General features: G+C 50.2%; 53 protein-coding genes and 1 tRNA gene (1 of these 54 running past the window's edge). 30 read left to right on the forward strand and 24 right to left on the reverse strand.

What is annotated here, in order from left to right; genetic code table 11:
- Nucleotides 1–744 (forward strand): restriction endonuclease subunit S (locus tag OGY18_RS04280; protein WP_286551993.1); only part of this gene is annotated, 744 nt, incomplete at its 5' end.
- Between the two features lie 43 nt (nucleotides 745–787).
- Here the strand turns inward: OGY18_RS04280 and OGY18_RS04285 are convergent.
- Nucleotides 788–2,377: an SIR2 family protein gene (locus tag OGY18_RS04285; RefSeq protein ID WP_286551997.1), complete on the reverse strand. Its 1,590-nt coding sequence runs from the start codon at nucleotides 2,375–2,377 to the stop codon at nucleotides 788–790.
- Nucleotides 2,378–2,597: 220 nt separating this feature from the next.
- Here OGY18_RS04285 and OGY18_RS04290 point away from each other — a divergent pair, with 220 nt between their 5' ends.
- On the forward strand, nucleotides 2,598–3,563 hold the full coding sequence (locus tag OGY18_RS04290) for a 5'-nucleotidase (RefSeq protein ID WP_032250630.1): 966 nt from the start codon (nucleotides 2,598–2,600) through the stop codon (nucleotides 3,561–3,563).
- A gap of 48 nt (nucleotides 3,564–3,611) precedes the next feature.
- Here the strand turns inward: OGY18_RS04290 and OGY18_RS04295 are convergent, their stop codons facing one another.
- Nucleotides 3,612–4,826 carry a tyrosine-type recombinase/integrase gene (locus OGY18_RS04295; protein WP_039026320.1) on the reverse strand — a complete coding sequence of 405 codons (1,215 nt, stop codon included), beginning with the start codon at nucleotides 4,824–4,826 and terminating at the stop codon, nucleotides 3,612–3,614.
- A gap of 295 nt (nucleotides 4,827–5,121) precedes the next feature.
- Nucleotides 5,122–5,216, reverse strand: a tRNA-Sec gene (locus tag OGY18_RS04300).
- 290 nt (nucleotides 5,217–5,506) lie between these two features.
- Between OGY18_RS04300 and OGY18_RS04305 the strand changes: the two genes are divergently transcribed.
- The 9 genes from OGY18_RS04305 (at nucleotide 5,507) to OGY18_RS04345 (ending at nucleotide 15,792) form a co-directional block, all read left to right on the forward strand.
- Nucleotides 5,507–6,889: a glycoside-pentoside-hexuronide family transporter gene (locus OGY18_RS04305; protein ID WP_286552000.1), complete on the forward strand. Its 1,383-nt coding sequence runs from the start codon at nucleotides 5,507–5,509 to the stop codon at nucleotides 6,887–6,889.
- A 10-nt stretch (nucleotides 6,890–6,899) separates the two neighbouring features.
- Nucleotides 6,900–9,218 carry an alpha-xylosidase gene (gene yicI, locus OGY18_RS04310; protein WP_126956518.1) on the forward strand — a complete coding sequence of 773 codons (2,319 nt, stop codon included), beginning with the start codon at nucleotides 6,900–6,902 and terminating at the stop codon, nucleotides 9,216–9,218.
- Between the two features lie 534 nt (nucleotides 9,219–9,752).
- Nucleotides 9,753–11,306, forward strand: coding sequence for a BglG family transcription antiterminator (locus OGY18_RS04315; RefSeq protein WP_286552003.1), 1,554 nt, complete (start codon nucleotides 9,753–9,755; stop codon nucleotides 11,304–11,306).
- A gap of 26 nt (nucleotides 11,307–11,332) precedes the next feature.
- On the forward strand, nucleotides 11,333–11,803 hold the full coding sequence (locus tag OGY18_RS04320) for a PTS sugar transporter subunit IIA (RefSeq protein WP_063941167.1): 471 nt from the start codon (nucleotides 11,333–11,335) through the stop codon (nucleotides 11,801–11,803).
- Between the two features lie 19 nt (nucleotides 11,804–11,822).
- A complete protein-coding gene (locus OGY18_RS04325) occupies nucleotides 11,823–12,143 on the forward strand; it encodes a PTS fructose transporter subunit IIB (RefSeq protein WP_003827230.1) in 321 nt (106 codons plus the stop codon).
- 26 nt (nucleotides 12,144–12,169) lie between these two features.
- A complete protein-coding gene (locus tag OGY18_RS04330) occupies nucleotides 12,170–13,261 on the forward strand; it encodes a PTS fructose transporter subunit IIC (protein WP_003827232.1) in 1,092 nt (363 codons plus the stop codon).
- Between the two features lie 11 nt (nucleotides 13,262–13,272).
- Entirely contained in the window at nucleotides 13,273–14,124 is an 852-nt protein-coding gene (locus OGY18_RS04335) for a class II fructose-bisphosphate aldolase (RefSeq protein WP_003827234.1), read from the forward strand.
- Nucleotides 14,125–14,204: 80 nt separating this feature from the next.
- Complete coding sequence (locus OGY18_RS04340; RefSeq protein ID WP_003827236.1) at nucleotides 14,205–15,065, forward strand: ketose-bisphosphate aldolase; 861 nt, start codon at nucleotides 14,205–14,207, stop codon at nucleotides 15,063–15,065.
- Nucleotides 15,066–15,114: 49 nt separating this feature from the next.
- The gene (locus OGY18_RS04345) at nucleotides 15,115–15,792 is read left to right on the forward strand and encodes a D-lyxose/D-mannose family sugar isomerase (RefSeq protein WP_003827238.1); all 678 of its coding nucleotides are present in this window, start codon (nucleotides 15,115–15,117) and stop codon (nucleotides 15,790–15,792) included.
- Nucleotides 15,793–15,834: 42 nt separating this feature from the next.
- Here OGY18_RS04345 and OGY18_RS04350 read toward each other — a convergent pair whose 3' ends face one another.
- Together OGY18_RS04350 and xanP are read right to left on the reverse strand one after the other, a co-directional pair.
- Entirely contained in the window at nucleotides 15,835–17,544 is a 1,710-nt protein-coding gene (locus OGY18_RS04350) for an AsmA family protein (RefSeq protein ID WP_286552006.1), read from the reverse strand.
- A gap of 121 nt (nucleotides 17,545–17,665) precedes the next feature.
- Nucleotides 17,666–19,057 carry a xanthine/proton symporter XanP gene (gene xanP / locus OGY18_RS04355; RefSeq protein ID WP_003024026.1) on the reverse strand — a complete coding sequence of 464 codons (1,392 nt, stop codon included), beginning with the start codon at nucleotides 19,055–19,057 and terminating at the stop codon, nucleotides 17,666–17,668.
- A 225-nt stretch (nucleotides 19,058–19,282) separates the two neighbouring features.
- Between xanP and gltS the strand changes: the two genes are divergently transcribed.
- Complete coding sequence (gene gltS / locus OGY18_RS04360) at nucleotides 19,283–20,488, forward strand: sodium/glutamate symporter (protein WP_003024029.1); 1,206 nt, start codon at nucleotides 19,283–19,285, stop codon at nucleotides 20,486–20,488.
- A gap of 42 nt (nucleotides 20,489–20,530) precedes the next feature.
- On the opposite strand, the gene recG is transcribed toward gltS, so the two are convergent.
- The 5 genes from recG to gmk are packed head-to-tail and all read right to left on the reverse strand — an operon-like array spanning nucleotide 20,531 to nucleotide 26,398.
- The gene (recG, locus tag OGY18_RS04365; RefSeq protein ID WP_286552008.1) at nucleotides 20,531–22,612 is read right to left on the reverse strand and encodes an ATP-dependent DNA helicase RecG; all 2,082 of its coding nucleotides are present in this window, start codon (nucleotides 22,610–22,612) and stop codon (nucleotides 20,531–20,533) included.
- 5 nt (nucleotides 22,613–22,617) lie between these two features.
- On the reverse strand, nucleotides 22,618–23,307 hold the full coding sequence (gene trmH / locus OGY18_RS04370; protein WP_063941164.1) for a tRNA (guanosine(18)-2'-O)-methyltransferase TrmH: 690 nt from the start codon (nucleotides 23,305–23,307) through the stop codon (nucleotides 22,618–22,620).
- Nucleotides 23,308–23,311: 4 nt separating this feature from the next.
- Nucleotides 23,312–25,426, reverse strand: a complete 2,115-nt coding sequence (spoT, locus tag OGY18_RS04375; protein WP_003024038.1) for a bifunctional GTP diphosphokinase/guanosine-3',5'-bis pyrophosphate 3'-pyrophosphohydrolase — start codon at nucleotides 25,424–25,426, stop codon at nucleotides 23,312–23,314.
- An 18-nt stretch (nucleotides 25,427–25,444) separates the two neighbouring features.
- Nucleotides 25,445–25,720 carry a DNA-directed RNA polymerase subunit omega gene (gene rpoZ / locus OGY18_RS04380; protein WP_000135058.1) on the reverse strand — a complete coding sequence of 92 codons (276 nt, stop codon included), beginning with the start codon at nucleotides 25,718–25,720 and terminating at the stop codon, nucleotides 25,445–25,447.
- Nucleotides 25,721–25,774: 54 nt separating this feature from the next.
- On the reverse strand, nucleotides 25,775–26,398 hold the full coding sequence (gene gmk, locus OGY18_RS04385) for a guanylate kinase (protein ID WP_003024042.1): 624 nt from the start codon (nucleotides 26,396–26,398) through the stop codon (nucleotides 25,775–25,777).
- A gap of 261 nt (nucleotides 26,399–26,659) precedes the next feature.
- On the opposite strand from gmk, the gene ligB reads away from it, so the two are divergent.
- Entirely contained in the window at nucleotides 26,660–28,339 is a 1,680-nt protein-coding gene (gene ligB / locus OGY18_RS04390; RefSeq protein WP_286552010.1) for an NAD-dependent DNA ligase LigB, read from the forward strand.
- Here the strand turns inward: ligB and OGY18_RS04395 are convergent.
- Nucleotides 28,336–28,953 carry a trimeric intracellular cation channel family protein gene (locus OGY18_RS04395; RefSeq protein ID WP_003024049.1) on the reverse strand — a complete coding sequence of 206 codons (618 nt, stop codon included), beginning with the start codon at nucleotides 28,951–28,953 and terminating at the stop codon, nucleotides 28,336–28,338. The two genes, ligB and OGY18_RS04395, sit on opposite strands and share 4 nt — an antisense overlap.
- A gap of 444 nt (nucleotides 28,954–29,397) precedes the next feature.
- On the opposite strand from OGY18_RS04395, the gene OGY18_RS04400 reads away from it, so the two are divergent.
- Together OGY18_RS04400 and OGY18_RS04405 are read left to right on the forward strand one after the other, a co-directional pair.
- Nucleotides 29,398–30,069 carry a hypothetical protein gene (locus OGY18_RS04400; protein ID WP_286552012.1) on the forward strand — a complete coding sequence of 224 codons (672 nt, stop codon included), beginning with the start codon at nucleotides 29,398–29,400 and terminating at the stop codon, nucleotides 30,067–30,069.
- A gap of 13 nt (nucleotides 30,070–30,082) precedes the next feature.
- Nucleotides 30,083–30,523 (forward strand): hypothetical protein, encoded by a 441-nt coding sequence (locus tag OGY18_RS04405; RefSeq protein ID WP_149335520.1) that lies wholly within the window; start codon nucleotides 30,083–30,085, stop codon nucleotides 30,521–30,523.
- Between the two features lie 102 nt (nucleotides 30,524–30,625).
- On the opposite strand, the gene OGY18_RS04410 is transcribed toward OGY18_RS04405, so the two are convergent.
- Nucleotides 30,626–31,489 (reverse strand): YicC/YloC family endoribonuclease, encoded by an 864-nt coding sequence (locus tag OGY18_RS04410; protein WP_003024052.1) that lies wholly within the window; start codon nucleotides 31,487–31,489, stop codon nucleotides 30,626–30,628.
- 125 nt (nucleotides 31,490–31,614) lie between these two features.
- Between OGY18_RS04410 and rph the strand changes: the two genes are divergently transcribed.
- Nucleotides 31,615–32,331, forward strand: a complete 717-nt coding sequence (gene rph / locus OGY18_RS04415) for a ribonuclease PH (protein ID WP_003024054.1) — start codon at nucleotides 31,615–31,617, stop codon at nucleotides 32,329–32,331.
- Nucleotides 32,332–32,396: 65 nt separating this feature from the next.
- Entirely contained in the window at nucleotides 32,397–33,038 is a 642-nt protein-coding gene (gene pyrE, locus OGY18_RS04420) for an orotate phosphoribosyltransferase (protein ID WP_003837602.1), read from the forward strand.
- 66 nt (nucleotides 33,039–33,104) lie between these two features.
- On the opposite strand, the gene slmA is transcribed toward pyrE, so the two are convergent.
- From slmA to coaBC, 3 genes are all read right to left on the reverse strand, one after another.
- The gene (slmA, locus tag OGY18_RS04425) at nucleotides 33,105–33,701 is read right to left on the reverse strand and encodes a nucleoid occlusion factor SlmA (RefSeq protein ID WP_003827257.1); all 597 of its coding nucleotides are present in this window, start codon (nucleotides 33,699–33,701) and stop codon (nucleotides 33,105–33,107) included.
- Nucleotides 33,702–33,817: 116 nt separating this feature from the next.
- Nucleotides 33,818–34,276, reverse strand: a complete 459-nt coding sequence (gene dut / locus OGY18_RS04430) for a dUTP diphosphatase (RefSeq protein WP_006687626.1) — start codon at nucleotides 34,274–34,276, stop codon at nucleotides 33,818–33,820.
- Entirely contained in the window at nucleotides 34,254–35,474 is a 1,221-nt protein-coding gene (gene coaBC, locus OGY18_RS04435; protein WP_122973903.1) for a bifunctional phosphopantothenoylcysteine decarboxylase/phosphopantothenate--cysteine ligase CoaBC, read from the reverse strand. Before coaBC ends, dut begins: the two co-directional genes overlap by 23 nt.
- Before the next feature lie 171 nt (nucleotides 35,475–35,645).
- Between coaBC and radC the strand changes: the two genes are divergently transcribed.
- From radC to mutM, 4 genes are all read left to right on the forward strand, one after another.
- Nucleotides 35,646–36,311, forward strand: coding sequence for a RadC family protein (gene radC, locus OGY18_RS04440; protein ID WP_286552015.1), 666 nt, complete (start codon nucleotides 35,646–35,648; stop codon nucleotides 36,309–36,311).
- Between the two features lie 276 nt (nucleotides 36,312–36,587).
- Nucleotides 36,588–36,824 (forward strand): 50S ribosomal protein L28, encoded by a 237-nt coding sequence (gene rpmB / locus OGY18_RS04445; RefSeq protein WP_003024071.1) that lies wholly within the window; start codon nucleotides 36,588–36,590, stop codon nucleotides 36,822–36,824.
- Between the two features lie 20 nt (nucleotides 36,825–36,844).
- Nucleotides 36,845–37,012, forward strand: a complete 168-nt coding sequence (rpmG, locus tag OGY18_RS04450; RefSeq protein WP_003024094.1) for a 50S ribosomal protein L33 — start codon at nucleotides 36,845–36,847, stop codon at nucleotides 37,010–37,012.
- Nucleotides 37,013–37,110: 98 nt separating this feature from the next.
- A complete protein-coding gene (gene mutM, locus OGY18_RS04455; RefSeq protein WP_286552017.1) occupies nucleotides 37,111–37,920 on the forward strand; it encodes a bifunctional DNA-formamidopyrimidine glycosylase/DNA-(apurinic or apyrimidinic site) lyase in 810 nt (269 codons plus the stop codon).
- 38 nt (nucleotides 37,921–37,958) lie between these two features.
- Here the strand turns inward: mutM and coaD are convergent, their stop codons facing one another.
- The gene (coaD, locus tag OGY18_RS04460) at nucleotides 37,959–38,438 is read right to left on the reverse strand and encodes a pantetheine-phosphate adenylyltransferase (RefSeq protein ID WP_003024099.1); all 480 of its coding nucleotides are present in this window, start codon (nucleotides 38,436–38,438) and stop codon (nucleotides 37,959–37,961) included.
- Between the two features lie 8 nt (nucleotides 38,439–38,446).
- Nucleotides 38,447–39,724, reverse strand: a complete 1,278-nt coding sequence (gene waaA, locus OGY18_RS04465) for a lipid IV(A) 3-deoxy-D-manno-octulosonic acid transferase (RefSeq protein WP_003827291.1) — start codon at nucleotides 39,722–39,724, stop codon at nucleotides 38,447–38,449.
- Nucleotides 39,725–40,132: 408 nt separating this feature from the next.
- Here waaA and rfaQ point away from each other — a divergent pair, with 408 nt between their 5' ends.
- The 6 genes from rfaQ (at nucleotide 40,133) to OGY18_RS04495 (ending at nucleotide 46,833) form a co-directional block, all read left to right on the forward strand.
- On the forward strand, nucleotides 40,133–41,200 hold the full coding sequence (gene rfaQ / locus OGY18_RS04470; RefSeq protein ID WP_191235916.1) for a lipopolysaccharide core heptosyltransferase RfaQ: 1,068 nt from the start codon (nucleotides 40,133–40,135) through the stop codon (nucleotides 41,198–41,200).
- Nucleotides 41,197–42,321 (forward strand): glycosyltransferase family 4 protein, encoded by a 1,125-nt coding sequence (locus tag OGY18_RS04475; RefSeq protein ID WP_286552022.1) that lies wholly within the window; start codon nucleotides 41,197–41,199, stop codon nucleotides 42,319–42,321. Before rfaQ ends, OGY18_RS04475 begins: the two co-directional genes overlap by 4 nt.
- Nucleotides 42,314–43,114: a lipopolysaccharide core heptose(I) kinase RfaP gene (gene rfaP / locus OGY18_RS04480; RefSeq protein WP_148361320.1), complete on the forward strand. Its 801-nt coding sequence runs from the start codon at nucleotides 42,314–42,316 to the stop codon at nucleotides 43,112–43,114. The genes OGY18_RS04475 and rfaP overlap by 8 nt, the downstream gene beginning before the upstream one ends.
- Nucleotides 43,115–43,235: 121 nt before the next feature.
- Nucleotides 43,236–44,621: an O-antigen ligase family protein gene (locus OGY18_RS04485; protein WP_286552025.1), complete on the forward strand. Its 1,386-nt coding sequence runs from the start codon at nucleotides 43,236–43,238 to the stop codon at nucleotides 44,619–44,621.
- Entirely contained in the window at nucleotides 44,618–45,655 is a 1,038-nt protein-coding gene (locus tag OGY18_RS04490; protein WP_003827303.1) for a glycosyltransferase family 9 protein, read from the forward strand. The genes OGY18_RS04485 and OGY18_RS04490 overlap by 4 nt, the downstream gene beginning before the upstream one ends.
- Before the next feature lie 71 nt (nucleotides 45,656–45,726).
- Nucleotides 45,727–46,833 carry a glycosyltransferase family 9 protein gene (locus OGY18_RS04495; protein WP_057066870.1) on the forward strand — a complete coding sequence of 369 codons (1,107 nt, stop codon included), beginning with the start codon at nucleotides 45,727–45,729 and terminating at the stop codon, nucleotides 46,831–46,833.
- Nucleotides 46,834–46,893: 60 nt separating this feature from the next.
- On the opposite strand, the gene rfaC is transcribed toward OGY18_RS04495, so the two are convergent.
- Genes rfaC through rfaD form a run of 3 tightly spaced genes read right to left on the reverse strand, consistent with a single transcriptional unit; the run spans nucleotide 46,894 to nucleotide 49,841 of the window.
- The gene (gene rfaC, locus OGY18_RS04500) at nucleotides 46,894–47,856 is read right to left on the reverse strand and encodes a lipopolysaccharide heptosyltransferase RfaC (protein ID WP_063941156.1); all 963 of its coding nucleotides are present in this window, start codon (nucleotides 47,854–47,856) and stop codon (nucleotides 46,894–46,896) included.
- Nucleotides 47,857–47,859: 3 nt separating this feature from the next.
- Nucleotides 47,860–48,906: an ADP-heptose--LPS heptosyltransferase RfaF gene (rfaF, locus tag OGY18_RS04505; RefSeq protein ID WP_148361323.1), complete on the reverse strand. Its 1,047-nt coding sequence runs from the start codon at nucleotides 48,904–48,906 to the stop codon at nucleotides 47,860–47,862.
- A 2-nt stretch (nucleotides 48,907–48,908) separates the two neighbouring features.
- A complete protein-coding gene (gene rfaD / locus OGY18_RS04510; protein ID WP_003827312.1) occupies nucleotides 48,909–49,841 on the reverse strand; it encodes an ADP-glyceromanno-heptose 6-epimerase in 933 nt (310 codons plus the stop codon).
- Nucleotides 49,842–50,055: 214 nt separating this feature from the next.
- Between rfaD and kbl the strand changes: the two genes are divergently transcribed.
- Both kbl and tdh read left to right on the forward strand, forming a co-directional pair.
- Nucleotides 50,056–51,252 carry a glycine C-acetyltransferase gene (kbl, locus tag OGY18_RS04515; RefSeq protein WP_286552027.1) on the forward strand — a complete coding sequence of 399 codons (1,197 nt, stop codon included), beginning with the start codon at nucleotides 50,056–50,058 and terminating at the stop codon, nucleotides 51,250–51,252.
- Between the two features lie 9 nt (nucleotides 51,253–51,261).
- Nucleotides 51,262–52,287, forward strand: coding sequence for an L-threonine 3-dehydrogenase (gene tdh / locus OGY18_RS04520; protein ID WP_003024132.1), 1,026 nt, complete (start codon nucleotides 51,262–51,264; stop codon nucleotides 52,285–52,287).
- Between the two features lie 52 nt (nucleotides 52,288–52,339).
- On the opposite strand, the gene OGY18_RS04525 is transcribed toward tdh, so the two are convergent.
- Nucleotides 52,340–53,026: a lipopolysaccharide core heptose(II) kinase RfaY gene (locus OGY18_RS04525; RefSeq protein WP_003827317.1), complete on the reverse strand. Its 687-nt coding sequence runs from the start codon at nucleotides 53,024–53,026 to the stop codon at nucleotides 52,340–52,342.
- 484 nt (nucleotides 53,027–53,510) lie between these two features.
- On the opposite strand from OGY18_RS04525, the gene OGY18_RS04530 reads away from it, so the two are divergent.
- Nucleotides 53,511–54,545, forward strand: a complete 1,035-nt coding sequence (locus OGY18_RS04530; protein WP_003827319.1) for a glycosyltransferase — start codon at nucleotides 53,511–53,513, stop codon at nucleotides 54,543–54,545.
- Here the strand turns inward: OGY18_RS04530 and OGY18_RS04535 are convergent, their stop codons facing one another.
- The 3 genes in view from OGY18_RS04535 to gpmM are tightly spaced (at most 33 nt apart) and all read right to left on the reverse strand, a layout consistent with a single transcriptional unit that may run on beyond the window.
- Nucleotides 54,546–55,481, reverse strand: coding sequence for a divergent polysaccharide deacetylase family protein (locus OGY18_RS04535; protein ID WP_003024138.1), 936 nt, complete (start codon nucleotides 55,479–55,481; stop codon nucleotides 54,546–54,548).
- A gap of 3 nt (nucleotides 55,482–55,484) precedes the next feature.
- On the reverse strand, nucleotides 55,485–56,744 hold the full coding sequence (envC, locus tag OGY18_RS04540; protein ID WP_231504629.1) for a murein hydrolase activator EnvC: 1,260 nt from the start codon (nucleotides 56,742–56,744) through the stop codon (nucleotides 55,485–55,487).
- Nucleotides 56,745–56,777: 33 nt separating this feature from the next.
- Nucleotides 56,778–57,671: the 3' portion of a 2,3-bisphosphoglycerate-independent phosphoglycerate mutase gene (gpmM, locus tag OGY18_RS04545; RefSeq protein ID WP_003827325.1), read on the reverse strand. It continues 651 nt past the right edge of the window; the window shows 894 of its 1,545 coding nt (coding positions 652–1,545); its start codon lies off the right edge, out of view; its stop codon occupies nucleotides 56,778–56,780.

Consider the following 57,671-nt stretch of genomic DNA (forward strand, 5'->3'; position numbering starts at 1 on the left):
TGGCTCATGATGTCCCTCTGGGATGCGCTCCGGATGAATATGATGATCTCATATCAGGAACTTGTTCGCACCTTCCCTAACAAACTGGCTGATAACTTTTTAAAAACTACGTTTCAAAAAAAATTCAATGATGAAACTTTTTTATTAAATGGTTGGGAGTTGAAAGATTTAAAAGACATAGCATTTATCCAAACTGGACCATTTGGAACCCAGCTTCATAAGGAAGATTATGTTGAAAATGGTATACCACTAATTAACCCTACAAATATTAAAAATGGTATTATCATTCCCAACTTTAAACTATGCGTAGATCGCCACAAATATGACAAACTAAAAGAATATCATTTAAAAAAAGGTGACATTATAATGGGCCGAAGAGGAGAAATGGGTCGTTGTGCACTGATTAATGATAAAGAGGATGGATGGTTTTGCGGCACAGGAAGCCTTTTTATTAGATTAAAAACGCCAAATGAAATACTTTCTTTTTATTTGAACGAATATTTATCTAGCGATTCGATTAAGAACTTTTTACAGAAAGAGTCTCGTGGGGTTACGATGGCGAACCTGAATAAAGATATAGTTGGGAAGATTAAAATAAACATCCCCCCAGAAAACGTACTGACTTCTTTTATGAAGATAAAATTAAAAGTCGATAGCATTAAGAAAAAAATAAACCATAACGATTTGGAAGAATTACTGTCATCATTAAGTAAAAAACACTTTCAAATTCAAAATCTATTATAATCTATAAGTCAAAGGTTTCACTTAATAAGTGAAACCTTAACTCTTAAAATTTATTGCTATTCTTTATAAAATCATACAGACAGACCAGTCTACAAAAATTACTTGATAGAGCCTGAATGCTCATCGCTTCATCAATATGCTTTTTCAGTATTTTATGTAGTTCATTCATATCTCGATTAATTAAACCTGGTTCCATATAGGGCATCATCCTCAAAAAAAAACCGAAATCATAAGCAAGATATAACTCATTTACACCAACTCTAACTTCAGGAACGTTTTCAGAACGTCGTTTATCCCAACCTTGAGACTGAAAACTTACAGGAGTAATATCTAATCGTGATAAAACACCACCTGCAAGTTCAGGCTCGTTAATTATACTCCCGTCAGGATTAATTAAATTAGCATGATTTAAGAAATGAAAAATAGGAATGCGCGCATTACCTTTGCAAATATTTGGCAGAACATCATTAACAACGCATTCCCAATCATAATGTCCATTTTCGAATACAACTTCACGGATGAGGTCTACACGCTCCAGCCCAACCAATCCTTTTGCTGCCATCGATTCTGATTTTTTCACCATCGAAATAGCACCATATCCCACAACAAACTCTGTTGTATTGGCGCCCTCTTCAATCTTCTCTGAGTCCCTCACATATAATTTCCCTTTCGGATCATCAGTTAAGACTAATTCATAAAGTTCATCTTTTATCATTCGGAATAAATGTGCTGGAATCCTTTTTTTAGTTTCACTCAGCACTTCAAATATTTCTTTATAAGATGGTGCCTGAACATATTTTACTGGTATTTTTTTATGAATAACAGAATCACTAATGTCGGCCTCTTCAAGTTCAGGTTTCCATTCAACAAACAATAATTTGTTCTGTAAAAAATCCAAACTAGCATCAGGAAAACAACTAACTATATCTTCCAGGATTTCAGCTATATGTTCATCTGTTAAAGAGTAACCTAAGAAAATAACAGGCCTCTCTATAAACATAGTTAGTAACTTAGATGATAGGTAGGGGTTTTTCTTCCTATATTTATCATAGTCACTTGATGTTAAAATCAATGAGTTAGGCTCAGTGCAGCAACCATGTATTTTATATATTTCGGCAATGCCGTGACTCCTGCCAGTAATCAACCCGTCCTGGCCTATAAAGGTTGTAAATTTAGGGAAAAGGCTTTCTAGAAAAACATCCCAGTTTGTGGTAATAGCCCCATCAATATTTGCTTTCGCAAAAAGAGAAATTTCGTGTTTTAACTCATCATTTTCTATAATATTTTTATGTGCATTCTCAATATATTTAGATATTGACAACTTCAAAGGAGACTGTTCGTTAATGAAAATTTTCTCCTGTTCTTTTTCACTTAATGCTAATTGTCCTTCTTTAGTATCCCACCATTTCTCAGCGTATGCCGACACTAATAATTGTGCATATTCGGGTAAGTCACCATTAGATTTTGTTTTTAATTTTATATGATTTTCCCCAATCGCCTCAGCAAAATGCTTCAAAAGGTCTTGCCAACATGGCACACCAAGGTAACGACGAGACACTCCGGAGCCAACAAATAACACAGGGGATGCCTCAAACTGCTTAAAATGCTCTTCGAGTTTTTTCTTGAAATTCATATTGGTATTCCCTATCAAAAATCCTCAACTGAGACAACGGTAAGACATTGCGGTTGCCATCTCCAGTGCATGATTAAAAAATTTTGCACCTTTAAAATTCATTTATCTGTTCTGGCAATTTGGCCCATTATCTATAGATCTGTGGCCAGTATCCGCTACACAGTGCCTGCGTTATGATACGGTGGTGCAGTAATCTTGCCCCTTTACTTCAGGATAAACAATGCCTTTAGATTTAAGTAACACCTTAGTTATTGGCATCAGTGCAACTGCGCTTTTTGACATGAGTGAATCCGATCGCATGTTTCGGGAAACCTATGCGACCGATCCTGATAGCGCCATTGAAAAGTATCGCGCCTACATGCTGGAACACGAAAACCAACCTTTGCAGCCTGGTACAGGTTACCCCTTGGTCAAAGCGCTTCTGGGTCTGAACCAGTATCGTCAACCGGATGATCAATCACCGTTGGTTGAAGTCGTTGTTATGTCGCGTAACAGTCCTGATACAGGTATCCGTGTTCTAAATACCATTCGCCATGACAAACTCGATATTACACGTTCAGCTTTTACCGCAGGCGAAACCGTTGCCGATTACCTTGATGCCTTTGATGTGGATCTGTTTTTAACAACTAACGTTGAAGATGCGCAAAAGGTAATTGATTCCCGATTCTGCGCCGCTGCAATCCTCAAAGATCCTCCCTCCGACGCCTCAGATATCCCGGAAGGGCAGGTCCGCATTGCGTTTGACGGTGATGCCGTGCTTTTCTCTGATGAAAGTGAGTTAGTTTATAAGACTCAAGGGATGGCTGCTTTTCATGCGCTGGAGGATGCACAACAAGATATCCCAATGGCTGAGGGTCCATATGCCACTTTGCTAAAAAAAATAGCCAAGCTTCAGGAGCGACTACCGACAAGAGTTGAGTATTCCCCTGTCCGTATTGCACTGGTGACCGCCAGAAACAGCCCATCGGAAATGCGCGTCATTAAAACACTGAGAAGCTGGGGGGTGTATGTCGATGAAGCTTTTTTTCTTGGCGGTGTAGAGAAAACAAAAGTTTTGAAGGCATTTAAACCGCACATTTTCTTTGACGATCAGGATGTGCATTTGAATACTGCTGCAAAGGTGGTTCCTTCCGGGAAAGTACCTTACGCCAGCAATTCAGAGCTTTTTGAAAACAAAGCGTCATGAAACCTTAAATAAATAGCCATCTTTACCGCTAGAAGGCTATTTATTAATTTATGCAGTCTTCCCAAACATCCCTTCTACCACTGCCCCAGCTCTCCCTAACTCATCGATATAATCCGCATACCACTGCATCATTTCCCTACGCCCATCAAGATACTGAGCATGGTTATACGTCCCGCGAATCGCGTTCTTATCGACGTGTGCAAGCTGCGTTTCAATCCACGCGGAGTTAAACCCCTGCTCATGCAGAATGGTGCTCATCGTGTGGCGGAAACCGTGCCCCGTCAGCCTGCCTTTATATCCCAGCAATTCGATAACCTGATTAATGCTTTCCTTGCTGATCGGCTTGCGAGGATCATTCCTGCCGATAAAAACCAGCGGGTGATGCCTTGAGATCGGTTCAAGCTGTGCAAACAGCGCAATGACCTGCTCTGAGAGCGGCACAATATGAGGCCGTTTCATCTTCATCACTTCTGCCGGGATTTCCCACAATTTCTTCTCAAAATCGATATCTTCCCAGCGAGCGAAACGCAGCTCTTGTGTACGCACGCCGGTTAACATGATGATCTGTGTGGCTGTTTTGGTGATAATACTACCGGTGTATCCGGCCAGATCTTTAAGGAAGTGTGGTAACTCTTCGACTGTGAGGAACGGGAAATGTGTTTTCTTAGGCGTTGCCAGCGCTGTAGCAAGATCTGACACGGGATTATATTCAGCTCTCCCGGTAACGATAGCGTAACGGTAGACTTCATTACAACGCTGGCGGACTTTGCGCATTTTCTCTAAAGCGCCGCGCTTTTCAAGGCGACGAAGGATCTCAAGCCAGTCCATCGGCTTAATATCGACGATAGGGCGTCTTCCCGTATGAGGGAAGATATCCTTCTCGAAGGTGTCGATGATTTCATCGCGGTAGCGTAATGACCAGCGATCGGCTTTCGTCTGATGCCATTCGCGGGCAATGGCCTCGAACGTATTCTTTTGGCTCATTTGCTGGGCGATTTTTTCTTCTTTCTTTACTTCACCCGGATCTCCTCCAGCGGAGAGAATTTTTCTGGCCTCACTGCGCTTTTCGCGTGCGTCTGCCAGGGAAACATCAGGGTATACGCCAATGGAAAGCATCTTTTCTTTACCGGCGAAGCGGTACTTCATACGCCAGTATTTGGAACCATTAGCGTTAATCAGTAGATACATGCCGCCGCCATCGGTCAGCTTATAGGGCTTTTCTTTTGGCTTTGCGGTTTTCACTTTTACATCGGTTAGCGCCATTACATCCTCCGGCTTTTGATAAATCCATCCTCCAGGGGACTTCCGCTAATGATTAACCTGATACCCCCATGTACCCCTTATATAACAAAGATGTCTTTGAAACCTGTTGTTATATATCACATTTTTACCATTATGGGGGTGCTGATATTTTAAAGGAAAATAACACCCCCTAATGTACCCCCAAAAAGGACTTGATGCCGATTACCTTCAGGCGACAATGGTGGGGTTATTTCTCTTATTTTATCAGGTATTACAGGGGTTTTGTTGACTTCGAGGGAGTTCAGGAGAGGCAAATTGGCGGAAGATCACAGGAGTCGAACCTGCCCGGGACCGCTGGCGGCCCCAACTGGATTTGAAGTCCAGCCACCTCACCGGAGATGACGATCTTCCGCGCCTCGATTGCTACATGGAGGCGGGGCGCATTATAGCTACTTCCAAACGTTTCCACACCCCCTCACTCACTTTTTTAACTTCCGTTTCTCCATACCATGACCAGTTTCAAATAAATCCCCGCAAAATCCATTACTTACACTTAGACACATTTTCAGACGCTACCCTGATCACAGAAAACAAGAATCGTAATTTGATAACGAGATATCGGAATACCCGCGCTCACAGGGATGGTTTACAAGAACTGTAACCGGTATCAGTGCGTGTGAAAGTGCTAACAAGGATGCGTAATGAAAAGTGAGATTTTGTCCGTTAAAGAGAAGATTGGCTACGGCATGGGCGATGCCGCCAGCCACATCATCTTTGATAACGTTATGTTATATATGATGTTCTTCTATACCGATATTTTTGGTATCCCGGCCGGTTTTGTCGGCACGATGTTCTTACTGGCTCGCGCGCTGGATGCTATCTCAGACCCTTGCATGGGACTGCTCGCCGACCGCACCCGTTCGCGCTGGGGGAAATTCCGCCCGTGGGTGCTGTTTGGCGCTCTGCCGTTTGGCCTGGTCTGTGTGCTCGCCTACAGCACGCCGGATCTCAGCCTGCACGGCAAAATGATTTATGCCGCAATCACCTACACGCTGCTGACCCTGCTTTATACCGTGGTGAATATTCCCTACTGCGCGCTGGGCGGTGTGATAACTAATGACCCAACGCAGCGTATCTCCCTGCAGTCATGGCGCTTTGTGCTGGCGACGGCGGGCGGCATGCTCTCCACCGTGCTGATGATGCCGCTGGTGAATCTGATTGGCGGTGAAGATAAAGCGCTGGGCTTCCAGGGCGGGATTGCCGTGCTCTCGGTTGTGGCGTTCCTGATGCTGGCGTTTTGCTTCTTCACCACCAAAGAACGTGTTGAAGCGCCGCCAACCAACAATTCAATGCGTGAAGATCTGCGCGACATCTGGCAAAACGACCAATGGCGCATCGTCGGCCTGCTGACCATCCTCAACATCCTGGCCGTCTGCGTACGCGGCGGGGCGATGATGTATTACGTCACCTGGATTCTGGGTACCCCGGAAGTGTTTGTCGCCTTCCTCACCACCTATTGCGTCGGCAATCTTATCGGCTCCGCGCTGGCAAAACCGCTGACTGACTGGAAATGCAAAGTCAGCGTCTTCTGGTGGACGAACGCCCTGCTGGCGGTCGTCAGTCTGGCAATGTTCTTCGTGCCGATGCACGCCAACCTCACCATGTTTGCCTTCATCTTCGTGATTGGCGTACTGCATCAGCTCGTGACGCCAATCCAGTGGGTGATGATGTCCGATACCGTTGATTACGGCGAGTGGTGTAACGGAAAACGTCTGACGGGGATCAGCTTCGCGGGCACGCTGTTCGTGCTGAAGCTGGGTCTGGCGTTCGGCGGGGCGATGATCGGCTGGATGCTGGCGGGCGGCGGTTACGATGCCGCAGCGAAAACCCAGAACAGCGCCACCATTAGCATCATTATCGCATTGTTCACGATTGTCCCAGCTATTTGTTACCTGTTGAGTGCCGTGATTGCCAAACGCTTCTATACCCTGAAAACGCCGTATCTGACGGAAATCATGAGTCAGCTGGCTCACGGTGCGCACCGCAATCAGCAGGATTTTTCGACGAAAGAATTACAGAACTAAGGAACCAACGATGAAAATTAGCGACGGAAACTGGCTGACGCAGCCTGGCCTGAATTTAACTCACCCGATTCAGGTGTTCGAGGTCGAACAGCAGGGTAACGAGATGATTGTCTACGTTGCGCCGCGCGATGTGCGTGAACGTACCTGGCAACTGGATACTCCACTCTTCACCCTGCGCTTTTTCTCGCCGCAGGAAGGCGTGGTTGGGGTGCGTATGGAACACTTCCAGGGCGCGTTGGATAACGGTCCACATTATCCGCTGAACGTGCTGCAGGACGTCAACGTAGAGATACAAAACACCGCTGAATTTGCCGAACTGAAAAGCGGTAATTTGAGCGTGCGGGTCACTAAAGGCGAGTTCTGGTCGCTGGATTTCTTGCGTAACGGCGAACGTATTACCGGCAGCCAGCTGAAAAATAACGGCTACGTGCAGGACACCAACAGCGGGAAAAACTATATGTTTGAACGCCTGGATCTGGGCGTTGGCGAAACGGTGTACGGTCTGGGTGAGCGCTTTACTGCGCTGGTACGTAACGGCCAGACGGTGGAAACATGGAATCGCGATGGCGGCACCAGTACCGAGCAGTCTTACAAGAACATCCCGTTTTATCTCACCAATCGTGGTTACGGCGTGCTGGTAAACCATCCGCAGTGCGTGTCGTTTGAAATTGGCTCTGAGAAAGTGTCAAAAGTGCAGTTCAGCGTTGAAAGCGAGTATCTGGAATATTTCGTCATCGACGGCCCTACGCCGAAAGCGGTGCTGGATCGTTATACCCGCTTTACTGGTCGTCCGGCGCTGCCGCCAGCCTGGTCATTCGGTTTGTGGCTGACTACATCGTTCACCACTAATTACGATGAAGCGACGGTGAACAGTTTTATCGACGGGATGGCCGAGCGCAATCTGCCGCTGCACGTCTTCCATTTCGACTGCTTCTGGATGAAAGCCTTCCAGTGGTGCGACTTTGAGTGGGATCCGGTGACCTTCCCTGACCCGGAAGGCATGATCCGCCGCCTGAAAGAGAAAGGGCTGAAGGTCTGCGTATGGATAAACCCCTATATCGGCCAGAAATCCCCGCTGTTCAATGAACTGAAAGAGAAAGGTTATCTGCTCAAGCGCCCGGACGGCTCCCTGTGGCAATGGGATAAATGGCAGCCGGGCCTGGCGATTTATGACTTCACCAATCCTGAAGCCTGCGAGTGGTATGCCAACAAGCTGAAAGGTCTGGTGGATATCGGCGTTGACTGCTTCAAAACTGACTTTGGTGAACGCATTCCTACTGACGTGCAGTGGTTTGACGGTTCCGATCCGCAGAAAATGCACAACCATTATGCGTACATCTACAACGAACTGGTATGGAACGTGCTGAAAGAGACCGTCGGTGAAGAAGAGGCAGTGCTGTTCGCCCGTTCGGCCTCGGTCGGCGCGCAACAGTTCCCGGTGCACTGGGGCGGTGACTGCTATGCCAACTATGAATCAATGGCCGAAAGCCTGCGTGGCGGGTTGTCCATCGGCCTGTCCGGCTTTGGCTTCTGGAGTCACGATATTGGCGGCTTTGAGAATACCGCCCCGGCGCACGTCTACAAGCGCTGGTGTGCGTTTGGGCTGCTCTCCAGCCACAGCCGCCTGCACGGTAGTAAATCCTACCGTGTGCCATGGGCGTACGATGATGAATCCTGCGACGTGGTGCGCTACTTCACTGAGCAGAAATGCCGCATGATGCCGTACCTGTATCGCGAAGCGGCGCGCGCCAATGAACTCGGAACGCCGATGATGCGCGCAATGATGCTTGAGTTCCCGGACGATCCGGCATGTGATTATCTCGACCGCCAGTACATGCTGGGCGATAGCGTGATGGTTGCGCCGGTGTTTAGCGAGGCGGGTGATGTGCAGTTCTATCTGCCGGAAGGACGCTGGACGCATCTGTGGCGTAACGACGAGGTGGCGGGCAGCCGCTGGCATAAGCAGCAGCATGACTTCCTGAGTCTGCCTGTTTATGTGCGCGACAATACACTGCTGGCGCTGGGCTGCAATAACCAGAAGCCGGACTACGCCTGGCACGAAGGGACGGCGTTCCAGCTGTTCCATCTGCAGGAGGGTCGGGAGGCGATTTGTGAAGTCCCGGCGGCTGACGGTTCGGTTATCTTCACGCTGAAAGCGACGCGCACGGGTAATACCATCACCGTGCAAGGAAGTGGCGAAGCGCGTAACTGGACGCTGTGTCTGCGTAATATTACGCAGGTTAGCGGCGTGAAGGGCGGCTCGTCTGTGGGCAGTGAGTGGGGAACGGTTGTCACGCCGGATGCGGATGCGCTGACGATTACCCTGTAAGTAAATCTCAACGTGGGCTGGATGGCGACGCAATGCGTTTTATCCGGCCCACGCTGCGAGCAGCATTCCAGATCTGAAAATCCAAAACATCCTGAATTAAATTTTTATCTCCCCATATTTGCGAGCGATATCACTCTGAATCCCACGAAAAATGTGATCTGCGCCGTAAATATCTCACTATTTCCCGTTTTTGTCTTATTTCTGTCCGGAATACAGGACACGATTTAGTATTGTTGGCGCATCGTAGTCCTCTTATATTTATCATCACGGATTACACGTGGAGCATAAATGCTTCTTTATAACCTAAATAATTCGAGTTGCAGGAAGGCGGCGACGCAGCGAATCCCCTGAACGTACATAAGTACGTGACTGGGGTGAGTGACAAATCTGTCGGGAACAGATTTGAACGTCGCGGAGCGACGGCCCTTAAGGGCGAGTCTCATGGATGAGACGAGTAACTCAAAAGCCAACGCACATGCAGCTTGAAGTATGACGGGTATAGATATTTAATCTGGTATGTAATAAGGGTAAATAATGCAAATGATTACCTCGCGACAAAACAGATTATTAAAATTTCTTCTGTCTAAGAAGGAATATGTCACGCTGCTGAAAGTTGCCGAGTATTTATCTGTTTCAGAGAAAACTGTGCAGCGCGATCTGCGCTTACTGGAACCATGGTTATCAGAATGGAAAATAGCCATCGATAAACGTGCTGGTGCTGGGGTGATATTAAGTGCCGATAATATTACCGACCTTTTATATATGGACCAGTTATTAGGAACGGAGGGTGATGATGCTGACGGCATGATGAATAATTCACGGCGAGTAAAGATAGCTTCACAATTATTAAGCGAAACGCCGCATGAAACGTCGATCAGTAAATTATCCGAACGTTATTTTATTAGTAGCGCATCGATTGTGAACGATTTGAAAGTAATTGAATCCTGGATTACCCCACTGGGCCTGTCGTTGATTCGCAGTCAGAGCGGCACGCACATCGAAGGTAGCGAGAGCGGTGTGCGCCAGGCGATGGCGTCGCTGATTAACGGTGTGATTAACCATAATGAACCTGGTAACGTGGTTTATTCACGCCTTGACCCAGGCAGTTATAAAGCCTTAGTGCATTACTTTGGCGAAGAAGATGTTTTATTTGTCCAGACGTTATTACAGGAAATGGAGAGCGACCTGTGTTGGTCGCTCGGCGAGCCTTATTACGTCAATATCTTTACCCATATTCTGATCATGATGTACCGCATCACGCGTGGCAATGCGCTTCCGAGAAAAGAAGAGAGCATCACTACCTGTGATGAGAACATATTTTCCATTGCCAGTCGCATGATTCAGCATATCGAAAAACGCATTGCCCACCCGCTGCCCGAAGACGAAGTCTGGTTTATATATCAATACATTATCTCCTCGGGTGTGGTGATTGAAGAGCATAATGACGTGAGTGTGATTGGTCATATGCACTCCAGCGACGAAGCGCGTTTGATTACCCATCGGTTGATTGCCACCTTCGCCGAGATGGTCGACAGCGATCTTAGCCAGGACACGGCGCTGTATGACGGATTGCTGATCCACATTAAGCCGCTGATTAACCGACTGAACTACCAGATCCGCATTCGTAATCCGTTGCTGGAGGATATCAAAGGCGAGTTGCAGGACGTGTGGCGTCTGACCCAGTGTGCGGTAAATCGGATGTTTAGCGGTTGGGGCGAGCGGGCCGTGTCGGAAGATGAAGTGGGATATTTAACCGTGCATTTTCAGGCCGCAATGGAGCGTCAGATAGCGCGTAAACGCGTACTACTGGTCTGCTCAACGGGTATCGGCACTTCTCACTTACTCAAAAGCCGTATTCTACGCGCCTTTCCGGACTGGACTATCGTCGGCGTGGTGTCGGCAGGCAGCCTGCCCTCTGTACTGACGGACGATATTGAACTGGTGGTATCGACGATTAATTTACCCGCGGTTGCCATGCCGGTTGTGTATGTCACTGCCTTCTTCAATGATGCGGATATTAAGCGGGTAACAGAAACGGTTATTACGGAAAAATTACATCGGGCGACGTCGCTGGTCGTTGAAAATTAATGTCTGAACTCCATGAGGTATGATTGATGGACATCACGAAAATACTCAATACAAATCGCGTTATTTTGGACATGAAGGCTACAAGCAAAACGGAGGCTATTGAGGAACTGACGGATATTCTGCAAAAAGATGGAGCAATTAGCTGTCGCGAAACGTTTATTCAGGATGTCTGGCAACGTGAGTCAGAAGGCTCGACCGGCTTCGAAAACCATATTGCGATCCCGCACGGGAAATCCTCGGCGGTGGTCAATACCACGCTGGCGATTGGGCGTACCCGCCAGGAGATTCCCTGGGAAACCCTGGACGGCAGCAATGTACGGTGCATTATTCTGTTTGCCGTACGTCTTGAAGATCAAAACACCACCCATATTCGTCTGCTTTCGCAGGTTGCTGGTGCGTTGGCAGATGACGACATTATTGAACAACTATTAGTTGAAAGTAGTCCACAAAAAATTATTGAGCTTTTTAGCCAATATGCTGAATCCAATGTCTGCTAAATAAAATGTGGAGCATGTTATGAATATTGTTTGTGTTGCCGCCTGTACGGCGGGTATTGCGCACACCTATATTGCCCGTGAGAAGTTAATTAAAGGTGCCAAAGCGCTTGGTCATAATATAAAAGTTGAAACCCAGGGCACCATTGGCACAGAAAACGAACTGCTGACAGAAGATATTTCTGCGGCTGATGTCGTGATTCTTGCTGTCGATGTAAAAATAAAAGGGGAGGAGCGATTTTCAAACAAACGCATTGTGCGAGTAAAAACTGAAATCGTCATAAAGTCGCCCATTCAGTTTCTTGAAAAGGTCGAAAAATCATTAGTTAATAATAACCAGTAGCGATCCTCATTCTGGAGGGATTTCACATGAGTGAAAATAAAATTCCGCTATCTCAGGAAATAAAAAAACATTTATTAACGGGAATTTCGTGGATGATCCCGTTAATTGTCGCCGCCGGGATCTGTATTGCTCTCGGGCAAATACTTGGCGGCACTAACGTCGGTGAAAAAACAGGAACCATTCCCTGGATGCTCAACCAGATTGGCGGCTGGGGGATGGGGTTAATCGTACCGCTGATTAGCGCGGCGATTGCGTACTCCATTGCTGACCGTCCGGGATTCGCGCCGGGTCTGATTGTCGGCTTCGTCTGCGGAGAAATTCATACCGGTTTTATCGGCGGGATGCTGGGCGGATTTCTGGTCGGTTATACCGTCCTACTGCTCAAGCGCTATATCCGTTTGCCGCAGTCGATGCAGGGGTTGATGCCCATCATGGTGCTGCCGGTACTGAGTACCGTTATCGGCGGCCTGTTGATGATGACGCTGATTGGCAAGCCGATTGCCTGGCTGCAGGACGCGTTGATTCATCTGCTGGAGTCTATGCAGGGCGGATCCCGCTTTCTGATGGGCGCTATCCTCGGTGCGATGGCGACATTCGACTTCGGTGGGCCGGTGAATAAAACCATGTCGCTGTTTGCTGACGGCATGCTGGTCAGCGGCGTGTACGGTCCGGAAGCGGTGAAGTTTGTCGGTTCGATGATCCCTCCATTTGGCATTACGCTCTCTTTCCTGTTGACGCGTCACAAGTACACCCGTGCGGAACGTGAGGCGCTGAAGGCCGCATTCCCGATGGGGATCTGCATGATTACCGAAGGGGTCATTCCGATTGCGGCACGCGACCTGCTGCGCGTGGTGGGCTCCTGCGTGGTGGCATCGGCGATTGCGGGTGGCCTGATTATGGTGTGGGGTGTCGAAAGCCCGGTACCGCACGGCGGCATGTTTGTGGTTCCGCTCTTTACGCATCCGCTGCTGTTTTGCCTGGCGCTGGGGATCGGTACGGTGATTTGCGGCGTCATGCTGTCGCTGTGGAAGAAACCGGTAACCGAGCGTGATGAAGAGTTTGACGAACTCAGCGATCAAAAGCTGAAAGACGAAGAAATCACCTTCACCCTGGAATAACCGGAGGCCGTATGTTTGCCGATATGAAAAGCATGGTGACCAAAGCCTGGCGCGAGCAGTACGCGCTGTTGGCCATCAACTGTATGAACCTGGAAAGCGCCCGCGCAGCGGTGCGAGTGGCGGAGAAACACCGTGCGCCCATCATTCTGAATTTGTATCAGGGGCATCTGGAGCATTTTCCAGCCCCGATAGCGGCAGCGGTGGTCAAAACGCTGGCAGAGGAAGCCTCGGTACCGGTCGCGCTGGCGCTGGATCATGGAAAGGATCCTGTACGCATTCGCCAGGCTTTTCGCGCCGGATTCAGCGGCTTAATGATCGACGCCTCCGCCTTTGCGCTGGAGGAGAACATTCGCCAGACCCGGGCGGTGGTTGAGCTTGCAGCCAGCGTTTCTCTGTGCGTGGAAGGCGAGCTGGGTCATTTGGCCGATGCTCCGTGCTATGACCACGCCGCTAACGCTGATTTGATGACCCAGGCCGCCGACGTGGAACCCTTCATCCAACAGACCGGGATCGATTTGCTGGCGGTGTCGGTGGGTACAGCACACGGCATGTACGCGCCGGGTATCACACCTGCTATTGATTTCCTGCGGCTGGAGGAAATAGCCCGGTTATCAACGGTGCCGCTGGCACTGCATGGCGGCAGCGGAACGCCGTTTGACCAGCTACAGCGCTGCCCGACGTTTGGTGTCGCCAAGATAAACGTTGGTGCGGCGGTTTTCGAAGCCGGAAAGGCTGCGCTACTGCATACCCTGTGTCGCGACACATCCGGTGAACTCGTTGATGCCCTGGCCCTGATGGAACAGGCCTGCGAGGAAGCCATTATTCCGTACCTGCAGGCCAGCGGCGCTATCGGCAAAGCCTGATTCATTTTCTGTAACGCCTTCTATGCCTCTGCGATGACGCACTGGCAGGGCTTTCTACACCCTGAAACTGGAGAATTAACATGTTAGTTTCGATGAAAGAATTACTGCAACCTACCCGTCAGCACGGTTTTGCCATCGGCGCATTCAACGTGGCGGACAGCTGCTTTGTACGCGCAGTAGTGGAAGAAGCGGAAGCGACCAACACCCCGGCGATTATCTCCATTCACCCCAGCGAACATGATTTTGTCGGCGATGCGTTTTTTAGCTACGTCCGTGATATCACCATGCGTAGCCCGGTTCCCTTTACTCTGCATCTGGACCACGGCGCTTCGGTTGAGCATGTCTTGCGGGCGATTCAGTGTGGGTTTACCTCGGTGATGATTGATGGCTCGCTGCTGCCATATGAAGAGAACGTGGCGCTGACCCGCGAAGTGGTCAAACTGGCGCATGCGGTAGGTGTTTCGGTGGAAGGGGAGTTGGGAACGATTGGCCAGACCGGGACGTCAGTGGAAGGCGGCGTGTCGAAGGTTACTTATACCGATCCTGCTCAGGCAGAGGATTTTATCGCCCGAACCGGTGCAGACACGCTGGCGGTGGCGATTGGAACCGCGCACGGGATCTACCCGAAAGGGATGCAGCCAGAGCTGCAAATGAACATCCTGCGCGATATCGCCGGACGTGTGGATATTCCGCTGGTGCTGCACGGCGGTTCCGCGAACCCGGATGCGGAAATTGCCGAATCCGTGACGCTGGGCGTTGGCAAAATCAACATTTCCAGCGATATGAAATACGCTTACTTCCAGAAAGTCCGCGAAATCCTGGCGAAAGAAACCTGGTGGGACCCGAACGTAATCTATCCGGAAGCCATTAGCGCCGCGCGGGACGTTATCCGCCACAAAATGAAACTGTTCGGTTCAACCGGCAAAGCATCACTTTACTAACGGCATGCAGGCGGGGCGACCCGCCTCTTTCGCAACAAGGAAAAGTGGAATGAAACGTTCACACATTAATTATGCCGTCGATAAAGCGCATGCCATCGCTGAGACTTTTCGGGTCTGTCTGCCTGATTTTGCGTATTTTACGGTCGATGCCTGGCGGCAACAGGATCAAACTCTGTGGCGTGAAGTGCGCGATCTCCAGTTGGGCTGGGATATTACCGACTTCGGGCACGGAGATTTTGCGCAAACGGGGCTGACGTTACTAACGTTGCGCAATGGTTTGATGGGGTCAGCGGACTACCCCAAACCGTACGCCGAAAAGATGTTGCAAATTCAGCAGGATCAGCAAACGCCATGGCATTTTCATCGCCATAAAATGGAAGATATCGTTAATCGCGGCGGCGGTGATTTGTGTATGCAACTGGCGTGGGCCACGCCTGATGATGAGTATGACGCCCGACGCGTTGTTGAGGTTAGCGTGGATGGTCAGCGGCGTACAGTTAACGCTGGCGAGACGCTGGTATTGAAACCGGGACAAGGAGTGTGCCTGCCACCGCGCTTGTATCATCGCTTTTGGGCGGAGAAGGCGTTTGTGCTGGGCTGGGAAATCTCGATGGTCAATGACGACCAGCATGACAACCACTTTTTGGAACCTGGCGGTCGCTTCCCGTTGATTGAAGAAGACGAGCCGGTGAAATGGCTGTTGTGCAGTGAATATATTCGCTTATGAGCGTGAGTAGGCCCGGTAAGCGAAGCGCCACCGGGCAATAAATCATTGTGCAGGTGGTGGTGCAGTGACTTCACTCCCCGAAACCACGCCCGCCTGCATGGTTTGCGTTACCTGCTGTTTCTCCACGTTCACCGCATGCAGCTGACCGTTGACCGTTGGCTTGAGCGGCACATCGGCCTGAATATTGCCGCTGGCGGTAAGCTGGATGTTGCCATCGCCGGAAAGCGGCAGTGCGGGCCAGCCCCACTGCTGCAGGATCGTCATTGGCACGCCGCGCCCGTTTAGGCTGACCTGCGTCTGGCGCTGAGGTAGCTGCGAAATGCTGGCAGTGGCCTCCAGCAGTCCTTTTTCCGTATAGGCGCTCAGTTCGCTGATATTGATGGTGCTGCTGTTTGCCGTCAGCGCCAGCGAAGGGCGACGCACGTCGGTACGGTTAAAGGTAGCGGCAGCGGCGTTGAGGGTGGCGCTACCGCTCCAGATCCCCCACTGATTGTTCTGTACCAGCCCGAGGTTAGCACCGTAGCCGTCCAGCGCGGTGAGCTGCCACGGGAAATTGGGGTCGATATCTATCACCAGATTACGGCTGGCACTAAATTTTTTCAGCGCCAGGCTGTTTAACCACGCTGGCAGGGGTTTCATCCACAGCTGCTTCCAGTTTTCCGGCAGCGTGTATTCCAGACCAGCAATAGCGGCATCGTCAAGGACCAGTGCTTTGTTGCTGCGCATCCAGTTTCCGGATGTTCTGACCATACCGCCTTCCCAGCGGGTGGTGAACTGGCGCAGCGCAATGCCCTGAGGTGAGAACTCGGCGTTCAGAATCGGATCGAAGAAATGCAGAGAGCCGTAAATAAACTCGCTGGCGTTCATCGACAATTTTCCTTCCTGAGTTTGCCAGTCGTCCTTGCTGAAGGTCATGTTGCGCAAGCTCAGATCGAGATCCGTCACCGCCCAGTCGGGGCCTTGCAGACGGGCATCCGTCACTTCCAGACGACCAATTTGCAGGGAAGGAATAGTGCTTAACGGGGCAAAGAAGTCGGCCAGCGATTTGTCGCTTTGCAGCCGGATATCGTTCAGGCGCAGATTCTCCACAACCCAGCTCCCGTCTGCATTGCGTTGCGCTACGCCGGTTAATGCCCCACGCGCCACGTCAGCGCCAATATTGCTTAGCGTCACCCGGTCATGGTCGATGCTGCCTTCAATCAAGACGTTGGTAGTTGGAACATCGTTGAGCGTCAACGAACTGGCGCTGAGCTGAATTTGCGCTTTGCTCCCGAGAATTTTACCTGCCTCAGGGCTCCAGGGAATGACGCCGCCGTTAACGCGCTGGGCGCTGAGGTTCCACTCGCTGCCGGGGCTGTTAAGCGCCATATCCTGCAATTGCAGGCGATCGGCCTGGAACGGCAACGGCGCTGTTTGCTGGGAAAGATTCAGCGTGCCGTTTTGCAACAAAATGGTGTCTACGTGCAGCGGGTCGGTGATTTGGCGGCTACTCAGCCCAATATCGACCGTTTTAGCGACCAGCGTTGCGGGCTGACCATCCCGGCCAAAGGTGACGTTTTCCAGCAGAATATGGGAAGGGGAAGAAAACCGGTGATCGATGGCATCAAACGCCAGATGGTAGCTGCTGTTCTCCGAAACCCAGGCGCTGACGTGCTCTGCCCCCCAGCGGGTTTGCAGTAGAAAATAAAGGCCGAGAATCGCCACTGCAAGGGCGATCAGCACGTAAAGAAGCAGCTTTCCAATAAATTTCATGGTCTTCCATCCCGCGAAGTGCACATAGTCAAGTTATGCACGATTTAGGCGCAATGCTCAAGGCGGGAATGGTGAAAGAGCGTTACAGCGGCGTTGATTCAGAACCAACGCCGCATTTTGCTTATTGCTTTTCTGGCGGGAATACCAGATTCAGAACGATTGCGGTAATACCGCCAGCGGCGATACCGGAAGAGAGCAGGTTTTTCACCCAATCCGGGGCGAACTGGAGAATCAGCGGCTGCTGGGAAACACCCAGACCAACTGCCAGCGACAGCGCGATAATCAGAATCGCGCGGCGGTTCAGCGGCTCGCGGGACACGATACGCACACCGGATGCTGCGATAGTACCGAACATTACCAGCGTTGCGCCGCCCAGTACCGGCTCAGGAATATGCTGTACAAAACCGCTGACTGCCGGGAACAGGCCCAGAGCGATCAGCATCAGCGCCACCACAAAACCAACGTAGCGGCTGGCGACGCCCGTTAACTGAATAACCCCGTTGTTCTGGCCAAAACAGGAGTTCGGGAAGGTGTTGAACACGGCGGAAACAAACGAGTTCAGACCGTTCGCCAGCACGCCGCCTTTCAGGCGCTTCATATACAGCGGACCAGAAACCGGCTGCTCGGAGACATCAGAGGTGGCCGTAATATCGCCGATGGTTTCCAGTGAAGTGATCATAAAGACCAGCATCAGCGGCAGCAGTAAACTCCAGTCGATGCCCAGGCCATAATACAGCGGCGTTGGCACCATCAGCAGGTCCTGACTTACCGGTGCGGTATTTTGCGGCAGCATGTCCATAAACCAGGCCAGCAGATAGCCTGCCGCCATCGCAATCACCAATGACGCAACGCGCAGGTAAGGGTTACGTTGACGGTTAAGCAGGATGATTAGCGCCAGCACCACGCCTGCCAACAGTAAATTCTTCGGCGCACCAAAGGTGTTGTCGCTCATTGCGGCATAGCCACCGCCAATCGATGTCAGACCCACCTGAATCAACGACAGGCCGATAATCATCACGACCACCCCTGAGACCAGCGGAGTAATAATACGACGCGCCAGGTGCAGGACACGCGAGATAACCATCTCGGTGCAGCTTGCCAGCATCAGTGTACCGAACAGCGCCGCCATCATGGTTGGGACATCTGCGCCACCGGTTTTTAGCGCCGTACCGCCCATAATCAGTGGCGCAACAAAGTTAAAGCTGGTGCCCTGAATGGATAGCAGCCCTGAGCCTACTGGTCCCCAGGCTTTGATCTGAATGATAGAAGCTACGCCGGAGGCGAACAGCGACATACTGATAATGTGTTGAGTATCCTGAGCCGGTAAACCAAGCGCCTGGCAAATTAACAGAGCAGGGGTGATCACCGCGACGAACATGGCCAGCAGATGCTGACAGGCGGCAAACAGGGTCTGGGCTAACGGGGGGCGATCTTCAAGACGGTAAATCAGTTCACTGTTGTGAGTCTGCGCAACCGGTTGCGCATTTGTTGACTCTACGGCGTTAACGGACATCAGAGGCAATCCCATGGTGGAAAAGCGGTGATTTTATCTGACCAGGGCAGAAAAGCAAACGTTTGCTAGCAGGTATTCTTAATATTTAAAACGGATAAACAAACATTTTTATATAACTTTTCATCATTTTCTGCTTAAAATCCACTCCGAAAACTCAATAAGAGCTAAAAATCGGTCTGGAATGCATCGTGCGTGATTGTGCTAAACGCACTAATGGAGCTGTAAATGTTTTATCTCGATACGTTATCAACGCTGGTTGCGGCAACCCTTGTGTTGCTGCTGGGACGTAAGCTCGTCCAGTCTGTTTCCTTCCTGAAAAAATACACCATTCCCGAACCCGTTGCAGGTGGATTGCTGGTGGCGATTGCGCTGCTGGTGCTGAAAAAAAGCATGGGTTGGGAAGTGAACTTCGATATGACCCTGCGCGATCCGCTGATGCTGGCCTTTTTCGCCACTATCGGCCTGAACGCCAATATCGCCAGTCTGCGTGCTGGTGGCCGCGTGGTGGGTATCTTTCTGATTGTGGTTGTTGGCTTGTTGCTGATGCAAAACGCCATCGGTATTGGTATGGCGACCCTACTGGGTCTGGACCCGCTGATGGGTCTGATCGCTGGCTCGATCACCCTCTCTGGTGGACACGGAACCGGGGCCGCGTGGAGCAAGCTGTTTATTGAACGTTATGGCTTCACCAATGCGACTGAAGTGGCGATGGCTTGCGCAACGTTTGGTCTGGTGTTGGGCGGACTGATTGGCGGCCCGGTGGCACGCTATCTGGTCAAACACTCTACCACGCCAGACGGTATGCCGGACGATCAGGCCGTGCCGACCGCATTTGAAAAGCCGGACGTTGGGCGCATGATCACCTCGCTGGTGCTGATTGAAACCATTGCTCTGATCGCTATCTGTCTGACGGTGGGTAAAATCGTTGCGCAAATGCTGGTTGGAACAGTGCTGGAATTGCCGACCTTCGTCTGCGTGCTGTTTGTTGGGGTGATCCTCAGTAACGGTCTGGCGCTACTGGGTTTTTATCGGGTGTTCGAACGTGCAGTTTCGGTGCTGGGTAACGTAAGTCTGTCGCTGTTCCTGGCGATGGCGTTGATGAGCCTGAAGTTGTGGGAACTGGCTTCACTGGCCTTGCCGATGCTGGCAATCCTGGTTGTGCAGACTATTTTCATGGCGCTGTACGCGATATTCGTCACCTGGCGCATGATGGGTAAGAACTACGATGCCGCCGTGCTGGCAGCCGGACACTGTGGTTTTGGCCTCGGCGCGACGCCGACGGCGATTGCCAACATGCAGGCGATTACCGAACGTTTTGGACCATCCCATATGGCGTTTCTGGTGGTGCCGATGGTGGGGGCGTTCTTTATCGATATCGTCAACGCGCTGGTGATTAAGCTGTATCTGCTGTTACCGATTTTCGCGCAATAACGTCTGTGCGGCGGGGTAACATCCGCCGCCGCTATGAATTAACTACGCGTTGGAGTAGCGTTCGGTTTCCGGCATCCAGCGCTCTATCAGTGCCAAGGCCTGTTGCGGATAACGTTCGTGAATATGGCGGGCAATGCGCTGAACTTCCGGGATAATCGCCTGATCGCGCAGTAAATCTGCGACCTTGAATTCTGCCGTTCCGGTCTGGCGAGTACCTAACAGCTCGCCGGGGCCGCGAATCTCTAAATCTTTTTGCGCAATCACGAATCCATCGTTGCTGTCTCGCAGAACCTGCAGGCGTTTCTGCGCGGTTTTAGACAGCGGTGATTTGTAGAGCAGGACACAGTGGGAGGCCACCGCGCCACGGCCTACGCGACCACGCAACTGGTGCAACTGGGCCAGACCTAAGCGTTCCGGGTTTTCAATAATCATCAGGCTGGCGTTGGGTACGTCCACGCCCACTTCAATCACCGTGGTGGCAACCAGCAGATGCAGTTCACCCTGCTTAAAGGCCGCCATTACTGACTGCTTCTCAGCGGGCTTCATGCGCCCGTGTACCAGGCCAATATTGAGTTCTGGCAGCGCCAGTTTAAGCTCTTCCCACGTCGCTTCTGCCGCCTGAGCTTCCAACAAGTCAGACTCTTCAATCAGCGTACAGACCCAGTATGCTTGACGTCCTTCGTGGGTACAGGCGTTGCGCACGCGATCAATAATATCGCTGCGGCGGGTATCCGGAATGGCGACTGTGGTGACCGGCGTACGCCCTGGAGGGAGTTCATCGATAACCGATGTGTCGAGGTCAGCATAGGCTGTCATCGCCAGGGTGCGCGGAATCGGCGTGGCGGTCATGATTAGCTGGTGTGGATGGAAACCCTGCTGCTGACCTTTCTCCCACAGTGCCAGACGCTGATGTACGCCGAAGCGGTGCTGTTCGTCGATGATAACCAGCGCCAGCCCGTTGAACTGCACCTGTTCCTGGAAAATCGCGTGCGTGCCGACAATCATCTGCACCTGACCGCTGGCGATAGCTTCCTGTTGCGCCAGACGTGCTTTACCTTTCTGCTTGCCCGCCAGCCAGCCCACTTCAACGCCCAGTGGCTCGAACCAGTTGCGGAAGTTATTTGCATGCTGTTCAGCCAATAATTCGGTAGGAGCCATTAGCGCAACCTGTTTACCATGTGCGATAGCCCGCAGCGCAGCCAGCGCGGCAACCAGCGTTTTACCGGAGCCGACATCACCCTGCACCAGGCGCATCATCGGCACATCCAGCGCCATATCGCGTTCAATCTCAGCGGTAACGCGGGCCTGCGCGCCAGTAGGTTTGAACGGCAATGCTGCCAGCAGCTTATCTTTTAGCGCGTTGTTAGCACTTAACGGCTGGGCGTGAAAACGCTGTGCCCCGGCGCGTAGCGCCAGCATGCTGAGGTTATGCGCCAGCAGTTCTTCGAGAATCAGACGTCGCTGCGCCGGATGTTGTCCGGTTTCCAGATCGCTGAGTTGCAGCGACGGTGGGGGGCGGTGCAATGTGCGCAGTGCTTCGGGTAGGCTCATCATGCCCTGTAACAGCTCTGGCGGCAGCAGTTCGGCAATGGCGCAGGTATCGAGCAGATCCAGTGCCTGATCGGTCAGCTTGCGCAGTGTGGCCTGCTTCACACCTTCGGTGGTTGGATACACTGGTGTGAGTGTTTCCTGCAATTCTGGCGTGCTGAGATCGCCTTGTACGCGGTATTCCGGGTGAATCATCTCTGCGCCGTATTTCCCGCGTTTGGCTTCGCCGTAGGCCAGAACCCTACGCCCGGTAGCAAGGCTGTTTTTCATCGCTGCACTGAAGTTGAAAAAGCGCATGGTGAGAATCCCCGAGCCATCGCTGATTTGACAGGTCATCATCCGGCGGCCGCCGAAGGTGATATTGCAGTTCAGCACTTCGCCTTCAACGGTGGCATAGACACCCGGCAGCAGTTCGCCAATTGGGTACAGATGGGTACGGTCTTCGTAACGCAGAGGAAGGTGGAGCAGGAGGTCCTGCACGGTGTGCAGGCCAATTTTCGCCAGTTTACTGCTTTGCGCTGCGCCAACGCCGGTCAGAGAGTTGAGTGGGATGGCATCCAGTAAACGGCCTTTCATCGCGTTTATCTCGCAGATTGCATAGTGGCCCACCACGTTGCATCGGCTTCAATTTCGCCCTGCGTGTTTACGTGAGGGTAGGGAAGACCTTTGCGCTTAGCGACATTCGCCAGCACCGGATAACCGCCTTCAAACAGTAAGCGCTGTTGCTCATCTTGTGGCAGCATGCTGTTTTCTCGGCGGTACATCCCTGCGTTTTGCCGCTGGCGCTGTGCTTCGTACAGAATCAGCGCAGAGGCGACAGAAACGTTCAGCGACTGCACCATGCCAGTCATGGGAATGATGATGTCCTGATCAGCCAGATCCAACGCTTCCTGAGTGATGCCGGTTTTCTCCTGGCCCATCAGGATGCAGGTAGGGTGCGTGTAATCAATCTCGCGAAAATCCACGGCTTTATCTGACAGATGGGTTGCCAGGACCTGCATGCCCCGGCTTTTTAAATGTGTGACCGCATCGCCAATAGTCGGGTGGGTCTTGACTTGCACCCAACTGTTACTGCCTGCGGCAGAAGAGAGCATAGTGCGCATGCGGCTACCCGGCCAGACGGCGTGGACTTCATGCACGCCGACCGCATCTGCAGTACGAATAATCGCAGAAACGTTATGAGGTTTGTGAACCTGCTCCATGCAGACGGTCAGATCGGGCTGACGACGTGCGAGCATCTCGCGGATACGTGCATAGCGCTGTTCATTCATAAGACTAGTTTCGGTTACGGGTGACTTTTATCACGTCCGGCATGACGCGGATTTTGCGCATGATATTCGCCAGGTGCACACGATCGCGAGCGGTCAGGCGAATAAAGGCGCTATAAACGCGGCCATCTTTCTCTTCCGTATTCAGACTTTGAATATTGGAGGTGGTCGTGTTGATTGCCGCCGTCAGGTTCGCCAGAGCACCTTGGTGGTTAAACATATCCACCTTAATCTCGGTGATGAATTCCTGCTCCGTCTCTTTATCCCATTCCACCGCCATAAACTTCTCTGGCTCTTTCTGGTAGCCACGAATATTACGGCAGGACTCATGGTGGATCACCAGACCTTTACCCGGACTGACGTGGGCAATGATTGGATCGCCTGGAATTGGACGACAGCATTTCGCGAAGGTGATCAGTACGCCGTCAGCGCCTTTGATCGGCAGATGACCATGGCCGGATTGTGCTGGTACGTTCGCTGTTGCTTCGCCCTGCTGGAGGTTTTTCGCTACCACCACGCTCATGGCGTTACCCAGACCGATTTCTGCGAGCAGATCGTCAAGCGTGGCGAGCTTCATGCGCTCAAGCTCACGCTGAATGCTCTCTGGCGGGATCTCAGCCAGTTTACGGCTACCGCCCAGGGCATGGTTGAGCAGTCGACGCCCCAGACTGACGGAATCATCGCGCTTGAGGTTTTTCAACAGTTGGCGAATCTTGGCGCGCGCTTTCGAACTGACGACGAAGTTTAGCCACGCGGCATTCGGACGTGCGCCCGGCGCGGTAATAATCTCAACTGTCTGACCGCTAAAGAGCGGTTGTGAAAGCGGGTAAGGCTGTCTGTCTACGCGTGCGCCGACGCAGGCGTGACCGATATCGGTATGCACAGCGTAGGCGAAGTCGACAGGTGTTGCACCGGCAGGCAGTTCGACAATGCGCCCTTCCGGTGTGAAAACATAAATCTCATCCGGGAAGAGATCAGATTTAACGCTTTCAATAAATTCAAACGAGCTACCGGCGCTCTGCTGCAGTTCCAGCAAGCTTTGCATCCAGCGCTGAGCGCGGATTTGCGCAGTGGTGCTGCTTTCGCCGCCGTGCTCTTTGTAAGCCCAGTGCGCTGCGACACCCATCTCTGCCATCTGGTCCATGTCTTCAGTACGAATCTGTACTTCAACCGGGACGCCATGAGGGCCGATCATTGAGGTGTGCAAAGACTGATATCCGTTCGCTTTCGGAATGGCGATATAGTCTTTCACGCGACCAGGGCGTGGTTTGTACAGGCTGTGCATCTGGCCGAGTACGCGATAGCAGGTATCGGAATCATGAACGATGACGCGAAATGCGTAGATATCCATGATGGAGTGAAAACGCTGCTCTTTGAGCACCATTTTGCAGTAAATAGAGTACAGGTGCTTCTCACGCCCGCTTACGCGACACGGAATACCAGCCTCCTGCAAACGCCCTTCGATTTCCGAGAGGATTTTTTGGATCATCTCTTTGCGGTTGCCGCGAGCGGCTTTAACCACTTCTTTAATCACGCGATAGCGGTTTGGGTACAGCGCTTCAAAACCCAGCTCTTCCAGCTCGGTTTTAATGTGATGAATACCTAAACGGTGTGCCAGCGGACTATAGATTTCGAGGGTTTCACGGGCGATGCGGCGACGCTTGTCCGGACGTAATGAGCCTAGCGTGCGCATGTTGTGGGTGCGGTCGGCAAGTTTGATGAGAATGACGCGGATATCCTGCACCATCGCCATAATCATCTTGCGAAAGTTTTCAGCTTGCGCCTCTTTCTTATCGCGAAACTTAAGCTTATCAAGCTTCGATACCCCTTCTACCAGCTCTGCAACGCTTTTACCAAAAAGCTGTTCCATGTCCTGATAGGTGGCTGGGGTATCTTCAATCACGTCATGCAGCAGCGCAGCCATCAGCGTTTCGTAGTCGAGTTTCATCTCGGCCAGAATGCAGGCTACCGCTACCGGGTGCGTGATATAGGGTTCACCGCTTGAACGTGTCTGGCCCTCGTGAGCGTCACGTGCAACGAGATACGCCTGCCGAAGACGCTTAATCTGGTCTTCCGGCAGGTAGTTTTGAATCAGTTGATTCAGGCTTTCAAACAGATACAAGGGCGACCCGCTTTGTGATTAACGACGACCTTCAGCAATAGCGGTAACGGCTTGTAATTCAGCGGCTTCCTGCTCTTGCTGTTCCTGGCGCTCACGCACGTCGAGGATCTGGTTGTTGATCAGACCTTCTTCGATTTCGCGCAGCGCGATAACGGTAGTTTTATCGTTTTCTTCCGGTACGAGCGGATCCTTTCCGCCTACCTGCATCTGACGAGCGCGACGCGCGGCGACCAGTACCAGGTCAAAACGGTTACCAATTTTCTCTACAGCGTCCTGAACAGTTACGCGTGCCATACTTAAAATGCTCCACAGGTGAAGAAATGACTGGGCATGATACTGAATGTGGGTTCAGTCTGCCAACAGTTTGCTGATTAAAGCGTCATGACGCTGCTTTTGGCGGCTCATGCGCAGACGTTCGGCGCGAATGATGGTTTTCAAATCGCCCAGGGCGGTGTCGAAATCATCATTCACAATAAGATAATCATATTCGGCGTAATGGCTCATTTCTGCAACAGCTTGCGCCATACGTTTCGCGATCACGTCTTCGCTATCCTGACCGCGGCCACGCAGGCGGCGGTCCAGCTCAATCTTAGACGGTGGCAAAATAAAAATACTGCGCGCATGCGGCATTTTTTCACGAATTTGCTGCGCACCTTGCCAGTCGATATCTAAAAAGACGTCTACGCCGGATGCTAATACTTGCTCAATGGTTTCACGCGAGGTGCCGTAGTAATTACCGAAAACCTCCGCGTGTTCCAGGAACGCGTCTCTGCCAATCATTGTTCTGAATTCATCATGGTTCACAAAGAAATAGTGTTCACCGTGCACTTCCCCCGGGCGCGGTGCGCGCGTGGTGTGCGAAACAGAAACCTGGGTGTCATACAACGGTTGGGTCTTTAATAAAGCCTGAATCAGGCTGGATTTACCCGCGCCACTGGGGGCAGAAACAATATAAAGCGTGCCTTGAGCCATGAGTATCTTAATGTATGTGATTGTCGAAAGAGAGCCTACATACGGGCTTATTATACACGTAGCCGCTATGTGACGTAGCCCTTGTCACACTTTTTGCGCATGTTTATTGCGTTTTGCGTACCAGTTTCCTGTTTTATCGATGATTTGCAGCAATACATGTAAATGTCCGGAAAGCTGTTCGCAGGATGAATTTTTGCCGCTCTGTTTCTATTTCACTTCGCGCTATACCTGCCGGGAAACGTATCGTTCAGCGGAGATAGCATGGGATTATGGAAATGCATAGGGCTGGTTTTGCTAATGGGGTATCTACCCGCATGGGCGGTATGCCCCGTCTGGTCGCCTGCCAGGGCAAACGAGGAAATTTCACGACTACAGCAGCAGATTACACAGTGGAATGACAGTTACTGGAAACAAGGGGAAAGTGCCGTAGACGACGGCGTTTATGACCAGCTCAATGCGCAACTAATTCAATGGCAGCGCTGTTTTGGCGATGAAGCCCCATCAGATCTTTCTGCGCCCCCAATAAGTGGCACCGTCTCGCATCCTGTTCCCCATACGGGCGTTCGAAAACTTGCTGATAAGCAAGCGCTACAGCAATGGATGCACGCTCGCAGCAATCTCTGGGTGCAACCGAAGGTGGATGGCGTGGCGGTGACGTTAGTCTATCGCAATGGCAATCTGGTACGGGCGATTAGCCGTGGTAATGGCCTGCAAGGCGAAGACTGGACGCAAAAGGTTCTGCAGATCCCTTCCGTACCACATTCCACCAGGGGGAAACTCGCTAACAGTACGTTGCAGGGTGAGATATTTTTGCAGCAAGAGGGGCATATTCAGAAGCAGAGCGGGGGAATGAATGCCCGCTCGAAGGTTGCTGGATTGATGATGCGCCAGGGCAATCCGGAAATGTTACGCTCGCTGGCAATTTTTATCTGGGCCTGGCCTGATGGTCCGGCGGTCATGTCTGAAAGACTGGAGCAGCTCACGGCTGCCGGGTTCAGTTACACGCAACGCTATACTCAGGCCGCGAAGAATGCGGATGACGTCGAAAAGTCGCGCATCAGGTGGTGGAGTTCAGCATTACCTTTTGTGACGGATGGTGTCGTGGTGCGAACGGCAAAAGAACCACGGGCACAGTATTGGCTACCCGGACAGGGTGACTGGCTGGCGGCGTGGAAACATCCTCCCGTGACGAGGGTATCTGAGGTAACGGGTATTCAGTTCTCCGTTGGTAAAAGCGGGAAAATTGCGGTGGTTGCATTGCTGACTCCCGTCATGCTGGATGATAAACGCGTACAGCGCGTCAATATTGGCTCCGTCCGACGCTGGAATGAATGGGATATCGCGCCTGGCGATCAGATTCTGGTGAGCCTGGCCGGACAAGGGATACCCCGTATAGACGAGGTGGTCTGGCGCAGCACTCAGCGTACTAAGCCAATACCCCCCGAGGGGCGCTTCAATTCATTAACCTGTTTTTATGCTACAGCGGAGTGCCAGGAACAGTTTGTTGCCAGACTGGTCTGGCTGGGTGGCAAAGAGGTGCTGGGGCTGGAGGGGATCGGCGAGGCGGGATGGCGAAAGCTCAACCAGGTGTATCGCTTTGAACATATCTTTTCCTGGCTTGGGTTAACTCAGGAACAGTTACAGTCCACACTTGGTGTAATCAAAGGGGAGAAGCTGTGGCATCAGTTCAACCTGTCGCGCGATCTCCCGTTCACGCGCTGGGTGATTGCTATGGGAATACCGTTAACACAGGCAACGCTAAATGCCAGCCGGGATAGTTCGTGGCAGCAGTTACAGGCGCGCAGTGAACAAAGCTGGCGGCACTTGCCTTTCATGGGTGAGCGGCGGGCACGCCAGGTGATGCAGTGGCTGGAGAATAGAGAAATCACTGCGCTGAGCAACTGGTTAGCTGCTCAGCGGATCGCGGGCTTTATGCCTTAATGGCCTTCATGGCGATAGTAAAATACCGGTAGCCCTAACTTCAGGCGCAGCGCCAGCAGTCGGGCGGTAAAGCCGAAGAGCAGGGTAGAGATAACCACTACATCGTGACTGGAGACATAATGTTGCAGCACGATGTACAACACAGCAGCGGCGAATGATACGCCAGCATACAGCTCTTTCTGGAACACTAACGGGATGCGTTTGCAGAACATGTCGCGTAATACGCCACCGAAGACGCCGGTCGTGACCGCAGCGACCACGGCGATAATCGGTCCATGGCCCATATCCAGTGCCACCTGAGCACCGATAATAGAAAAGACCACAAGGCCCAGCGCATCCAGTACGAGGAATATTTTGCGCAGATAGGGCATGACGGGAGCAATAATGGTGGTGAGTACCGCAGCGGTCGCCACGATAATGACGTATTCAGGGTGCTTTACCCAGCCAAGAGGATAGTGGCCGAGAAGAATATCGCGTACCGATCCGCCGCCAATGGCCGTCGCGGTGGCAATGATGATGACGCCAAATGTATCCATACGACGACGCCCAGCAGCAAGCGCACCGGTCATGGCTTCGGCAGTAATACCAATTAAATATAAAACGTGTAACAGCATGTATTCCCCCTGATTTGCTGGGGGCTAAGGTTAACGATTTGTGCGCCTTGTCACGATTGAGATTTTCTAAGGTGAAGTGATTTTAATAACTACAGCTAATGATGGTTTGGCGAAAATACCATATGATATGCGATATCACGATATTAATGATGTTGATAAATGATGAGAAAATATAATGCGTAGTGGGAGGTTATAAACATGCTCATCGGAAAAAACGCGTAGAGCCGCCGTTTACTGGCGAGCCACGTATGATATTTCATCAAACTGTCCCCCTGACCATAGGACAAGTTGACACTCCAGAAGCCATTAGGGACGTCATCCTGAGTAAACTCTGATATGCAGCGGCTTCTATTCTGAAAAATGGTTCCCCTCAGCTATCGCCTCTATGCGTGTAGGCGCATTTACAGCAAAATTTTCAGCATTAAGTGAGTCGGAGTGATAGACATGAGCGTAAGAGAGGAAATTCAGGATGGCAGAGAGGCTGGAATTTTAAGAAGCGGGATAATCTACACCGAAGTTTTGGGGTGGGTAGATATGGGACACGCTCGAGGAGATGATGTCAGAAAGTTACTCTCGGATATGCATCAAGGCGAGCATTCAGGAAAGGATTATTACGATGTAAAATACACTCAAAGCATGGGAAGAGGAGGCCTCACAATTGGGAAGTTTATCAGATGGAGAATTAGAAAAGGGCGCAGCTTATTTGAGCGATATAGTATAGCGCTTTCCATGATGATGGCGCTTGCTCATCGTTTTGAAGGTTTACAGTCAAATTTCCCCTTTTTTCTTTACACCGACAGCGGTTTCAGTGGTGAGGATTTAGTATCCGATTTGCTGGGATTCTACCGCGTCTTCTCATATAGTAACCCATTCCCGCTATTGCAGCCCGTCAGCAAAGAGGAAGCCCTCAGACGTTGGGATTATTATGGTCCAATAGGCTCTTTTAAAAACACCTCATTCCAACCGATTTTATTTCCCGATCCGATGAAATCAGCTTTAGCTCTTCCTGTAAAAGGTGTTTTACCTTCATTCATGAGAACAGTGATACCTTACAGCGACTTCAGTTCTGGTAACGTTAAAATAGTTTCCAGAGATGGAACGGTCGTTAACTGGTAAAAAAGGGAAACATATGAAACAGGCAGTCATAATAGTGCTGATGGTAATAGCTATATGCAGCTCTTATTTCTGGCCTAATATTAAAATGAGACTTGCAGGTAACGCACAATATACAGAGTTTGATAAAGCCAAATATGATTATTACACTCCCAAAGTTTTAAAAAAAATGCCGAGAATATCCCAAGTGTATGACTTTAATTATACGAACATTTCTGGCCCTAAGGCTGATGTATGGAGTGTGACGTTCTATAATACCAGGGATACGTGGAAAATTAGTGAATATCTCTCAATGGCGGGCTATGAAAAACAGGAAAAATGCGATATAGAGGCAGAATGCTGGCGCCTCAGGGGATCTGATGAAGTACTGACAGTTGTGAATATGAACAGCAGCAACGCTGTTCGGGTTGATATTCTGAAGAGTCTTTATAACGACAAATATATGCCAGATAAATAATTACTCCAATTTTATATCAATCAGCACTTATTGGCGGTAGGGATAGCCCGCATTTAGCAGGCTATCCTGTGCTTTACGATAGTATAGGTATGGTACGCAAAATTACTCGATATTCTGAATCTGCTCGCGCATTTGCTCGATCAGTACCTTCAGTTCAATCGCGGAATTCGTCACTTCGGCATTGATAGACTTGGATGCCAGAGTGTTCGACTCACGGTTGAATTCCTGCATCATGAAGTCCAGACGACGGCCAACGGCCTCTTTTTTCTTCAGAATGTTGTAGGTTTCTTTGACGTGGGCTTCCAGACGATCTAATTCTTCTGCCACATCGATACGCTGCGCCATCAGCACCAGTTCTTGCTCAAGGCGGTTATTCTCCAACTGCACCTGGGCGTCTTCCAGTTTGGCAACCAGACGCTCGCGCTGCCATTGCAGGATTTCCGGCATATGAGCACGCACTTTTGTGACTTCAGCACTGACGCCTTCCAGACGCTGCTCGATCAGCGCTTTCAGCGCCTGACCTTCGGTTTCACGCGCAACGATGAAGTCATCCAGCGTACCATCAAGCGCGGCGAGGATTTCGGCGGCAATGGCGTCCAGATCCTGCTCCTGGGCAGCCATTACGCCTGGCCAGCGCAGGATATCAACCGGGTTGATTTCACCTTCATCGCTCTGCATTTTGACCCAGTTAGCAGCGCTAACGAGCTGTTTAGCGAGTTTTTCATTCAGAATCAGCTCGCCTTGCGCGCTGGCATCAGGCTCAAAACGCAGCGTACATTCGACTTTACCGCGCGTCAGACGCGTGCGAATACGTTCGCGAACAACGGGTTCGAGACTACGGAACTGCTCCGGCAGGCGAAAATAAGTTTCCAGATAACGCTGGTTTACCGAGCGCATTTCCCAGGTGGCGCTACCCCATTCACCCTTGATTTCACGCCGGGCGTAGGCTGTCATGCTGCGGATCATAGACGTTCCTGTTTTTAAAGATGAGATGGGAGGATTATAGCCATCCGCGTCTTGTCAGGATAGGAATAACAGTCGGAAGTCCGTATAATGCGCAGCCACATTCGTTTCAAGCCGGAGATTTTATCATGCGTCCAGCAGGTCGTAGTGCCAATCAGGTGCGTCCCGTCACCCTGACCCGTAATTATACAAAACATGCTGAAGGCTCCGTGCTGGTCGAATTTGGTGATACCAAAGTGCTGTGTACCGCCTCTATTGATGAAGGCGTACCGCGTTTTCTAAAAGGTCAGGGCCAGGGCTGGATCACCGCAGAATATGGCATGCTGCCACGCGCTACGCACACCCGTAACGCCCGTGAAGCGGCAAAAGGTAAGCAGGGCGGTCGTACCATGGAAATCCAGCGTCTGATCGCCCGCGCGCTGCGCGCTGCTGTTGATCTGAAAACGCTCGGCGAATTCACAATTACGCTGGACTGCGATGTTATTCAGGCCGATGGTGGTACGCGCACCGCTTCAATTACCGGCGCATGCGTTGCGTTGGCTGATGCGCTGAACAAGCTGGTGGCGAGCGGTAAGCTGAAAACTAACCCGATGAAAGGGATGGTCGCCGCGGTTTCCGTGGGCATTGTGAACGGTGAAGCACTCTGTGACCTTGAGTACGTTGAAGACTCTGCTGCTGAAACCGACATGAACGTAGTGATGACTGAGGACGGTCGCATTATAGAGGTTCAGGGCACGGCGGAAGGCGAACCGTTCAGCCATGAAGAACTTCTCACCCTACTGGCATTGGCTCGAGGGGGAATCGAATCCATTGTAGCGACGCAGAAGGCGGCGTTAGAAAATTGATTTTAAAGGCGACTGATGAGTCGCCTTTTTTTTGTCTGTAATAAAGTGAGATGAGGAGCGAATCCATGAAACCGTATCAGCGCCAGTTTATTGAGTTTGCGCTTAGCAAGCAGGTACTAAAGTTTGGCGAATTTACGCTGAAATCCGGGCGCAAAAGCCCCTATTTCTTCAACGCCGGGCTGTTTAATACCGGGCGCGACCTGGCACTGTTAGGCCGTTTTTATGCCGAAGCGCTGGTGGATTCCGGTATCGAGTTCGATTTGCTGTTTGGTCCTGCCTACAAAGGTATTCCGATTGCGACCACAACGGCCGTTGCGCTGGCGGAACACCACGATAAAGATTTGCCATACTGCTTTAACCGTAAAGAGGCGAAGACCCATGGTGAAGGCGGTAATCTGGTCGGTAGCGCACTAGAGGGGCGCGTGATGCTGGTGGATGATGTTATCACCGCAGGTACGGCGATTCGTGAGTCGATGGAAATTATCCAGGCGAATGGCGCCACTCTGGCGGGGGTACTGATTTCTCTCGATCGTCAGGAACGCGGTCGCGGCGAGATTTCCGCTATTCAGGAAGTGGAACGTGATTATGGCTGCAAGGTGATTTCTATCATTACCCTGAAAGATCTGATTGCGTATCTGGAAGAGAAACCAGAGATGGCGGAACATCTGGTGGCAGTACGGGCCTATCGCGAAGCGTACGGCGTTTAATAACTGCCGGATGGCGCTGCGCTTATCCGGCCTACGTAACCCCGTAGGCCGGACAAGACGAAATCGCTACTGCAATTGAGCGGCAACCAACGGCCAGCGGGTGTCAAAATCATCCGTTGGGCGGTATTTAAATTCGCTACGTACAAACCGGGACAGCATACCTTCGCAGAAAGCCAGTAACTGGCTGGCCAGCAGCGTTTCATCCACGGTGTAGCCTTCACCTTCACGCATTCTTTTTTCTCGCAGAACCTGGCGCAACTGCGCTTCAATGCGCTCAAAAAGTTGGTTAATGCGACCTTGCAGACGGTCTTGCTCGAACATCAACGCGTGTCCGGTCAGAATTCGTGTCAGGCCAGGATTACGCTCACCAAACCCTAAAATCAGCAGAACGATCAGGCGCAGACGCGCGTTGGTGTCCTTTTCATCTTTCAAAATCAGATTGATACGCGTAATCAAACTATCTTCGATAAACTCAATCAGGCTATCGAACATACGGGTCTTGCTGGGGAAATGGCGATACAATGCCGCTTCGGATACGCCAACTGAGGCTGCCAGCTTTGCTGTGGTGATGCGTTGGCTACCATCGCTGGACTCAAGCATCAGTGCCAGAGACTGAAGTATTTCTTCGCGACGATTCCTTTTCGCAGTTTGCTTTTCTACCATGTTACAAAATACCCCTGAAAATAAGCTCTTGCCAGGCAGGCATCCACACAGCGACCGCAAACTGTTGTTTGCGGTGTGTTATTGCGTTATTACGCTATGGGATACTTTTCTGCGGGTTACTTGCGCCCGGAATGGCCGAAGCCACCTTCGCCACGATCGGTGGCTTCAAACTCTTCCACCAGATTAAATTCAGCCTGCACGACCGGTACAAATACCATCTGCGCGATACGTTCGCCCGGCTCAATAGTGAAGCTGTCCTGACCACGGTTCCAGATGGACACCATCAGTTGGCCCTGGTAGTCGGAATCAATCAAACCAACCAGATTGCCCAGCACGATACCGTGCTTATGGCCCAACCCGGAGCGCGGGAGCATCACCGCTGCCAGAGAAGGATCGGCAATGTGGATAGCTAACCCGGTTGGCACCAGCGTTGTTGCGCCCGGCGCCAGTTCTACGGCGTCATCAAGACAAGCACGCAGGTCAAGTCCGGCAGAACCAGAAGTGGCGTACGTCGGGAGCGGAAATTGTTGCCCTACGCGCGGGTCCAGAATCTTAACGTCGATTTTTTTCATCATAACGGGTCACGATCTCGTCGAGTAATAATTGGCCCAGGAGTTCTTTACGCTCAAGCGGTAAGACTTTGTCTCCATCCTGCCAAAAAAGGTGTAATGCGTTGCTATCGCTGTTAAACCCTTGAGTAGACAGCGAAACGTCGTTCGCACAGATCACATCAAGGTTTTTGCGGATGCGTTTTTGCCGGGCATATTCTTCCACATTATTTGTTTCGGCGGCAAACCCAACGACAAAAGGACGATTAACATCCAGTGCGGCAACACCGGCGATAATGTCCGGGTTTTTGACCATTTTTACTGTTAATTCATCACCCTGCGTCGCTTGTTTTTTTATTTTTTCGTGGGCGACAGTTTCAGCGCGATAATCAGCGACTGCAGCGCAGCCGATAAAAATATGCTGTTGTTGCACTGCAGATTGCACAGCGGCTTCCATTTCCAACGCGGTCATCACATCAACCCGCTGAACAAATGGTGGTGTGGATAACGAAACCGGACCCGATACCAGTGTGACGTTTGCCCCGCGCTTTGCGGCAGCGGCCGCGATTGCAAACCCCATCTTCCCGGAACTGTGGTTGGAAATATAACGCACGGGATCAAGCGGTTCACGCGTCGGACCCGCCGTAATCATGATGTTGAGATGTTGCAGATCGTTGACAGGTGAAAAATGTTCTGCCGCCATATCCACAATCGTTAACGGATCCAGCATACGTCCAGGGCCGATATCACCACATGCCTGGCTACCGCTGTCAGGGCCCCAAATGAGCAAACCGCGTGAGGCAAGAATACCCAGATTGTGCTGAGTCGCGGCAGCGCGATACATTTGCTGGTTCATGGCTGGCAGTACAGCAACAGGAGCAGGCGTTGCCAGACAAATCGTTGACACCAGGTCGTTGGCCATACCTGCGGCGACACGAGCAATCAGGTCTGCTGTAGCGGGTGCCAGGATGACCAAATCGGCCCATTTTCCCAGCTCAATGTGGCCCATCGCGGCTTCGGCTGCGGGGTCAAGCAGGCTGTCGGAAACGGGATAACCTGAAACCGCCTGTAAACTCAGGGGAGTAATAAATGCTTTTGCCGCTTCGGTCATCGCCACGCGGACATCAGCGCCGCGTTCCCGTAAACGACGCACCAGCTCAGGGGTCTTGTACGCAGCAATACCGCCACTGACGCCAAGTACGATTTTTTTACCGGCCAGGCTCATCATGATCTTTCCTGTTGGGTTTCACCAGAAGGCGGATATTTTATCACAATCCGCAATTTGTCGTGCTTTTGACCGTACTCCACTTTGCGAGGCGCTACGAAGAAGTGAAAACAGCGCGTCGATTCACCGTCGGTGTTATGCCACTATGCGGACGCGAGAGGAGGGAGAAGCATGGAAAATACAGGAAGTATGATGCCCCGGGAAAAGCTGTTGGCACAGGGGGCCAGTTCTCTGACCGATGTTGAGCTTCTGGCTCTTTTTTTACGTACCGGTATTCAGGGTAAAGATGTGCTTACGCTGGCGAAAGAGATGCTTCAGCATTTTGAGTCGCTGTATGGCCTGTTGTCTGCTGATTACATGGATTTTAGCTATGTTCAGGGAATCGGTATCGCGAAGTACGCACAGTTGAAGGGGATTGCGGAGCTGGCAAGACGCTACTACAAAGTGCGAGTGATAGAGGAGCGTGCTCTACTGAGTCCGGAAATGGCGCGAGAATTTCTGCAAAGCCAGCTTTCGCAAGAGGAACGCGAGATCTTTCTGGTGATCTTTATGGATTCTCAACATCGCGTGATTAAACACAGCAAACTTTTTTCCGGTACGCTTAGCCATGTCGAGGTACATCCGAGAGAAATTGTCCGGGAAGCGATAAAAATGAATGCTTCTGCGGTGATCCTTGCGCATAATCACCCTTCGGGGTGTGCAGAGCCGAGTAAAGCAGATAAACTCATCACCGAGCGTGTTGTGAAATGCTGTCAGTTCATGGATATCCGGGTGCTTGATCATCTGGTCATTGGGCGCGGAGAGTACGTTTCTTTTGCGGAACGCGGTTGGATTTAACGCACTTTACGCGATCCATCGGGATCTTTGTCTGTTCGGGACTTGAGCACATCGCTGACTCAGCGTATACTACGCCACCTTTGAGAATCTCGGGTTTGGCATTTGGGCCTGGCAATCGAGAGTTCGCAAATACGCAAAATCATTCTTGTTGCGTCCAATGACGAGGCAACATTGAAAGATTAAGTGTATTGAACTGCGATAACCGGGCTGAGAAGCCTGACGAGGCGCCAATACCCCATACGAAGCTCGAGCTAATTTGATTTTTGGAGAATAGACATGTCCCGAGTCTGCCAAGTTACTGGCAAGCGTCCGGTGACCGGTAACAACCGTTCCCACGCACTGAACGCGACTAAACGCCGTTTCCTGCCTAACCTGCACTCTCACCGTTTTTGGGTTGAGAGCGAGAAGCGTTTTGTCACCCTGCGTGTATCTGCTAAAGGTATGCGTGTTATTGATAAGAAAGGCATCGAAACAGTTCTGTCTGAACTGCGTGCCCGTGGCGAAAAGTACTAAGTACTAAGAGGAAATAAATCATGGCTAAAGGTATTCGTGAGAAAATCAAGCTGGTTTCTTCTGCTGGTACTGGTCACTTCTATACCACTACGAAGAACAAACGTACTAAGCCGGAAAAACTGGAACTGAAAAAGTTCGATCCAGTTGTTCGTCAGCACGTTTTATACAAAGAAGCGAAAATCAAATAATTTTCGTTTTGATGTAAAGAAAAACCCTGCCTCGGCGGGGTTTTTTGTTTTCTGGCCGTCCCCATATTAATGAGACCTGACATACCGCCGGAGATACTATGCCTGAATTACCTGAAGTCGAAACCAGCCGCCGTGGTATTGAGCCGCATCTGGTGGGAGCAACGATTATGCACGCGACGGTGCGTAACGGTCGTTTGCGTTGGCCAGTATCTGAGGAAATCTATCGGCTGAGTGATCAACCTGTCCTCAGCGTACAGCGGCGCGCGAAATACCTGCTGCTAGAACTGGCGGATGGCTGGATAATCATTCATCTGGGGATGTCGGGTAGCTTGCGTATCCTTCCTGAAGAGCTTCCGGCAGACAAGCACGACCACGTTGACTTAGTGATGAGCAACGGCAAAGTTCTGCGTTATACCGATCCCCGTCGCTTTGGCGCCTGGCTGTGGACTAAAGAACTGGATGGACATAATGTCCTCGCCCATCTTGGCCCTGAGCCGCTGAGCGACGATTTCAACGCCAATTATCTACAGCAGAAATGTGCAAAGAAGAAAATGGCGATTAAACCCTGGTTGATGGATAACAAGCTGGTGGTGGGTGTGGGTAATATCTACGCCAGCGAGTCGCTATTTGCGGCTGGGATTCATCCTGACCGTCTTGCGTCATCGCTGTCGAAAGATGAGTGTGAATTGCTGGTACGCGTTATCAAGGCGGTGTTGCTGCGTTCTATTGAGCAGGGCGGGACGACGCTGAAAGACTTTCTGCAAAGTGACGGTAAGCCTGGCTATTTTGCCCAGGAGCTGCAGGTCTATGGGAGAGAAGGTGAACCGTGTCGTGCATGCGGCGCACCGATTGTTGCGACAAAACACGCCCAGCGTACAACGTTCTATTGCCGTCGCTGTCAGAAATAGTGTCATTGCTGGCCGGATGCTGCATCCGGCCAGGTGCATTACTTCAGTTTACTCATTAACGCCTGATGGACGTTTTCCGGCAAAAAGTGTGTCACGTCACCCTGGTGGCGGGCAACTTCTTTCACCAGTGACGATGAGATAAAAGACCACTCTTTAGATGGCATCAGAAAAACGCTTTCCAGTTGCGGCATAAGGTGGCGGTTCATATGGGCCAGCTGCATTTCATATTCAAAATCGGCTACCGCGCGCAGGCCACGGATCAAAATGTTCGCCTGATTATCACGGGCAAAGTTTGCCATCAGATCGCTGAATCCCAGCACTTCCACATTGCCAAGATGCGCCGTTGCCTGTTGTGCCAGCTCAACGCGCTCTTCCAGAGTAAACATCGGCTTTTTACTGGGGCTTGCGGCAATCGCCAGAATTACGTGATCAAACATGCTTGTAGCACGCGTCACGATATCAAGGTGGCCGTTAGTAATAGGATCAAAGGTTCCTGGATAAATCGCCCGTTTTTGCATGACTTGCCTCAATGCGTTTTGGGTGGCAGGTAAGGTTCCAGCAGTTGCAGCAGACGCTGTAGCGCGCCCTGATTTTGATACAGAACTTCAACTGCGTGACGGCCATAAAAATTACGATAATCTGCATCGGTCAGTAAGGAAGAGACCTCTTTCACCAGCGTAGTTGCGTCGGTGACGGTGATCAATCCGCTTGCCTGTTCGAGACGGGCGCAAATATCTTTAAAATTAAACGTATGTGGTCCCATCAACACCGGAATAGCATGCGCTGCCGCTTCCAGCGGGTTGTGTCCACCACGTTCAACCAGTGAACCGCCGACAAAAGCAAGGTCGGCAATGCCATACAGCAACATCAGCTCACCCATGGTATCGCCGATCACAACCTGAGTACCTGATGATGGAACTTCACCCGAAGAACGAGTGGTATAGCTTAGTCCAGCCTGGCGTACAAGGTTAATGGCATCCGGGAACCGTTCTGGATGTCTGGGAACCAGAATCAATAAAAGATTCGGGAACTGATTTAATAACGCCTGATGAGCGGCAATGATGATGCTTTCTTCACCGTCGTGGGTGCTGGTTGCAATCCATACCGGGCGGTGAGGCGCCCATTGACGACGTAATGTCACCGCTTTTGCGGCCAGTTGCGGTGTGACGGATATATCAAACTTCAGGCTGCCAGTAACGGTGACTTGATTGCTTCTGGCGCCAAGCGTAATAAAACGTGCGCCATCTTCTTCGTTTTGTGCGGCAATCAACGTAATTCGACGCAGTAGTCTGCCAACAAATTTACCTAATTTCGCATAACCAGCGGCTGAACGAGCAGAAAGCCGTGCGTTGGCAATGACCAGAGGAATGTGGCGCTTATGGAGTGCCGCGATCAGATTTGGCCACAGCTCGGTTTCCATAATTAACACCAGTTTGGGGTCAACTTTATTCAGAAAACGGTTCAGGGCATCCGGTAAATCGTAAGGCAGATAAATATGCTGAACGTCAGTGCCAAAAGCAGATTGTACCCGCTCGGAACCGGTTGGCGTCATGGTGGTGACCGTGATCGGCAAGTCGGGATAACGGTGGCGCAGAGCGCGGACTAATGGGATTGCAGCCAGCGTTTCGCCCACAGAAACCGAATGAAGCATGATGCCGCCGGGTTTTAGCGGGCGGCGATAAAAGCCGTAGCGTTCGCCCCAGCGTTTACGGTAGGCCGGAGCCTTACGTCCGCGCACCCAAAGCCGTATCCAGATCAAAGGCTGAATAAGGTAGAGCAATGTGGTGTAAAGCAACTCAAGCATGGGCGTTAGCTGGCTAATGGATGTGCTGTGGATTCTATGTATTTACCCGGTGCTTTGCTATTACTTTTGCCATTCAGGGACCAATTAGACGCTAAAGTGGTCAATCTGACGTGTGATAGACCATTAAGTTACATTCTGGCGTAACTCTTTGAAATTAAAGTCAGGGGCTAGAGAGGATAACAAAATTGGTTTTAAAGTTGACATTAATCTGCGCTAATGAATTGATTGGAAAGACGAAAAGAAAAATGTGCTTAACTTTTATTCGTATCGGATTGCCACTAAAGAAGTGGTACACTAGCGCGCAAAATTTTAGTGCGATATCAGTAATCAGGCAACTGTTGAGCTTGGGGCGGTAGCGTGCTTTTTTTTGCTTAACGGTATCGGACACTCTCAACAAAAGAGCCGCTTGTGGAAAAGTTATTCAGAAATATCCTGGTCATTAAAATGCGTTTTCATGGCGATATGCTGCTGACAACCCCCGTCATCAGTACATTAAAACGTAACTATCCTGATGCCAAAATCGATGTGCTCCTTTACGAAGACACAAAGCCGATTTTATCTGAAAATCCGGAAATTAATGCGCTATATGGAATCAGTAAGAAAAACGCCACGACAAAAAAGAAAATCGCTAATTTCATTTCATTAATAAAAAAATTACGCCAAAACCAATATGATTTAGTAATCAACTTGACCGATCAGTGGCTGGTTGCACTATTGGTCCGCTTTTTGTCCGCTGATACAAAACTTTCTCCTGATTTCCCGCACCGTCAGAAGCCTTTCTGGCAGAAGAGCTTTACGCATCTTGTGCCGATTACTGGCGACCATATCGTCGAGCGTAACCTGTCGATTCTGAATCCACTTGGGCTTAAAACACTCAAGCATGAACTGTCCATGCACTACGCTCCTTCCCATTGGAAAAATATCCATGAACAGCTAAAACAGCTCAACGTGGGTGAGCGCTATGTGGTTATTCAGCCAACCGCACGTCAGATCTTTAAATGTTGGGATAACGAGAAATTTTGTGAGGTTATTGATGCCTTACAGGAACAAGGTTATCCGGTTGTGCTGACCTCTGGACCTGGGAAGGAAGACCAGGAATGTATCCATGATATTGCTGAGGGATGCAAATTATCTCCCGTCACCGCGCTTGCGGGTAAAACGACGTTTCCTGAATTGGCTGCTCTCATTGATCATGCGGCGTTGTTTATCGGTGTTGACTCCGCGCCTATGCATATTTCCGCAGCGGTGAAGACCCCTATCATTTGTTTGTTTGGCGCGACGGATCATATCGCATGGCGGCCATGGGCGGAAAATGTCACGCTGCTATGGGCTGGAAACTATCAGCCAGTACCGCCAAGAGAGCAGCTGGACCGCAGTTATAAATATCCGTCAGTGATCCCTGCGAAAGATGTTATTAACGCCGCCTGGCAAGTGCTCAATGGCGACGCGCCAGAAATTGAGGTGAATGCACAATGATTGTTGCCCTCTGTCTGTACAAATATTTTCCCTATGGTGGGCTACAGCGTGACTTTATGCGTATCGCTAAAACGATCGCGGCGCGCGGGCATCATGTCCGAGTCTATACACGAGCCTGGCAAGGGGAGCGCCCGGCGGAATTTGAGTGCGTTGATGTCCCGGTTACCGCACATTCCAACCATGGAAGAGATAAACAGTATCAGACGTGGGTTCAGCAGCATTTAACTCAGTACCCGGCAGACCGTGTCCTGGGTTTTAATAAAATGCCGGGGCTGGATTATTACTACGCAGCGGATGTGTGTTATGCGGCGAAGGTAGCGAAAGAAAAGGGGTTCTTGTATCGCTTAACGGCGCGATACCGTCACTACGCAGCCTTTGAGCAAGCTGTGTTTAAACCAGGGATGAAGACAAAGTTGCTGATGCTGACTACAAAACAAATCCTTGATTTTAAAATGTATTACCATACGGAAGACGAGCGCTTTCAGCTTCTTCCGCCCGGCATCTATCCCGATAGAAAATACAGTAGCCAGGCCCCCGGTAGCCGTGAACGCTACCGTGAAGCCATCGGCATCACTCCGGATCACTTCTTATTGTTGCAGGTTGGTTCTGATTTTTCACGAAAAGGGGTCGGCCGCTCAATTGCCGCTGTTGCCGCACTGCCTGAGGCTATCCGTCGTCAAACCCAGCTCTTTGTTGTTGGTCAGGATAAACCTCGCGCATTCGCTGCACAGGCAGAAAAAATGGGTGTGAAAGAGAACGTCCATTTCTTTGCTGGGCGTGATGATGTTGCACATCTGATGGCGGCTGCGGACGTGTTATTACATCCGGCGAAGCAGGAAGCTGCGGGAATTGTACTGGTTGAAGCTATCGCAGCGGGTTTGCCTGTGCTCGTGACGGAGGTCTGCGGGTACGCACCTCACGTAGCGGCGGCAGGATGCGGTGTTGTATTGAGTGAACCTTTTGAGCAACATGCGCTTGATGACGATTTGCATAAGGTCCTGGCGGATAGTTCTCTTCGTGAAAAGTGGGCGAAAAATGCGCGGCATTATGCGGATACGCAGGATCTTTATAGTTTGCCAGAACATGTAGCGGATATTATTACAGGTGAATTGCATGGTTGAGTTAAATGAACCCTTTGCCACATTGTGGAAGGGAAAAGACCCATTCATCGAGGTTAGAAAGCTTCAGGGTGAGGTCTTTCGGGAACTAGAAACCCGTCGCACACTTCGTTTTAGCGTTGCTGATAAGAGCTATTTTTTGAAGTGGCACCGAGGTACCACTTATAAAGAAGTCATTAAAAATCTACTGTCACTTCGTATGCCGGTACTGGGTGCCGACCGTGAGTGGAATGCCATACACCGTTTAGCCTCCTTAGGCGTTGATACGATGCATGGCGTTGCATTTGGCGAAACGGGTTGGAATCCGGTAAAGAAAACCTCTTTTATCATTACCGAAGATTTAACGCCAACTATTAGCCTGGAAGATTATTGTGCGAATTGGAGTGTTGAACCCCCGCATCCGCACGTAAAAAGAATGCTGATTCAACGCGTAGCCGATATGGTTCGCGCGATGCATCTTGGCGGTGTTAACCATCGTGATTGTTATATTTGCCATTTCTTACTTCATCTTCCATTTGATGATAAAAATGAAGATAGTCTAAAAATTTCGGTGATCGATCTGCATCGGGCACAAATTAGAAATAAAGTGCCATTACGTTGGCGTAATAAGGATCTTACTGGACTTTATTTTTCATCCGATAATATTGGATTGACGACTCGAGATTATTATAGATTTTTAAAGGTATATTTCAACCGTAACCTGAAAGATATTATTAAGAATGAGGGTGTGTTCATTGAACAGGTTGAAGGAAAAGCCAGAGCCATTCGCGAAAGAACAATTCGAAAATCATTGTGATTTTAACTGTAAAAATATGTTGTAAATGGAATTTGTATTTCATGGAATGAATTCATACTATGTCTCTTCTTGCATTTTTTATTTATAAATATGTGTCGGGTTTTGTTTCAATAGGGTTTATATGAATTCAAATACACAAATGCAAACCTCATGTAAAGGTATTGCAGTTTATTTGTTGTTAGTTTCATTTTGTGTTCTATGTTTTGTTTGGCCTATACAGAATTCTATCTTGCCAGCCAATAGGAATTTCTCCATATATTTAAGTGCAGCTCTAACTTTATACTTTTGCGTTTGTAGAAAATATGTATCTATTGAGCTTAGTCAACTGGCGAAATATGCTATAGCTTTAATTCTTATTTTTCTCGTATTTACACTGGTCAATGGATTATTTGTTGCAGTTGATGTGGGGAAAATGCTGCGCAGCTGGCAGGGACAGTACCTGCGTGCGGGGCTATTATTCTTTGTTGGACTCTTTTTGTATCCAATCTGTAAGTATCATTTTAAAAACGTAACGGCCAATAAGGTATTGTCTTTAGTTGTTCTGTGTTCTCTAGGGGTAATATTTATTCACCTGCTGCAGAATATCTATTTTTATATCAAGACAGGAACGATACTTTGGGGTGAGACGTGGATTGTGCCAACTCGTACCGAGATGAGCTTCCAGATAAACATGGTTTCGGGAATTTTACTGGCAGAACTTGCCTGTCGACTGTTCCTGGGTCGTAAGTATCTAATTTTCAGCAACAAATTGATGGCTGCCTTTATTTTGCTGTGCTTCATCTGTTCAGCATTAGCGAAGACCCGCTGGGGCACTATTGGTCTGATTGGCAGTACGATTTCTATCTGCGTATTTATTGCCTTAAAAGCGATTAGCCGAAAGAACTTGCCGAAGCTCTGTCTGGCTGCACTGGTCGTTACGATAGTAGTAGGCATTATAGGCTACACTTCCTGGCATCAGGACTCCCGCTGGAAAAGCCTAAGCATGGATATGGTTGCTGGCTGGGATCTGGGTATGCACAGTCGTTGCTATAACGGTTTTGATGGCCCGTTGATGCAGGACAGCACTGGCCGCATAATGGATGACTCGAATAGTTGCCGGGCATCGTTTTTCCGTCAGGGGAACGAACTGATCGCTGAATATCCGTTTGGTGCGGGTCCGCGAAAAGATGCATTCTTAGTGCTTCTGCAGGAAAAATATTACGACCCTATTATTCAGCAATCTAACAGCCATTACGGGTTGATTGATGTCGCGCTTCAGAACGGTGTCCTTGGGCTTATCAACTGGCTGGCATTCGTCATGTTGATGATCCTTATTGGCTGGCGTGCATTCTCTCGTGATTTAATAATTCCGGGTCTGTACTTGTCTCTTTTCACGGTGAGCTTCTTGTTCCGTAGTGGTGTAGATAACATGATGCGCGATCACTACCTTGAGCAAAACCTTGCGTTATCAGGTTTAATGCTGGGTCTGATCTTTACGAGTAATAAAATATCACGGGCTAAAAAATGAAAGTTTTAATTATTCGTAGAGATAATATTGGCGACTTGATACTGACAACGCCGCTGATCTCGACTATTGCAAAAGACATGAATTGTAAAGTTGATTTGTTGGTTAACACCTACAATCAATCGATTATCGAAAATAATCCTCATGTAGGTAAAGTTTTCTTATACAGCAAGCTGCACCACCGTTCTAAAGGCACATCTAGCCTTAAGGTATTGTTTCAGCGCCTGAAGACGATTATCGATCTGCGTCGTGCTAAATATGATGTCGCGATTATTGCCAAAGAGCATTGGGATAAACGACCTTTACAGTGGGCAAAATTAGCAGGTGCTAAAAGAATTATCGCTATTGGTAATGACTGCCCGGACATTGTCACCGATGCTATTCCTGAAACTCAGGAGCAGCTTCATCTGGTCAATTTATTGAATAGATTAACGGGACCGCTAGGCTGTACTTCTAAACCAGGTCCGCTGGAGCTGTATGTCACACCACAAGAACTGGCTGATATAAAAGCAAAGATAGAATTTCCACAGGATAATTTACCTGTTTATGGGTTGCAGATAAGTTCCCGAAGAGAAGAACAACAATGGCAAAAAGAAAAGTTTGTTGAGCTTGCTCATAAACTTGCAGCCATACAGGCGTGCCATATTATGTTATTCTGGTCTCCAGGAAAATCAGATAATAAATTACATCCCGGTGATGATGATAAGGCTGATTTTATCAGCGCGCAATGTGCCGATCTGCCGATTATTCCAGTAAGAACGAATAGCGTTCGTGAGCTGATGGCCGGTATGTCACTATGCGATCAGATTGTGACCAGCGACGGCGGTGCCTTGCATATTGCTGCTGGGGTGCGCAAACCAGTGGTGGCGCTGTTCGGCAACAAGGCTGCATGGCTATGGACGCCATGGGGTGTGCCGTACGAAATGCTGCAAGGAAAAGATTATGATGCTCGCAATATTAGCGTCGATGATGTATTTACGCGGTTTGTAAGTCTGCAGGAGCAAGTGCGTAAAAATACGGCAATGGATGAAGCATAAGTTTACTTATTGCTATAGATAAGTTGATATATTGATCTCTATCTGGCGATAGATTAAATAGGTTTTATTTAATGATTAGAGCATTGAGAAAAAAAATTCAGCTATTACTGGTTAATCTTTTTTTAATGATATACACCCGTAAGAAAGATTTTTCTTTTAGTCAGCAAGAATTTGAAAATCAGGATAAAAATCAGCTGAAGAATATCCTGATTTATTCTTCAACGGCGCTGGGTGATTTCATGATGAACTCTCCAGCAATTCATGCGCTCCGCCAGACATATCCTTCTGCGACAATCACCCTGATTTGCCACAAAAAGATGTATGACTTCCTCAAAGGGGGGAGTGACTGGGACGATCTTATCTCATGGGATAATAAACTCACTACCCTCCCGGCATTGGTTAAAGAGATCAAGAAACGTGGAACGCCAGACCTGACGGTAATTCTTCACTCACATACACCTTATGATTTCCTTAGCGCCATTATTGCTGGCACAAAGTATGTCTTTGTGGATAACGATAAGCAGGACATCCCACTCGTAAGTAAATGGGCAACCAACAGAATCAGTAAATTCGTTGGGCATACTATTCAGCGAAAGCTGGAGCTTATCATGCCGTTGCTGAATGAAAAGCCAGACAACAGTATGCACCTGCCGTTTCCTGTCGAACGTACGGTGAGCGAGGAAGATTCAAAGCTGCGTTGGATTGGTTTTCAAATGGGAGCATCATCCTTTAAGAAATGCTGGCCTGTTGAGCGATTTGTCACTTTCGCAAACCAACTTTTTGCTCATGATGATGTGCGTGTCGTCCTGATTGGCGCGCCGAATGAAGTGCCTCTGCAGGACGAATTTTTGCAAAAGCTGGATAGCCGCTTTCATGACCGCGTAAAGCCACTTATCGGTAAAACGACGCTTAAAGGGCTTATTCAGGAAGTGAAGAATATGGACCTGCTGGTAACATCTGATACAGGACCTATGCACCTTGCCGTGGCAATGCGGGTACCGACGGTGAGTATGTATGTGATCACCTCACCTTATCTTTATGGCCCCTATCAGGACCCTCAATTGCACAAGGTGGTTTACAAAGCCTATACGACGCTGGATGAAATTAAGTATCGTTCAGCGCTAGAGAAGGTGAGTTGCGAAGAGATCATGGCGCATGTAAAACCATTCCTACAGTAAGCTTACCGATGCTCTGCATGTTCTGATAAGCGTGCAGAGCCCCCGTCCCGAGTCGGGGGGTTATACGTCGGACGGTAGGTGTGTTAGTACTTGCTGAGCGGTGAGTAACGACAGTTTTCCTTCCGGAGCAATGCACGTTAACTGATTCTTACCGTAGCCACCAATGAGCCCTGGGTCGGTGGGACCATACAGCGTAACGTTTGGGCGATTGAGCGCGGCGGTCAGATGACTAAGGCCTGTATCAACCGAAACTACAAATTCAGCACCGGCGAGGATACGCGCAATTTCCTCAAGACTCATCCTTGGCAATACATCGACATTATCAAATCCTTTCGCAATTCTTCTTGCTCTTTCCTCTTCATGCGCTGCTCCCCAGGGAAGTTTAATGCGAATCCCTGTCTTCGGTATCAGCGTAATAAGGTCCCGCCAGTGTGCTTCTGTCCAATGTTTATCATCTCGCGTGGTCGCATGTAAAAATACAGCGTAGGGCTGCGAATTGGACGTTTGCTGTTTTACAAAATGCTGCGCAATCGCGTAATCACCCTGCGACTGCGGTTTAACATATCCCAAGCTTTTGGCGAACAATTCACGCGTACGTTCTACCGCGTGCTGCTGTTTGGCTATGTGATGTTTGCGATTATAAAACAGACTTGCCAGCGGTTCGCGGGCTGTGCTCCAGTCCATACCATGCTTGATGCCACGTGCCAGACGTGTCACCAACGCCGCGCTTTTAACCAAACCCTGAGCATCGATTATCGCGTCATACTGCTGTAAACGCACCGCATCACGAAACGCTTTACGCTCGGCTTTAATCGGCGCTGAAAACCAGGCTTTACGCCAGCGACGGATCGCCACTGGAATAACCCGGTCAACGGCTGAATGCCAGGAGGGGATTTGAGCGAACCCTTCTTCCACCACCCAATCAAATTGAATACCCGGAATAGCCTGCTGAGCATCGGTTAATGCGGGCAACGTATGCAGTACATCGCCCATAGACGACGTTTTAACGATCAGAACCCGCATCCGTCAGGCTTCCTCTTGTAACAACAGATCGTTGAGTTCTTCCAGTACGCGCTGGGGTGTAATGTCAATCAGGCTCTGATGATAGCCTTCTGCCGCATCACCCTTACGCACTTTGTGATAACCCGTAATCAGGCGAATGACACGCGCCTTGTGGGAAAGCGGAGGCGTAAAATCCGGGCTGCTTGGACCATACAATGCGACCAGTGGACGGTTCAGCGCCGCGGCCACGTGCATTAATCCAGAGTCGTTGGTGACCACCGCTTTGCAGGCTGCGAGAAGGATGACGGCCTGCTCCAGCTGTGTTTCGCCCGCCAGATTACGGCACCATGCCTGCTGTTCAACGCTCAGCGTCGCCAGGATCTCATTGCCGGCTTCATGGTCTTTTGCTGAGCCAAACAGCACAATCTGATGGCCTTCATCGATCAGCTGCTTTGCCAGTTCTGCATAGTGGTAATGTGGCCAGCGTTTCGCCGGACCAAATTCCGCGCCAGGGCAAAAGCCGATGATGGGGCGTTCGGCAGAGAGGGAAAACTGACTACAGGTCAGTGATTTCTCGCCTTCGCTGACCTGCAACTGCGGCCATAGCAGAGGCTGCGGCAAATCTTTGGCCGTCAGCATCACGCCTTTATCATAAGCCAGAGCCACATAGCGCTCGACCATCAGTGGCCATGCGTCTTTATCCAGTACGCGCGCATCGTTTAGCAGACCGTAGCGCATCTCGCCACGCCAACCTGTACGATGGGGAATACCCGCAAAGAACGGCACCAGAGCGGATTTAAACGAGTTAGGCAGCACAAAAGCGCGGTCATAGCGCTTCTCACGCAGACTGTGGCCGAGTTTACGGCGCTCGCCGATCTCCAGCGCGCCGTGCCCCAACGGCATGGCGATAGCTTCGTTGACTTCTGGCATGCGCGACAATAACGGACGGCACCATGCAGGTGCCATCACGTCGATTATCGCCTGGGGATAGCGCGCCTTGAGCGTGCGATAGAGACTTTGCGACATCATCATGTCGCCCACCCAAGACGGGCCAACCACCAAAATTTTCATACTTACGCGTCGCGGTTCAGCCAGGCCATATATTCCGTGACGCCTTCGGCGACGGTTTTAAACGGCTTGTCATAGCCCGCTGCGCGCAGGTTCGTCAGATCTGCCTGGGTAAATGCCTGGTAGCGGCCTTTCAGTTTTTCCGGGAATGGAATGTACTCAATGCTGCCTTTTTTGTGGTACGCCAGCGTAGCATCGGCAACGGCCTGGAAAGATTCCGCACGACCTGTACCGAGGTTAAAGATGCCGGAAACCCCGTTTTCCAGGAACCACAGGTTTACCGCAGCTACATCGCCTACGTAAACGAAATCACGTTTGAAGTTTTCACTGCCTTCGAACAGTTTTGGTGTTTCGCCATTGTTAAGCTGGGTGTTGAGGTGGAAAGCAACGCTTGCCATGCTGCCTTTGTGGCCTTCACGCGGTCCGTAGACGTTGAAATAGCGGAAGCCAACAATCTGAGAATTGGCTTCTGGCAGGATCTGACGCACGTACTCGTCGAACAGGAATTTTGAGTAGCCGTAGACGTTCAGCGGTTTCTCATATTCACGAGACTCGATGAAATCAGAAGTGCGACCGCCGTAGGTGGCGGCAGAGGATGCGTACAGGAACGGGATTTCACGTTCCAGGCAGTAGTGCAGTAGCTCTTTGGAGTATTGATAGTTGTTATCCATCATATACTTGCCGTCCCACTCGGTGGTTGAAGAGCATGCGCCTTCGTGGAAAATCGCTTCGATATCGCCGAAATCTTCCCCGGCCATAATCTGGATCAGGAAGTCTTCCTTGTCCATGTAGTCAGCAATATTCAGATCCACCAGGTTAACAAACTTGGTGCCGTCTTTCAGGTTGTCCACCACCAGAATGTCGGTGATACCTTTATCATTCAGAGACTTAACGATGTTGCTGCCGATAAAGCCCGCGCCGCCGGTAACGATGATCATAAATGTAACCTTTGAATTATGGAGTCAGAGACAATCTCAGACACGAATACTTCTATCATATCACTACATGGCTTAGGCTTCAGCCATTCACCGATAAGCCGTGCGGGTACACGTGATTTATGCTTCATTTTGAAGAAGTGATGATGCGTCATCTCGTATCAACGTATAGCTTTGGGTAATATGTGCTGAAATTTGCCCAGTCTGGAGAATTGAAATGCGTGGGGATTTTTACAAACAGTTAACGAACGATCTCGAAACCGCACGTGCGGAAGGATTGTTTAAAGAAGAACGCATTATTACATCTGCCCAGCAGGCGGATATTACCGTGGCGGATGGAAGCCACGTTATTAACTTTTGTGCGAACAACTATTTGGGGTTGGCTAACCATCCGGAACTGATTGCAGCGGCAAAAGCGGGTATGGATTCTCACGGATTTGGTATGGCTTCGGTTCGCTTTATTTGCGGTACCCAGGACAGCCATAAGCAACTGGAGCAAAAACTGGCGGCATTCCTCGGAATGGAAGATGCCATCCTTTACTCTTCCTGCTTCGACGCCAACGGCGGCCTGTTTGAAACGCTGCTGGGCGCAGAAGACGCAATTATTTCCGATGCCCTGAACCACGCTTCTATCATTGATGGCGTGCGTCTGTGTAAAGCAAAACGTTTCCGTTACGCCAACAACGATATGGTGGAACTGGAAGCTCGCCTGAAAGAAGCGCGTGAAGCAGGCGCTCGCCATATCCTGATCGCCACTGATGGCGTGTTCTCTATGGATGGTGTGATCGCTAATCTGAAAGGCGTTTGCGATCTGGCGGATAAATACGACGCGCTGGTCATGGTTGATGATTCCCATGCCGTCGGTTTTGTCGGCGAAAATGGTCGTGGCTCCCATGAATACTGTGACGTGATGGGTCGCGTGGACATCATCACCGGTACGCTGGGTAAAGCACTCGGCGGCGCATCCGGTGGTTACACCGCAGCGCGCAAAGAAGTTGTTGAGTGGCTGCGTCAGCGTTCCCGTCCTTATTTGTTCTCCAACTCACTGGCACCGGCGATTGTTGCGGCTTCCATTAAAGTGCTGGAAATGGTTGAAGCTGGCAGCGACCTGCGCGATCGCCTGTGGGCGAATGCACGTCAGTACCGTGAGCAAATGTCTGCCGCAGGCTTTACGTTAGCCGGTGCGGATCACGCGATCATCCCGGTCATGCTGGGTGATGCAGTAGTGGCGCAGGCGTTCGCCCGCGAGCTGCAAAAAGAGGGGATTTACGTTACCGGATTCTTCTATCCGGTGGTTCCAAAAGGCCAGGCGCGTATCCGTACCCAGATGTCTGCGGCGCATACCCCTGAGCAGATTACGCGTGCTGTTGAGGCGTTCACACGCATTGGTAAACAACTGGGCGTTATTGCCTGAGGATGTGAAATGAAAGCGTTATCCAAACTGAAAGCGGAAGAGGGCATTTGGATGACCGACGTTCCTGAACCGGAAGTCGGTCATAACGATTTGCTGATTAAAATCCGTAAAACAGCCATCTGCGGGACTGACGTTCACATTTATAACTGGGATGAATGGTCGCAAAAAACCATCCCGGTACCGATGGTCGTTGGGCATGAATATGTCGGCGAAGTTGTTGGCATCGGTCAGGAAGTTAAAGGCTTTAAAATCGGCGATCGCGTTTCAGGCGAAGGTCATATCACCTGCGGGCATTGCCGTAACTGCCGCGGTGGACGTACTCACCTGTGCCGCAATACGACCGGTGTCGGTGTAAACCGCCCTGGCTGCTTTGCGGAGTACCTGGTGATCCCGGCATTTAACGCATTTAAAATCCCGGACAATATCTCCGACGACTTGGCGTCTATCTTCGATCCGTTCGGTAATGCAGTGCACACGGCGCTGTCGTTCGATCTGGTTGGGGAAGATGTGCTGGTTTCCGGTGCGGGTCCAATCGGTATTATGGCGGCGGCGGTCGCGAAGCATGTTGGCGCACGCCACGTGGTGATCACCGACGTTAATGAGTATCGCCTTGAGCTGGCACGCAAAATGGGTATCACACGCGCGGTCAACGTGTCGAAAGAGAATCTGACCGACGTGATGGCTGAACTGGGTATGACCGAAGGGTTTGATGTGGGCCTGGAGATGTCCGGGGCGCCGCCAGCGTTTCGCGCCATGCTGGACACCATGAACCACGGTGGCCGTATTGCTATGCTGGGTATTCCGCCATCTGATATGTCCATCGACTGGACCAAAGTTATCTTTAAGGGGCTGTTTATTAAAGGTATCTACGGTCGTGAGATGTTTGAAACCTGGTACAAAATGGCTGCACTGATCCAGTCTGGACTGGATTTGTCGCCGATCATCACCCATCGATTCTCCATCGATGAATTCCAGCAGGGCTTTGACGCGATGCGTTCAGGCCAGTCAGGGAAAGTGATCCTGAGCTGGGATTAGTATTAAGCCGGTAAGAATGAATAGCCAGATATGATTAATATCTGGCTATTTTTTACTTGCCGCGAATTTTTCGTGAAAGTCGGCGAAGCTTTTCTTTCAATAAAATCAGGTTATAAACGAAGCCATGACCCTGAATATCGATATTGTATTTATTCCGGAGCGTGAGGATATCGTTCGCCTGGCATATTTTCATAATGCCTTTGCATGAAAGATCGATAACTTTAAGTTCACCAGATGGCGTTCTAATAAAATTTCCAGGGTGAATATCATTCGATGCAAGACCTGCATTGTGAAGTTTAATAATACAGTTTTTCACCTCTTCGGCATTACTTTCGTTGATTTCGGCAAGGGGTTTTCCATCAATGTATTCATGCACGGTTGACACTTCAACACATTGACGAAAGTGACATTTTTCGGCAACGTAGTACAGATCTGCAGTACAGGCGCGTTGCTCTGGAGTTAAGCGTGCCAGTCGTTTAATCATATGTGAATAAAAGGGCCCGGAAATAAAGTTTAGCGCTTTTTTTTCAAAGCGATTGTCTATTTCACGATCGTTCTTGACAATAAACTTTTTATTTTCATATTCGACAAGATGGACGCTGCGAAAACCATTTTCAGCATTCAGTTGTTTCCCTTTTATTTCATTATTTGATATTTTTTTCATCAACAAAGGGAAATTAATTTTTTCTTTCTTGAAATAAACATTAAAGTCATTTAATTCAACCTTACTAATGTTCATTAAATTCGCCTTCGTATATTAATCTGTTGTGGATAGTCATGCTCTGTATTATACAAAATTGTATCGACGGTGGTTAGTTAATACATGCTTTTATGTAAAAGACACATAAACAACAGTGTTATGCTCTATCTAATTGAAAGTAATTGATTAATTGCTTTACGTTATGAGAATTTTATGACTTAAAGCATCAATGTAGCAAGAGTGCTTTGGTCATCATTACATTTGCACTGTTCATTTTGTGATAGAGATCAAGTTAGTATAACAAAATCCTTTGTCATACACAGGTAACAACTAAGTTGGCTATTCGTGCTGTTTTTTGTTTCTCGGACGTGTAAGTAAATAGGTTATCAATCTAGCTAATATAAATTTATAGGAATGCTGGCCTATTTCTCTGGAAATTGTACCTCTTGTTAAGCCTTAATAATATCTTAATAATTGGGTGATAGAGTAACGACAATCCCATAGATTAGATGATTACCCTACGATGCAAAGTAAATATAAATTAAGCGTTATTATCCCGTTATATAATGCCGGTAGTTACTTTCGTGACTGTATGGAGTCGTTAATTGCGCAGACCTGGAAAGATCTTGAAATCATTATTGTAAATGATGGTTCTACGGACTGCTCAGTCGATATTGCGCAATACTATGCAGAAAAATATCCCCATGTTCGGCTGCTGCATCAGGCCAACCAGGGTGTCTCTGTCGCGCGAAACCTTGGCCTGGATGTCGCTGTGGGGGATTACATCGCATTCGTTGATGCCGATGATGAAGTCTATCCGGAGATGTATGAGACATTGATGGGAATGGCCTTGCAGGACAACCTTGACGTTGTACAAAGCAACGCAGACTGGAGTTCGCGGGAAACATCCCGAGTCTGGGTATCCATTCCAACAGATCGTCTGCGTTCTACCGGTATTCTCTCCGGCCCAGACTGGTTGCGTATGGGGCTTGCTTCGCGCCGCTGGACGCATGTTCTCTGGATGGGGGTATATAGAAATGACCTCATTAAAGAACACAATATAAGATTTATCCCTGGGTTACATCATCAGGATGTCATGTGGAGTACGGTGTTTATGTTTAATGCCACTCGTGCGAAATATACGGAAAAACCATTATATAAATACTACCAACACGATGGCTCAATTAGCCACATGAAGCGGCAGGGTGAAGCGAATTTAAACTATCAACGGCACTATATAAAGATCACTCGCCTGCTGGACGAACTTAATCATAGCTACGCTAACCGCATCACTATCTATCCTGAGTTTAAGCAACAAGTGATTTATGAGGGACTGCGAGTATGTCATTGTATTCGTAAAGAACCCGATCCACAGATCCGCCAGCGCATGATTGCTGAAGTATTTGTATCGGGTATGTTCAAGCGTATGGTGAGTAATATCTGCAGCGTAAAGCTGGGTTATCAGGTGCTGTTGTGGGCTATCCGTTTTAGCCAGTGGCGCGATAAATCATTGACGCCGCGCCGCCTGGCCCATTTAACGCTGGATAGTAAAGACTGATTATTGCCAGCCCTGCCACTGCAAGCGCATATACTGCACCAGCGTGCTTTGGGTGATGCTTTCGCCGAGCACGCTGAAGAAGCGGCTGGCGTACACCGGCTCTAACGGCTGTTTCGGTTTGCATAATTTCACCCCGCGGAAAGGATTACGCGGTGCATCAGGCGTACCGTTCTTCGGTGGCGTGAGGTTTGGTCTGGAGGTATCCACCTGTGGTTCATTGAGCAAGCTGCTTGGACGAACCAGCGTGATGTCGGCTGGCAGGCTATACAGCATCTGCTGCAGAACGCGAACCGTAGACGGGTGAGGGTGGCCAATGGCGATTGCGGAACCGTTGCGGCGCGCAAGCTCGACGGCACGATTAAACTGACGGCGAATATCGGCTTCGTTTTGCGTGTCATCCAGGAAGACTTTGCGTTTGATGACCTTCACACCGGTACCTGACGCTGCGCGCATTGCTTGGCTGTTACCGATGGTCATGCTGTCCAGGAAGTAGAGGTCGTAACGTTCCAGCGCCTGCATCACCTTCTGCATGCCGAAAAGACTGGAGGTCATCGCGCTGCCCATATGGTTGTTCAGACCGACCGCATTCGGTACTTTGCTTACCGCGTCGCGAATGATCCTCTCAATCTCTTCGCTGCTCATTTCAGGGCGTAACGTGTCTTTCTCTAACGGCTGCTTGCTCAGCGGCGCCATTGGCAGATGGATTAAGACTTCATGCCCGCTGTTATGCGCTTTGATTGCCATTTCACGCGCATGTGGGGCGTTAGGCAGAACGGCAACGGAGATGGTAGAAGGCATCGCCAGTACCTGGTTTTCAGTGTGTGGGCGATAGCCGAAATCATCAATGACGATGGCGAGTTTGCCAGCAAATACAGGTGTTGCGAAGGCCAGCAGACTGGCGAGAGAGAGTAGTAGACGACGAAATTGTTGTGGCAAAACTTATCTTCCCAACCACGGCTGTGGATTGACCGCCTGACCCTGGCGACGAATTTCGAAATAGAGTGCCGGCCTGCCCTGACCGCCGCTGCTACCCACAAGTGCTATAGGCTGCCCGGCGCGAACCTGCGTACCGACGCTGACCAGTGCGCTCTGGTTATAACCGTACAGGCTCATATCGCCTTTACCGTGTTCAACGACGACCACCAGGCCATAGCCCTGCAGCCAGTCCGCCAGAATGACGCGACCATCGGCAATGGCTTTAACTTCGGTGCCTTCGGATGCGCCAATAACCATCCCCTTCCAACGTAGCTCACCCTGCAGCTGTTCGCCATAACGATGTAGAGTTGGACCACGAACGGGCCAAAATGCCTGACCGCGTGGCGAACCCAAACCGCCGGTACGCGACATCAGTGATTTTTCACTTTCGGTCGGTTTATAGGTTGAGCCTTTTCGTGACGCATCCTGTTGCTTATCGCGTACTGCCTGCGCCTCGCGTGCTTCACGTTCCGCACGCGCTTTGGCTGCGGCTTCGGCGCGGGCAATGCTGTTGCGCAGACGGGATTCGTTGGCGCGCATTTCGCCCAGTTGCTGTTGACCCTGTTGAATCGATGATTCCAGACTCGAAAGCGTTTTCTGGCGTTCGTTACGTGCCTGTTCCAGCTTAGCCTGCTGAGCGCGCTGTTCGTACAGTAGCGTCTGCTGTTCGCTCTGCTTATCTTCCAGCTCGGCTTTTTGCGAGTCGACCTCTTCGCGGGTTTGTTTCAATTGCGCGATAGTTTCCTGTCGCGCCTGGTTCAGATAGCCGAAATAGGCCTGCAGGCGTTGCCCGCGCTGGCTTTCTTCACCGCTAAGAATGAGCTGAATGCCGGTGTGTTCGCCCTGGCGAAAAGCTGCGTCGAGTTGGGCTGCCAGGCTGCGTTCTTGTGCGGCCCGCTGTTTTTCCAGCTTCGCGAGTGCTGCGTTCATCTCTGCGATTTGTGCATTCAGCTGCGCCAGTGAGTTTTGCGTTTCGCGCAACTGCCTTGCGGCAACGGCGATGGCTTGTTCCTGAGCTTTAAGCTGAGCGAGGAGGGTGGCGCGTTGTTGTTGCTGTTGACGTACCGCGCGTTCTTTTGCCGCGATATCGGCCTGAATAGATTTGAGCTGGTCGCGTTCGTCCGCGTGGGCGGAAAAGGCGCACAGCAATACGCCAGCGCTAAGCGCGCTGGCGTAGAACAAGGGCCTGACTGAAAACTTACGCGGTTTCACGGCCCGAGTGATGGTATTAATCGCCTTTCCCCTCATGGGGAGGGATTATTCCACGATGAACAGCGGCTTACCAGTCATCTCTTGCGGGATTTCCATACCCATCAGCGTCAGCATCGTCGGGGCGATATCAGAAAGTTTGCCGCCTTCGACTGCTTTAACGTTCTTGCCACCGACATAAATCAGCGGAACGGGCAGGTTGGTGTGCGCAGTATGCGCCTGACCGGTGGACGGATCGCGCATTTGCTCTGCGTTACCGTGGTCTGCGGTGATCAGCAACTGACCCCCAACGGATTCAACCGCTTTCGCGACCTGTTCAACGCAGTGATCCAGCGCTTCAACCGCTTTAACCGCTGCTTCCATCACCCCGGTATGACCAACCATGTCGCCGTTCGGGTAGTTACAAATGATGGTGTCGTATTTTCCGCTCTCAATCGCCGCAACCAGTTTTTCGGTCAGCTCAGCAGAGCTCATCTCTGGCTGCAGATCGTAGGTCGCAACTTTCGGCGAGTTGATCAGGATGCGATCTTCGCCTTTGAACGGCTCTTCTACGCCGCCGTTGAAGAAGAAGGTCACGTGCGCATATTTTTCGGTTTCGGAAATACGCAGCTGCGTTTTGTCGTGCTTCGCCATCCACTCGCCAAGGGTGTTAGCCAGAGATGCTGGTGGGTAAGCAACCGCAGTTTTGATGTCGGCCGCGTATTCGGTCAGCATCACAAAGTTGAGGTTAACGACTTTCTTACGGGCGAAGCCGTCGAAATCAGCGTTAACAAACGCACGAGTGATTTCACGCGCACGGTCAGCACGGAAGTTCATGAAAATCAGCGTATCGCCGTCTTCCATGGCGGCTTCAGCCTGGCCTTCAGCACGGATCACGGTCGCTTTCACGAATTCATCGTTTTCGTCGCGGGCATAAGCAGCCTGCAGGCCTTCAACCGCCGT

It is taken from the genome of Citrobacter sp. Cpo142 (assembly GCF_030332425.1).
GTDB lineage: Bacteria > Pseudomonadota > Gammaproteobacteria > Enterobacterales > Enterobacteriaceae > Citrobacter > Citrobacter portucalensis.

Coding starts and splice junctions, on each gene's coding strand:
- OGY18_RS04325 (WP_003827230.1), top strand. CDS start 11,823: ATGAATATTGTTTGTGTTGCCGCCTGTACGGCGGGTATTGCGCACACC.
- OGY18_RS04485 (WP_286552025.1), top strand. CDS start 43,236: ATGAATTCAAATACACAAATGCAAACCTCATGTAAAGGTATTGCAGTT.
- radC (WP_286552015.1), top strand. CDS start 35,646: ATGGAAAATACAGGAAGTATGATGCCCCGGGAAAAGCTGTTGGCACAG.
- rpmG (WP_003024094.1), top strand. CDS start 36,845: ATGGCTAAAGGTATTCGTGAGAAAATCAAGCTGGTTTCTTCTGCTGGT.
- dut (WP_006687626.1), bottom strand. CDS start 34,276: ATGATGAAAAAAATCGACGTTAAGATTCTGGACCCGCGCGTAGGGCAA.
- ligB (WP_286552010.1), top strand. CDS start 26,660: ATGGGATTATGGAAATGCATAGGGCTGGTTTTGCTAATGGGGTATCTA.
- OGY18_RS04350 (WP_286552006.1), bottom strand. CDS start 17,544: ATGAAATTTATTGGAAAGCTGCTTCTTTACGTGCTGATCGCCCTTGCA.
- OGY18_RS04400 (WP_286552012.1), top strand. CDS start 29,398: ATGAGCGTAAGAGAGGAAATTCAGGATGGCAGAGAGGCTGGAATTTTA.
- coaBC (WP_122973903.1), bottom strand. CDS start 35,474: ATGAGCCTGGCCGGTAAAAAAATCGTACTTGGCGTCAGTGGCGGTATT.
- rfaP (WP_148361320.1), top strand. CDS start 42,314: ATGGTTGAGTTAAATGAACCCTTTGCCACATTGTGGAAGGGAAAAGAC.
- OGY18_RS04315 (WP_286552003.1), top strand. CDS start 9,753: ATGCAAATGATTACCTCGCGACAAAACAGATTATTAAAATTTCTTCTG.
- OGY18_RS04405 (WP_149335520.1), top strand. CDS start 30,083: ATGAAACAGGCAGTCATAATAGTGCTGATGGTAATAGCTATATGCAGC.
- OGY18_RS04305 (WP_286552000.1), top strand. CDS start 5,507: ATGAAAAGTGAGATTTTGTCCGTTAAAGAGAAGATTGGCTACGGCATG.
- OGY18_RS04490 (WP_003827303.1), top strand. CDS start 44,618: ATGAAAGTTTTAATTATTCGTAGAGATAATATTGGCGACTTGATACTG.
- rfaD (WP_003827312.1), bottom strand. CDS start 49,841: ATGATCATCGTTACCGGCGGCGCGGGCTTTATCGGCAGCAACATCGTT.
- rpoZ (WP_000135058.1), bottom strand. CDS start 25,720: ATGGCACGCGTAACTGTTCAGGACGCTGTAGAGAAAATTGGTAACCGT.
- tdh (WP_003024132.1), top strand. CDS start 51,262: ATGAAAGCGTTATCCAAACTGAAAGCGGAAGAGGGCATTTGGATGACC.
- OGY18_RS04395 (WP_003024049.1), bottom strand. CDS start 28,953: ATGCTGTTACACGTTTTATATTTAATTGGTATTACTGCCGAAGCCATG.
- OGY18_RS04290 (WP_032250630.1), top strand. CDS start 2,598: ATGCCTTTAGATTTAAGTAACACCTTAGTTATTGGCATCAGTGCAACT.
- trmH (WP_063941164.1), bottom strand. CDS start 23,307: ATGAATGAACAGCGCTATGCACGTATCCGCGAGATGCTCGCACGTCGT.
- OGY18_RS04340 (WP_003827236.1), top strand. CDS start 14,205: ATGTTAGTTTCGATGAAAGAATTACTGCAACCTACCCGTCAGCACGGT.
- rpmB (WP_003024071.1), top strand. CDS start 36,588: ATGTCCCGAGTCTGCCAAGTTACTGGCAAGCGTCCGGTGACCGGTAAC.
- OGY18_RS04285 (WP_286551997.1), bottom strand. CDS start 2,377: ATGAATTTCAAGAAAAAACTCGAAGAGCATTTTAAGCAGTTTGAGGCA.
- OGY18_RS04475 (WP_286552022.1), top strand. CDS start 41,197: ATGATTGTTGCCCTCTGTCTGTACAAATATTTTCCCTATGGTGGGCTA.
- gmk (WP_003024042.1), bottom strand. CDS start 26,398: ATGGCTCAAGGCACGCTTTATATTGTTTCTGCCCCCAGTGGCGCGGGT.
- recG (WP_286552008.1), bottom strand. CDS start 22,612: ATGAAAGGCCGTTTACTGGATGCCATCCCACTCAACTCTCTGACCGGC.
- rfaF (WP_148361323.1), bottom strand. CDS start 48,906: ATGAAAATTTTGGTGGTTGGCCCGTCTTGGGTGGGCGACATGATGATG.
- rph (WP_003024054.1), top strand. CDS start 31,615: ATGCGTCCAGCAGGTCGTAGTGCCAATCAGGTGCGTCCCGTCACCCTG.
- coaD (WP_003024099.1), bottom strand. CDS start 38,438: ATGCAAAAACGGGCGATTTATCCAGGAACCTTTGATCCTATTACTAAC.
- OGY18_RS04410 (WP_003024052.1), bottom strand. CDS start 31,489: ATGATCCGCAGCATGACAGCCTACGCCCGGCGTGAAATCAAGGGTGAA.
- OGY18_RS04525 (WP_003827317.1), bottom strand. CDS start 53,026: ATGAACATTAGTAAGGTTGAATTAAATGACTTTAATGTTTATTTCAAG.
- gltS (WP_003024029.1), top strand. CDS start 19,283: ATGTTTTATCTCGATACGTTATCAACGCTGGTTGCGGCAACCCTTGTG.
- OGY18_RS04295 (WP_039026320.1), bottom strand. CDS start 4,826: ATGGCGCTAACCGATGTAAAAGTGAAAACCGCAAAGCCAAAAGAAAAG.
- OGY18_RS04330 (WP_003827232.1), top strand. CDS start 12,170: ATGAGTGAAAATAAAATTCCGCTATCTCAGGAAATAAAAAAACATTTA.
- OGY18_RS04495 (WP_057066870.1), top strand. CDS start 45,727: ATGATTAGAGCATTGAGAAAAAAAATTCAGCTATTACTGGTTAATCTT.
- yicI (WP_126956518.1), top strand. CDS start 6,900: ATGAAAATTAGCGACGGAAACTGGCTGACGCAGCCTGGCCTGAATTTA.
- pyrE (WP_003837602.1), top strand. CDS start 32,397: ATGAAACCGTATCAGCGCCAGTTTATTGAGTTTGCGCTTAGCAAGCAG.
- OGY18_RS04530 (WP_003827319.1), top strand. CDS start 53,511: ATGCAAAGTAAATATAAATTAAGCGTTATTATCCCGTTATATAATGCC.
- rfaC (WP_063941156.1), bottom strand. CDS start 47,856: ATGCGGGTTCTGATCGTTAAAACGTCGTCTATGGGCGATGTACTGCAT.
- OGY18_RS04345 (WP_003827238.1), top strand. CDS start 15,115: ATGAAACGTTCACACATTAATTATGCCGTCGATAAAGCGCATGCCATC.
- waaA (WP_003827291.1), bottom strand. CDS start 39,724: ATGCTTGAGTTGCTTTACACCACATTGCTCTACCTTATTCAGCCTTTG.
- OGY18_RS04335 (WP_003827234.1), top strand. CDS start 13,273: ATGTTTGCCGATATGAAAAGCATGGTGACCAAAGCCTGGCGCGAGCAG.
- slmA (WP_003827257.1), bottom strand. CDS start 33,701: ATGGTAGAAAAGCAAACTGCGAAAAGGAATCGTCGCGAAGAAATACTT.
- mutM (WP_286552017.1), top strand. CDS start 37,111: ATGCCTGAATTACCTGAAGTCGAAACCAGCCGCCGTGGTATTGAGCCG.
- kbl (WP_286552027.1), top strand. CDS start 50,056: ATGCGTGGGGATTTTTACAAACAGTTAACGAACGATCTCGAAACCGCA.
- xanP (WP_003024026.1), bottom strand. CDS start 19,057: ATGTCCGTTAACGCCGTAGAGTCAACAAATGCGCAACCGGTTGCGCAG.
- OGY18_RS04320 (WP_063941167.1), top strand. CDS start 11,333: ATGGACATCACGAAAATACTCAATACAAATCGCGTTATTTTGGACATG.